The organism is Frankia sp. Hr75.2, from assembly GCF_949319125.1.
Lineage (GTDB): Bacteria > Actinomycetota > Actinomycetes > Frankiales > Frankiaceae > Parafrankia > Parafrankia soli.
This window is the reverse complement of sequence record NZ_CASGGV010000294.1, coordinates 1-57,671: the sequence shown is the minus strand read 5'-3', so window position 1 is coordinate 57,671 and position 57,671 is coordinate 1. Positions and strand designations below refer to the sequence as shown.

The 57,671-nt window shown below is 72.5% G+C and carries 45 protein-coding genes and 1 tRNA gene (1 of these 46 running past the window's edge); 27 read left to right on the top strand and 19 right to left on the bottom strand.

Annotated features, from left to right (window positions below):
• From proS to AC559T_RS22580, 3 genes are all read right to left on the bottom strand, one after another.
• On the bottom strand, positions 1-1,337 hold the 5' portion of the coding sequence (gene proS, locus AC559T_RS22590) for a proline--tRNA ligase (protein WP_112109259.1). The gene continues 70 nt to the left of window position 1, outside the view; the window shows 1,337 of its 1,407 coding nt (coding positions 1-1,337); its start codon is at positions 1,335-1,337; the stop codon falls past the left edge of the window.
• 366 nt (positions 1,338-1,703) lie between these two features.
• Positions 1,704-1,982 carry a hypothetical protein gene (locus tag AC559T_RS22585; RefSeq protein WP_071065785.1) on the bottom strand — a complete coding sequence of 93 codons (279 nt, stop codon included), beginning with the start codon at positions 1,980-1,982 and terminating at the stop codon, positions 1,704-1,706.
• A 692-nt stretch (positions 1,983-2,674) separates the two neighbouring features.
• Complete coding sequence (locus AC559T_RS22580; protein ID WP_498870021.1) at positions 2,675-3,172, bottom strand: TIGR00725 family protein; 498 nt, start codon at positions 3,170-3,172, stop codon at positions 2,675-2,677.
• 267 nt (positions 3,173-3,439) lie between these two features.
• Here AC559T_RS22580 and pstS point away from each other — a divergent pair, with 267 nt between their 5' ends.
• The 5 genes from pstS (at position 3,440) to AC559T_RS22555 (ending at position 8,850) form a co-directional block, all read left to right on the top strand.
• Complete coding sequence (gene pstS, locus AC559T_RS22575) at positions 3,440-4,546, top strand: phosphate ABC transporter substrate-binding protein PstS (protein WP_498870020.1); 1,107 nt, start codon at positions 3,440-3,442, stop codon at positions 4,544-4,546.
• Positions 4,547-4,713: 167 nt separating this feature from the next.
• Complete coding sequence (gene pstC / locus AC559T_RS22570; protein WP_498870019.1) at positions 4,714-5,865, top strand: phosphate ABC transporter permease subunit PstC; 1,152 nt, start codon at positions 4,714-4,716, stop codon at positions 5,863-5,865.
• The gene (pstA, locus tag AC559T_RS22565; RefSeq protein WP_112108601.1) at positions 5,862-6,929 is read left to right on the top strand and encodes a phosphate ABC transporter permease PstA; all 1,068 of its coding nucleotides are present in this window, start codon (positions 5,862-5,864) and stop codon (positions 6,927-6,929) included. The genes pstC and pstA overlap by 4 nt, the downstream gene beginning before the upstream one ends.
• Before the next feature lie 104 nt (positions 6,930-7,033).
• Positions 7,034-7,810 (top strand): phosphate ABC transporter ATP-binding protein PstB, encoded by a 777-nt coding sequence (gene pstB / locus AC559T_RS22560; protein WP_131626491.1) that lies wholly within the window; start codon positions 7,034-7,036, stop codon positions 7,808-7,810.
• A gap of 11 nt (positions 7,811-7,821) precedes the next feature.
• Positions 7,822-8,850: a winged helix-turn-helix domain-containing protein gene (locus AC559T_RS22555; RefSeq protein ID WP_498870018.1), complete on the top strand. Its 1,029-nt coding sequence runs from the start codon at positions 7,822-7,824 to the stop codon at positions 8,848-8,850.
• A 106-nt stretch (positions 8,851-8,956) separates the two neighbouring features.
• Here AC559T_RS22555 and AC559T_RS22550 read toward each other — a convergent pair whose 3' ends face one another.
• From AC559T_RS22550 to AC559T_RS22535, 4 genes are all read right to left on the bottom strand, one after another.
• Positions 8,957-9,832 (bottom strand): HhH-GPD family protein, encoded by an 876-nt coding sequence (locus AC559T_RS22550; RefSeq protein WP_498870017.1) that lies wholly within the window; start codon positions 9,830-9,832, stop codon positions 8,957-8,959.
• Positions 9,833-9,928: 96 nt separating this feature from the next.
• On the bottom strand, positions 9,929-11,008 hold the full coding sequence (disA, locus tag AC559T_RS22545; protein ID WP_498870016.1) for a DNA integrity scanning diadenylate cyclase DisA: 1,080 nt from the start codon (positions 11,006-11,008) through the stop codon (positions 9,929-9,931).
• A gap of 146 nt (positions 11,009-11,154) precedes the next feature.
• Positions 11,155-12,627 carry a DNA repair protein RadA gene (radA, locus tag AC559T_RS22540; protein WP_200835460.1) on the bottom strand — a complete coding sequence of 491 codons (1,473 nt, stop codon included), beginning with the start codon at positions 12,625-12,627 and terminating at the stop codon, positions 11,155-11,157.
• Between the two features lie 351 nt (positions 12,628-12,978).
• The gene (locus AC559T_RS22535; protein WP_498870015.1) at positions 12,979-13,767 is read right to left on the bottom strand and encodes a copper chaperone PCu(A)C domain-containing protein; all 789 of its coding nucleotides are present in this window, start codon (positions 13,765-13,767) and stop codon (positions 12,979-12,981) included.
• A 1,107-nt stretch (positions 13,768-14,874) separates the two neighbouring features.
• Here AC559T_RS22535 and AC559T_RS22530 point away from each other — a divergent pair.
• From AC559T_RS22530 to AC559T_RS22510, 5 genes are all read left to right on the top strand, one after another.
• Positions 14,875-15,357, top strand: a complete 483-nt coding sequence (locus tag AC559T_RS22530) for a CarD family transcriptional regulator (protein ID WP_006545253.1) — start codon at positions 14,875-14,877, stop codon at positions 15,355-15,357.
• Positions 15,358-15,561: 204 nt separating this feature from the next.
• On the top strand, positions 15,562-16,251 hold the full coding sequence (gene ispD / locus AC559T_RS22525) for a 2-C-methyl-D-erythritol 4-phosphate cytidylyltransferase (RefSeq protein ID WP_112108112.1): 690 nt from the start codon (positions 15,562-15,564) through the stop codon (positions 16,249-16,251).
• Entirely contained in the window at positions 16,248-16,730 is a 483-nt protein-coding gene (gene ispF, locus AC559T_RS22520; protein ID WP_498870014.1) for a 2-C-methyl-D-erythritol 2,4-cyclodiphosphate synthase, read from the top strand. Before ispD ends, ispF begins: the two co-directional genes overlap by 4 nt.
• Before the next feature lie 221 nt (positions 16,731-16,951).
• The gene (locus AC559T_RS22515; RefSeq protein WP_012157807.1) at positions 16,952-17,344 is read left to right on the top strand and encodes a PPOX class F420-dependent oxidoreductase; all 393 of its coding nucleotides are present in this window, start codon (positions 16,952-16,954) and stop codon (positions 17,342-17,344) included.
• 69 nt (positions 17,345-17,413) lie between these two features.
• Positions 17,414-18,970 carry a cysteine--tRNA ligase gene (locus AC559T_RS22510; RefSeq protein ID WP_498870013.1) on the top strand — a complete coding sequence of 519 codons (1,557 nt, stop codon included), beginning with the start codon at positions 17,414-17,416 and terminating at the stop codon, positions 18,968-18,970.
• A gap of 229 nt (positions 18,971-19,199) precedes the next feature.
• On the opposite strand, the gene AC559T_RS22505 is transcribed toward AC559T_RS22510, so the two are convergent.
• The 5 genes from AC559T_RS22505 to AC559T_RS22485 all read right to left on the bottom strand — a co-directional run bounded on the left by AC559T_RS22505 (position 19,200) and on the right by AC559T_RS22485 (position 26,847).
• On the bottom strand, positions 19,200-20,843 hold the full coding sequence (locus tag AC559T_RS22505; RefSeq protein ID WP_498870012.1) for a double zinc ribbon and FHA domain-containing protein: 1,644 nt from the start codon (positions 20,841-20,843) through the stop codon (positions 19,200-19,202).
• Between the two features lie 4 nt (positions 20,844-20,847).
• Positions 20,848-22,134, bottom strand: coding sequence for a vWA domain-containing protein (locus AC559T_RS22500; protein ID WP_071065799.1), 1,287 nt, complete (start codon positions 22,132-22,134; stop codon positions 20,848-20,850).
• 106 nt (positions 22,135-22,240) lie between these two features.
• Positions 22,241-23,776 carry a PP2C family protein-serine/threonine phosphatase gene (locus AC559T_RS22495; protein ID WP_071065800.1) on the bottom strand — a complete coding sequence of 512 codons (1,536 nt, stop codon included), beginning with the start codon at positions 23,774-23,776 and terminating at the stop codon, positions 22,241-22,243.
• 123 nt (positions 23,777-23,899) lie between these two features.
• A complete protein-coding gene (locus tag AC559T_RS22490) occupies positions 23,900-25,198 on the bottom strand; it encodes a protein kinase domain-containing protein (protein WP_498870011.1) in 1,299 nt (432 codons plus the stop codon).
• Positions 25,195-26,847, bottom strand: coding sequence for a hypothetical protein (locus AC559T_RS22485; protein ID WP_498870010.1), 1,653 nt, complete (start codon positions 26,845-26,847; stop codon positions 25,195-25,197). The genes AC559T_RS22490 and AC559T_RS22485 overlap by 4 nt, the downstream gene beginning before the upstream one ends.
• Before the next feature lie 491 nt (positions 26,848-27,338).
• On the opposite strand from AC559T_RS22485, the gene rlmB reads away from it, so the two are divergent.
• From rlmB to AC559T_RS22465, 4 genes are all read left to right on the top strand, one after another.
• Positions 27,339-28,499, top strand: coding sequence for a 23S rRNA (guanosine(2251)-2'-O)-methyltransferase RlmB (rlmB, locus tag AC559T_RS22480; protein ID WP_498870009.1), 1,161 nt, complete (start codon positions 27,339-27,341; stop codon positions 28,497-28,499).
• Between the two features lie 96 nt (positions 28,500-28,595).
• Entirely contained in the window at positions 28,596-29,642 is a 1,047-nt protein-coding gene (locus tag AC559T_RS22475) for a CE1 family esterase (RefSeq protein ID WP_368955321.1), read from the top strand.
• Positions 29,643-29,862: 220 nt separating this feature from the next.
• Entirely contained in the window at positions 29,863-31,008 is a 1,146-nt protein-coding gene (locus tag AC559T_RS22470; protein WP_498870008.1) for a serine/threonine protein kinase, read from the top strand.
• Between the two features lie 7 nt (positions 31,009-31,015).
• Positions 31,016-31,924 carry a hypothetical protein gene (locus tag AC559T_RS22465; RefSeq protein WP_498870007.1) on the top strand — a complete coding sequence of 303 codons (909 nt, stop codon included), beginning with the start codon at positions 31,016-31,018 and terminating at the stop codon, positions 31,922-31,924.
• A 91-nt stretch (positions 31,925-32,015) separates the two neighbouring features.
• Here the strand turns inward: AC559T_RS22465 and AC559T_RS22460 are convergent, their stop codons facing one another.
• Entirely contained in the window at positions 32,016-35,831 is a 3,816-nt protein-coding gene (locus tag AC559T_RS22460) for an ABC transporter ATP-binding protein (RefSeq protein ID WP_498870006.1), read from the bottom strand.
• A gap of 118 nt (positions 35,832-35,949) precedes the next feature.
• Between AC559T_RS22460 and AC559T_RS22455 the strand changes: the two genes are divergently transcribed.
• On the top strand, positions 35,950-37,404 hold the full coding sequence (locus AC559T_RS22455; protein WP_498870005.1) for a sensor domain-containing phosphodiesterase: 1,455 nt from the start codon (positions 35,950-35,952) through the stop codon (positions 37,402-37,404).
• Positions 37,405-37,545: 141 nt separating this feature from the next.
• The gene (locus AC559T_RS22450) at positions 37,546-38,190 is read left to right on the top strand and encodes an RlpA-like double-psi beta-barrel domain-containing protein (protein ID WP_235014477.1); all 645 of its coding nucleotides are present in this window, start codon (positions 37,546-37,548) and stop codon (positions 38,188-38,190) included.
• Positions 38,191-38,330: 140 nt separating this feature from the next.
• Here AC559T_RS22450 and AC559T_RS22445 read toward each other — a convergent pair whose 3' ends face one another.
• From AC559T_RS22445 to AC559T_RS22425, 5 genes are all read right to left on the bottom strand, one after another.
• Positions 38,331-40,202: a DUF2334 domain-containing protein gene (locus AC559T_RS22445; RefSeq protein WP_498870004.1), complete on the bottom strand. Its 1,872-nt coding sequence runs from the start codon at positions 40,200-40,202 to the stop codon at positions 38,331-38,333.
• Positions 40,199-41,461 (bottom strand): non-hydrolyzing UDP-N-acetylglucosamine 2-epimerase, encoded by a 1,263-nt coding sequence (gene wecB / locus AC559T_RS22440; protein WP_498870003.1) that lies wholly within the window; start codon positions 41,459-41,461, stop codon positions 40,199-40,201. The genes AC559T_RS22445 and wecB overlap by 4 nt, the downstream gene beginning before the upstream one ends.
• Positions 41,462-41,582: 121 nt before the next feature.
• Positions 41,583-42,410, bottom strand: coding sequence for a 3-keto-alpha-glucoside-1,2-lyase-like domain-containing protein (locus AC559T_RS22435; protein WP_498870002.1), 828 nt, complete (start codon positions 42,408-42,410; stop codon positions 41,583-41,585).
• A complete protein-coding gene (locus AC559T_RS22430) occupies positions 42,407-43,729 on the bottom strand; it encodes a glycosyltransferase family 2 protein (protein WP_498870001.1) in 1,323 nt (440 codons plus the stop codon). Before AC559T_RS22430 ends, AC559T_RS22435 begins: the two co-directional genes overlap by 4 nt.
• On the bottom strand, positions 43,726-44,004 hold the full coding sequence (locus AC559T_RS22425) for a hypothetical protein (protein ID WP_071065807.1): 279 nt from the start codon (positions 44,002-44,004) through the stop codon (positions 43,726-43,728). The genes AC559T_RS22430 and AC559T_RS22425 overlap by 4 nt, the downstream gene beginning before the upstream one ends.
• A 1,193-nt stretch (positions 44,005-45,197) precedes the next feature.
• On the opposite strand from AC559T_RS22425, the gene AC559T_RS22420 reads away from it, so the two are divergent.
• The 10 genes from AC559T_RS22420 to AC559T_RS22375 all read left to right on the top strand — a co-directional run bounded on the left by AC559T_RS22420 (position 45,198) and on the right by AC559T_RS22375 (position 55,925).
• Positions 45,198-46,463 carry a sensor histidine kinase gene (locus tag AC559T_RS22420; protein ID WP_112108099.1) on the top strand — a complete coding sequence of 422 codons (1,266 nt, stop codon included), beginning with the start codon at positions 45,198-45,200 and terminating at the stop codon, positions 46,461-46,463.
• Positions 46,464-47,076: 613 nt separating this feature from the next.
• Complete coding sequence (locus tag AC559T_RS22415; RefSeq protein WP_498870000.1) at positions 47,077-48,507, top strand: LuxR family transcriptional regulator; 1,431 nt, start codon at positions 47,077-47,079, stop codon at positions 48,505-48,507.
• Positions 48,508-48,744: 237 nt separating this feature from the next.
• Positions 48,745-51,870, top strand: a complete 3,126-nt coding sequence (locus AC559T_RS22410) for a sensor histidine kinase (RefSeq protein WP_498869999.1) — start codon at positions 48,745-48,747, stop codon at positions 51,868-51,870.
• Between the two features lie 3 nt (positions 51,871-51,873).
• Positions 51,874-52,284, top strand: coding sequence for a roadblock/LC7 domain-containing protein (locus AC559T_RS22405; protein WP_071065810.1), 411 nt, complete (start codon positions 51,874-51,876; stop codon positions 52,282-52,284).
• Between the two features lie 34 nt (positions 52,285-52,318).
• Positions 52,319-52,711 carry a DUF742 domain-containing protein gene (locus tag AC559T_RS22400; protein WP_012157833.1) on the top strand — a complete coding sequence of 131 codons (393 nt, stop codon included), beginning with the start codon at positions 52,319-52,321 and terminating at the stop codon, positions 52,709-52,711.
• Complete coding sequence (locus tag AC559T_RS22395; protein WP_012157834.1) at positions 52,692-53,285, top strand: GTP-binding protein; 594 nt, start codon at positions 52,692-52,694, stop codon at positions 53,283-53,285. The genes AC559T_RS22400 and AC559T_RS22395 overlap by 20 nt, the downstream gene beginning before the upstream one ends.
• Before the next feature lie 59 nt (positions 53,286-53,344).
• Positions 53,345-53,716, top strand: coding sequence for a hypothetical protein (locus tag AC559T_RS22390; protein ID WP_049795875.1), 372 nt, complete (start codon positions 53,345-53,347; stop codon positions 53,714-53,716).
• The gene (locus tag AC559T_RS22385; protein WP_498869998.1) at positions 53,713-54,354 is read left to right on the top strand and encodes a DUF8175 domain-containg protein; all 642 of its coding nucleotides are present in this window, start codon (positions 53,713-53,715) and stop codon (positions 54,352-54,354) included. The genes AC559T_RS22390 and AC559T_RS22385 overlap by 4 nt, the downstream gene beginning before the upstream one ends.
• 222 nt (positions 54,355-54,576) lie before the next feature.
• Positions 54,577-55,050 (top strand): hypothetical protein, encoded by a 474-nt coding sequence (locus AC559T_RS22380; RefSeq protein ID WP_498869997.1) that lies wholly within the window; start codon positions 54,577-54,579, stop codon positions 55,048-55,050.
• Positions 55,051-55,499: 449 nt separating this feature from the next.
• A complete protein-coding gene (locus AC559T_RS22375) occupies positions 55,500-55,925 on the top strand; it encodes a DUF3307 domain-containing protein (RefSeq protein ID WP_112108861.1) in 426 nt (141 codons plus the stop codon).
• A gap of 133 nt (positions 55,926-56,058) precedes the next feature.
• Here AC559T_RS22375 and AC559T_RS22370 read toward each other — a convergent pair whose 3' ends face one another.
• Positions 56,059-57,126: an adenylate/guanylate cyclase domain-containing protein gene (locus AC559T_RS22370; RefSeq protein ID WP_498869996.1), complete on the bottom strand. Its 1,068-nt coding sequence runs from the start codon at positions 57,124-57,126 to the stop codon at positions 56,059-56,061.
• 323 nt (positions 57,127-57,449) lie between these two features.
• On the opposite strand from AC559T_RS22370, the gene AC559T_RS22365 reads away from it, so the two are divergent.
• Positions 57,450-57,525, top strand: a tRNA-Thr gene (locus tag AC559T_RS22365).
• Positions 57,526-57,671 lie beyond the last annotated feature (146 nt).

The window sequence follows — 57,671 nt, the reverse complement described above, 5'->3', positions numbered from 1 at the left end:
GGCGTCTGCAGGCAGCGGACGGTCAGCGAGTCCTCGGCGAGCCGTGCCTCGCCGTCCTCACCCACCAGGTGCCAGGGCAGCCGGGCGAAGCCCGTCGCGGCGGCCTCGACCGCCTCGGCCAGCGAGGTGACGTCCGAGGTGCGTTCGTCGCGCAGCGCCAGGGCCTGCGCGTACAGGCTCGCCTGCACCTCGTCGAGCAGGACGGGGACGCGGCCGGCGGCCTCACCGAGCGGCACCGGGAACTTCTCGGCGGTGTCCCGGCGGGCCAGCGTGACGTTGCCGGCGGCCAGGTCGCGCGGCCCGACCTCGACCCGGACGGGGATGCCCTTGAGCTCGGCGTCGGTGACCCGGCGGCCGAACGACAGACCGGGGCGGGCGTCCAGCCTGGCCCGGACGCCGAGTGCGGTGAGCGCGTCGGTGATCTCGCGGGCCTTCGTGACCACGGCGTCGTCGTCGCGGACCGGGAGCACCACTACCTGGGTGGGCGCGAGCGCGGGCGGCACCCGCAGGCCGTTGTCGTCACCGTGAGCCATGATCAGGCCACCGATCATGCGGGTGGAGCTGCCCCAGGAGGTCGTCCACGCCAGGTGGCGGCCGCCGTCCGGCCCGAGGAAGTCGATGTCGAAGGCGCGGGCGAAGTTCTGGCCGAGCTCGTGGCTCGTCGCCATCTGCAGCGCCTTGCCGTCACCCATCATGCCTTCGCAGGTCATCGTGTTGATCGCGCCGGCGAAGCGCTCCTTGCGGGTCTTCGCCCCGACAAACACCGGCAGCGCGAGCACCGAGGTCATGAACTCCCGGTACACCTCGAGCGCGATCCGGCGGGCATAGGCCGCGGCGTCCGCGGCGTCCGCATGGGCGGTGTGCCCCTCCTGCCACAGGAACTCGCTGGTGCGCAGGAACAGCCGCGGGCGCAGCTCCCAGCGGACGACGTTCGCCCACTGGTTCAGCAGCAGCGGCAGATCCCGGTAGCTCTGCGTCCACTTGGCCATGTACTCGCCGATCACCGTCTCGCTGGTGGGACGGACGACGACCGGTTCGGCCAGCTCCTTGCCGCCACCGTGGGTGACGACGGCGAGCTCGGGGCTGAACCCCTCGACGTGCTCGGCCTCCCTGCGCAGGTAGCTCTCCGGGATGAACAACGGGAAGTAGGCGTTCACCGCGCCCGCGGCCTTGATCCGGGTGTCGACGTCGGCCTGCATCCGTTCCCACAGCGCGTAGCCGTAGGGCCGGATGACCATCGTGCCGCGCACGGGCCCGTTGTCGGCGAGCTCGGCCTTGTCGAGCACGTCCTGGTACCAACGCGGGAAGTCGGTGGAGCGGGGGGTGAGAACAGCCACGTCGTCCACGATATTGGTTCGGTACGACGGGCCGGCGGACACGGCCCGCCCAGGCGACCGCCACGGGCCCCGCGGACGCGTACGGGGCCCGGTTCCGGCCCCGGCTCCGAGACGGCCCGCCCCCCGAGACGGGCCGCACCGGACCCGGCCCGCCCGGCCCCGGTGTGCGCGGCCGGGGCCGGGCGGGCGGGTGGGTCACCAGCGCGTCACCGGCCGATGGGAAGGGGGCACCCACCGCTCGCGGAATGCGGCGGGCCCCGGCCGGGACAGCGTGCCGGCGACACCTCTGCCGCGCTGTCCGCTGCCGCGCCGTCCGCTGGTGAGCCGTCCGTCCGCGGCCGGCCGGCGGACGGCTCGGCGGACGGCTCAGTGGTGCGCGACGGCGTCCTCGGGATCCGGGCGTGGGACCTCGCGGAAGATGAGGGAGAGGTCCACGTCACCGTGGTGGCTGACGAGGGCGGCGGCGGGCGGGACCAGGATCATGGCGCTGGTCAGGTCGGCCGCCGTCGCGCCGGGGGCGAGGACCAGCTCGTGCTCCACCAGTAACCCGTTCCGGACCGTGACGACTTCCGCCAGCGACGGCGGTGGACCTCCGGATACGGGTCTGGGTTCCGGCATGAGTTCACCGGTGTCGACGGTGTTCATCGTGCATGCTGCCTTCCTGTTGCTGGCGGTCCACCGACTTCGGTGTCGCGGGCGGGATCGGAGACAGGTGTGTTCAGCGCGCGTTGGTCCCGCCGGCGGGACCTGGTCCCGGCTGTGGGGCTGACCGGTGGAGCTGGGGGTTCCGTCGGACAGCCGGTGCCGGCCGGGCCTGTTCGGCGGGCGGAGCGCGGTCGGCGGCACCCGGTGCTTGCGGTGACCGGCGACCGAACTCGACATGAACGATCGGCGACGCGATGGCGACGGCTGGCAGCGCCGTCGCCGAGCTCGCGGGAGTTCCGGGTGGTTCCCTGGCGAGTCCGGGTGAGACCGGAGGGGCGTCGTCGTCGCCGTGACGTGCGTTCGGGTCGAGCCTGAACCACCTCCTGACTCTGCGGTTATGAGGCAATGCTGTCAGCTACCGCTTGTTTGCTTTATAGCAAACGGCCGGCTGGCCGGGAAGGCAAGGGACGATCTCCGGTCAGAGTTGGACGTCTGGTGACGCGGGACGAAAGTCCGGTTCGTATGCGTAATCAGAAGTCCGAAATGGCGCGTTCGCAGTGTCTTGTAAGCGGTGTGCGCGACCTTGTGTCTGGGGGTGGTCTCGTCGGCGGGCCGCCACGGGGACCCACGCCGGCCTGCCGACGAGACGTCACGCGAGAGACCACGCGACCCGCGGCGCGCGATAGGCCCGCTCAGGGCGCGGCGGCTTCGAGAACAGCCTGGACCCGCGCGAGCGCGTCCGTTACGCCGGTGGCCACCTGGACCGACGTCGGTTGATCGCAGTGCCTCGGGTCGCCCGCCGGCGGCGTCGGCGCCCAGCTTCGCAGGCTCACGACGGGGACGCCCGTCCGCAACGCCAGGGCGACCTCGGACAGCGTGCCCCAGCCGTGTCCGACGGCCACCACCGCGGCGGCGGAACGGACCACGAGCGCGTTCCGTGCCTCCCCGAGACCGGTGGGAACGACGACGTCGATCCACGGGTTGGCCGTGGCCGGATCGTTGCCTGGAAGCAGGCCCAGGGTCCGCCCGCCGGCTGCCCGGGCGCCGCGCGAGGCCGCGGCCATCACGCCGCCGAGGCCGCCGGTCACGACGGTCAGCCCCAGCCTCGCCAGGCCCGCGCCCAGGCGCTCGGCGTCGGTTTCCTGCTCCGGTGTCGCCTCGCCCGGACCGATGACGGCAACCTGTCGCATGCGCTCACGACTCCGTTCCACCGCCGGTCATGGTGCCTCTGTGTGTAGCGTGCAACTACTGAAGGTAGCTAAATGGGTCGTGTGTGGGTTGTCGACTCGTGTCGAAACCCATGGCCGGGATGTGTTCCTGTTTGAGTGCGGTTCATGTCCGTCGATGTTCACCCTTCGTTCACTCGGCATCGCTTCGATTCTCGCCGGCACCCCGATCCGGGGGGCGGGACCAGATCCGCGCCGCGAGGCGCGAACCAGATGGACGAAGGATTGCTAGTGAACCTAGGCAAGCGTCAGATCGTCGCGGGCCTCGCCGCCGCGGCGCTGCTCTCTCTGGCCGCGTGTGGCTCGGACGACAACACCGACACCGCGGACGGGACCGCGCCCACGGCCTCCGCCGGCGCGATCGACTGCGCCAAGGGGTCGATCACCGGGTCGGGGTCCTCCGCGCAGAAGAACGCGATGGACGAGTGGGTCTCGGCCTACCAGGACGCCTGTGACGGCGCCACCATCAACTACCAGAGCACCGGCTCGTCGACTGGACGCCAGCAGTTCATCGACAAGCAGATCACCTTCGCGGGTTCCGACTCCGCGCTGAAGGACGACCAGAAGACCGCGGCGGACGCCCGCTGCACCGGCGGTGCGGCCGTCGACATCCCGATGGTCGTCGGGCCCATCGCGCTCATCTACAACCTCGACGGCGTCGACACGCTGAACCTCAGCGCGTCGAACATCGCGAAGATCTTCTCTGGTGCGATCACCAAGTGGAACGACCCGGCGATCGTCGCCGACAACGACGGCGCGAGCCTGCCGGACGCTCCGATCCAGTCGGTCCACCGCTCGGACGGCTCGGGCACGACGGACAACTTCACCAAGTTCCTCAAGGGCGCCGCGGCGTCCGACTGGACCTTCGAGGGCGGCTCCGACTGGACCGCGCCGGGTGGCCAGGGCGCCAAGGGCAGTGACGGTGTGACCTCGACCGTCAAGTCCACCCCGAACGCGATCGGCTACGTCGAGCTCTCCTACGCGGAGAACGCCAGCCTGTCGACCGCGCTGATCGGCAACGCCGCTGACGAGTTCGTCGAGGTGAGCACCGACGCCGCCTCGATCGGCATCAGCTCCGCCAAGGTCGCCGAGGGTGACGACCTCAAGCTCACCTTCGACTACACCACGGCGACCAAGGGTGCCTACCCGATCTACCTGGCCACCTACGAGATCGCCTGCACCGCTGGCACTCCCGCCGACCAGGCTCCGCTCCTCAAGAGCTTCCTGACCTACATCGCGTCCGCGGACGGCCAGGCCGCGATCACGGAGCTCGGCTACGCCCCGCTGCCGGACGAGATCGCCACGAAGGTCCGCGCCGTCATCGCCAAGATCGCCTGACGGATAGAGCTGGCTGACGGGCTGACCAGCATGTCCTTCCGCGGCCGGGGCACCGTCGCCCCGGCCGCGGAACCTGGTTTTCCGGGCGGTCGCCCCGGCTGCCGGTCGATCCGACCGGCAGCCGGGCCGGCCGCCCCCTGAGGGAGGAAGAGTCGAGGTAGGTACGGATGACGACTGAGCCGGGTAGCCCGGCCGACGCCGGGTCTCGGGGGACCGGTTCACCGACCACCCCGGAGGCGGCCACCACACCAGCGGCGGAGGCCGCGCCGACGAGCACCACGTCGACGGACATCACAGCGGCGGGCGCGACGCCGCCGGGCACAACGCCGCCGGGCACAACGCCGCCGGAACTCGTGCCACCGGACATCACACCGCCGGCGGACGCCAAGCCGAAGGTCGGCCTGGCCGACGTCGTGTTCAAGAACCTGACCAGGACGGCGGGCGTCAGCCTGCTCGTGCTCATCGCGCTGATCGCGATCTTCCTGGTGCTGCGGGCCACCGACGCCCTGAGCGCGAACACCGGGAACTTCCTCACCACGGAGGAATGGCGGGCCAACGCCGACCCGCCCGTCTTCGGTGTCGCCGCCCTCCTGTTCGGAACTCTGGTCTCCGCCGTGGGGGCGCTGGTCATCGCGGTTCCGGTCGCGGTCGGCATCGCGCTTTTCATCACGATTTACGCGCCTCGCCGGCTGGCCTCCGGGCTCGGTTTCATCGTCGACCTGCTCGCGGCCGTGCCGAGCGTCATCTACGGTCTCTGGGGCCTGATCGTCCTCGCTCCGCACTTCAACGGGACGCAGTCCTGGCTGGCCGACTACTTCGGCTGGATCCCGCTTTTCAACATCGATGACAGCACGGTCGGACGTTCGATGTTCCTGGCCAGCGTGGTGCTGGCAATCATGATTCTCCCGATCGTGGCGGCGATATCCCGGGAGGTCTTCTCCCAGGTGCCCATCACTCATCGTGAGGCTGCTCTCGCGCTCGGCGCCACCCGCTGGGAGATGATCCGGACGGCGGTCATTCCCTACGGCAAGCCGGGTGTGATCAGCGCTTCCATGCTGGGTCTCGGCCGGGCGATGGGCGAGACGATCGCGGTCGCCCTCGTCCTGCCGGCCTCCTTCAACATCTCCTGGAACATCCTCACTCCCGCCGGAAACACGATCGCCGCGAACGTGGCGAACGGCTTCGGTGAGGCAAACGACATCGGAAAGGGCGCTCTCATCGCGTCCGGTCTCGTTCTCTTCGTCGTCACGATGGTGGTCAACATGATTGCTCGAGCCGTCATCGCGCGGCGTGCCGAGTTCTCGGGACGCGCGGCATGAGCACCGCGACGACGACGGCGCCGACGGCTCCGGTCGGTGACGGTTCGCTGAACCTGCGCGGGCAGACGCTCGGTCGGCCGGTACTTGGTGCCATCGCTGCGGGAGCGGTCGTGCTGACCCTCCTGCTCTACCTGGTGACCTCCATCCACAGCCGGATCCAGTTCGTCCTCATCGCGCTGATCCTGTTCGGCATCGGGCAGACGATCGCGTCGGTCATGGTGGAGGGGTCACGGCGGGCGCGGGACCGGCTCGTCACCTCGGCCGTGTTCGGCTCGTTCCTCCTCGCGCTCATCCCGCTGCTGGCGATCATCATCAGTGTCGTGACGCGGGGCGCGGAGCGGCTGGACGGGAACTTCCTCACGCATTCGATGCGCAGCATCAATGCCCGGGAGGCCGGCGGCGGCGTCTACCACGCGATCATCGGGACCCTCGAGCAGGTCGGGCTGGCGAGCGTCATGGCGGTGCCGTTCGGGCTGCTGGTCGCCATCTACCTGGTCGAGTACGGAACCGGCCGGATCAGCCGCGTGATCAGCTTCTTCGTGGACGTCCTGACCGGCCTCCCGTCGATCATCGCCGGTCTGTTCGTGCTGGGCTTCTGGATTCTCGCGCTGGGGCAGAGCTTCTCCGGTTTCGCCGGTGCCCTCGCCCTGACGATCCTCATGATTCCGGTGGTCGTGCGCTCCGCCGAGGAGATGCTGAAACTCGTTCCCGACGAGCTGCGCGAGGCGAGCTATGCGCTCGGTGTCGCCCGGTGGCGGACGATTCTGAAGGTGGTGCTCCCGACCGCGCTGCCGGGAATCGTCACCGGCGTCATGCTGGCCGTCGCCCGGGTCGCCGGCGAGACGGCGCCGCTGCTGCTGACCGTCTTCGGCGCGAACTCGATCAACTTCAACCCGTTCTCCGGTGAACAGTCGGCCCTTCCGCTGTACATCTACTCACAGGCCGGACAGCCGCAGCAGGTCGCGATCGACAGAGCCTGGGCCGCGGCGCTCACGTTGATTATCATCATCATGCTGCTCAATCTGCTCGCTCGGCTCGTGGCGCGCCGGGCGACGATCAAGTAGCCCGTGGTGGCCGTCGTCGTCCGCCCAGGACGCCAGTCGGCAGTCCGGGTACTGCCTTCTTCCACGAACCGACCGACCGCACAAACACCTGAGTCGAGGTAGCAATGGCCACCCGTATCGACATCTCCGGGCTGACCGCCTACTACGGGAAGTTCAAGGCCGTAGCCGACGTGAACCTGACGATCGAGCCCAAGACCGTGACGGCCTTCATCGGCCCGTCCGGCTGCGGGAAGTCGACCGTCCTGCGGACGCTCAACCGGATGCACGAGGTCCTCCCCGGAGCCAGGGTCGAGGGCAGGGTCCTGCTCGACGGGGAGGACCTGTACGGCCCCGGGGTCGACCCGGTGAACGTCCGCCGCAACGTCGGCATGGTCTTCCAGCGGCCCAACCCGTTCCCCACGATGTCGATCTACGAGAACGTCATCGCCGGGCTGAAGCTGAACGGCATCCGCAAGAAGGCACTGCTCGACGAGCGGGTCGAGGAGTCGCTGCGCGGCGCCAACCTGTGGGACGAGGTCAAGGACCGGCTCAACCGGCCCGGCGCCGGGCTGTCCGGAGGCCAGCAGCAGCGACTGTGCATCGCCCGCGCGATCGCCGTCGAGCCGCAGGTGCTGCTCATGGACGAGCCGTGCTCCGCGCTCGACCCGATCTCCACCCTCGCGATCGAGGACCTGATCCAGAAGCTCCGGTCCAGCTACACGATCGTCATCGTCACGCACAACATGCAGCAGGCGTCCCGCGTGAGCGAGACGACGGCCTTCTTCTCCCTGGAGAAGACCGGCGACCCGGGACGGCTGGTGGAATGCGACCGCACCTCGCAGATCTTCAGCAACCCGAAGGAGAAGCGCACCGAGGACTACGTCTCCGGGCGGTTCGGCTGAGATCTCCCGACGTGTGGCCGACGGCCAGCGGCGGGGGCGACGGTGCGGTCGCCTCCGCCGCGCCAGATCACGGGCAGCCCTCGCCCTCGCTGCTCATCGCCGACGACGAGGCGAACGACGAACTGCTACCGGCATTGCGCGGCCGGGGCGTGGAGGTCAGCGTCGTCACCGACGGCGCCCAGGCCCTCGTCGAGATCGGTCGGCTCGACCCGTCGGCCGTGCTGATCAGCGCACGGCTGCCGGTGGTGGACGGCGTCACCGTGATCCGCACGGTCCGCTCGGTGGCGGGCCGGGACACCACGCCCATCCTGTTCGCGGTCGGCCCCGGTGACCGGGAACAGGCCGCGGCGGCGCTCGAGGCCGGGGCGAGCGCCTGCGTGGGCAAGCCGTACCGCCTGCACGAGGTGCTGGCGATGGTCGGTGCCGTCGGCGGCCTGGCGGCCGTCACGGCCGACCTGGACGGCTCGGGCGGTCTGAGCGGTTCAGGCACCCGGATGACGCCGGCCGCGGGCCGCGCCGGCTCGTCCGGAGGCCCGGAGGGCGCCGGCGGCTTCGGCGGGCTCCTCACCGCCGGCGGCACGGGCCGGCCAGGGTTGGCCGGCGTGTTGGCGGTCCCCGCGGCATCGAGCGTGCTGCGCTCCGGGCCGGTCGTTCTCGACGTCGACGCGCACGAGGTCACCGTGGACGGCCGCGCCGTCCACATGCCGCCACGGGAGTTCCGGCTGCTGCACCTGCTGCTCGGGCACGCCGGGCGGGTCGTCACCAGGGAGACCCTGCTCACCGAGGTCTGGGGCTCGGCCGACACCGACCCGAACACGCTGGCGGTGCACGTGCGCCGCCTGCGCCGCCGCCTCGGGGACTCCATCTCCGGCGCGGCCGACGGCGCCGCCGCGCAGCGACACGACTCCGCCGACGCTCCCGGCGTGTCGTCGCGCCCGGTTGTGACTTCCCGTGGCCTCATCGACGTTCATCCGCCGCTCATCGAGAGCATCCGCGGGATCGGATATCGCTTTCGGGCTCCCGCTCCGCGCCCGACCTGATTTCGGGGCGGACCATTTCACGGCACTTCCGTGCCGCCGAAGTGCCGTGAAATGGTCCGCGGAATGCGAAAGAGGGCTGCGGCGTCCGGGCGGGAGGCCCGGGGCGTCAGTGTGGAAGGGCGTAGACGCCCGGCGCCGTCCGGCTGACCAGGCCGTCCGTGAGGAGCCCGGCGAGCGCCCGGTCGCGCTGGACGGGCTCGTCCCACACCGCGTCGAGGTCGGCCTGCTCGACCGGCCCGGTCGCCTCCCGGAGCACGGCCAGCAGACGGCCGCGCACCTGGCGGTCGGTCCCGGCGTAGCCCTGCGGGCGCCGGGCCGGGCCCTCGAAGGGCGGGCTGCCGGCCGTCAGCCACGCGCACCCGTCCCGGACGGGGCACGCGGCGCAGCGGGGCGCCCGGGCCACGCAGACCAGCGCGCCCAGCTCCATGAACGCCGCGCTCGCCCGCGCCGCGGTCTCCGGGTCCGCCGGCAGCAGGTCGGCGACCAGCGCGAGGTCGCGCCGGGAGACCGACGTCGGTCCCTCGGCGACCCCCTCGACAGCCCGGGCGACCAGGCGGCGGACGTTCACGTCGATCACGGCGTGGCGCTGCCGGAAGGCGAACGCCGCCACGGCCCTGGCCGTGTAGCTCCCGACACCGGGCAGTGCCAGCAGGTCGTCAAGCTCGTCCGGGACGGTGCCGCCGTGCCGTTCCAGCATCGCGGTGGCGGCCTGGTGCAGTCGCAGAGCCCGGCGGGGGTAGCCGAGGCGCCCCCACGCCCGCACGGCCTCACCGGAGGGCTCCGCGGCGAGGTCGGCCGGTGTCGGCCAGCGGCTGAGCCACTCCGCCCAGACCGGCAGGACCCGGTTGACCGGCGTCTGCTGCAACATGATCTCGCTGACGAGGACGCCCCACGGCGTCGTCTCGGGCCGCCGCCAGGGCAGGTCGCGGGCACAGACCGCGAACCACTCCAGCACCTCGTCAGCCATTCGCACGGATGTCATCGCGGGAATCGTCTCAAGCCCCGGCACACCGCCCACCGCCGGCCCTCAGCCCGCCCGCGGCCGCCTCCCGCCACCGCACCGCCTACCGCGGCGCTCTCAGACGTAGCGTTCGAGGATGCTCGACTCCGCGAGCCGGGAGAGCCCCTCACGGACCGCGCGGGCGCGGGTCTCACCGACGCCGTCAACCGCCTGGAGGTCGTCGACCCCGGCGGCGAGCAGCTTCTGCAGGGTGCTGAAGTGGTCGACGAGGCGGTCCACCACCATCCGCGGCAGGCGCGGGACCTTGGCCAGCATCCGGTAGCCGCGCGGGCTGATCTGGCGGTCGAGGATGTCCGCCCCGCCGGAGAAGCCGATCACCCGGGCGATGACGGTCAGGTCGAGCAGGTCCGTCGGTGACATCGCGGACAGCTCGGCGAGCACCTGGGCGGCGTTGCCCGCCCGCGAGCCGACCGGCAGGTAGTCGCGCACGGTGAGCTCGCGCTCGGTCTCGACGCCGGCCATCAGCTCCTCGGGCTGCAGCGACAGCAGCCGGCCGTCCGTCCCGAGCTCGACGACGTAGCTCTCGATCTCGTCGGCGATCCGCCGGACCATCTCCAGCCGCTGGCTCACCGAGATCGCGTCACGGACGGTGACCAGATCCTCGATCTCCAGCGCCGAGAGGGTGCCGGCGACCTCGTCGAGGCGCAGCTTGTAGCGTTCGAGCGTGGCCAGCGCCTGGTTGGCGCGGGAGAGGATGGCCGCGGCGCCGTCGAGCACGTACCGCCGCCCCGCCACGTACAGAGCGATGATGTGCATCGACTGGCTGACCGAGATCACGGGGAAGCCGGTCTGCTTCGCGACCCGCTCCGCGGTGCGGTGCCGGGTGCCGGACTCCTCGGTCGGGACCGTCGGATCCGGGACGAGGTGCACGGCGGACCGCACGATCCGCGCGAGGTCGGAGGAGAGCACGATCGCGCCGTCCATCTTCGCCAGCTCGCGCAGGCGGGTGGCCGAGAACTCCACGTCGAGCTCGAATCCGCCGGTGCACAGGCCCTCGACGACCTTGTCGTGGCCGAGCACTATGAGCGCTCCGGTGTGCCCACGCAGGATGCGCTCGAGACCGTCACGGAACGGGGTACCGGGCGCGACCGCGGCGAGTGTCGCCCGGAAGATGTCATCCCCGGGTGGTCCTGCCATCAGGCTCCCTCGTTGTTCTTCGACGTCCTGTGCGTCGAACGCCCCCACCGTGTCGTGCCCGTCGCCGTAATGGTATCGGTAAGTCGCATGCGGATCAGTGTGGGCTCACAGCGGCCTCACCATATCCGGCAATCACCAAAGCAGGTTCATTCGTCGTACATGTGCGCAATGGCCGCGATAAGGTCCGGTACTTCCTGGACGGTCAACCCTTCCGGCGCCTCTCCGGACCCGGTCGGCACGAGCGCCCGGCGGAAGCCCAATCGGGCCGCCGCGGCGAGCCGCGTACGCACCGCGCCCACCGAACGCACCTCGCCCGCCAGGCCCACCTCGCCGATCGCCACCAGATCACCGGGCAGCGGCCGGTCGCGGGCGGCGCTCACCGTGGCCAGCGCCACCGCCAGATCCGCCGCCGGCTCGGCGAGCCGAACCCCGCCGACCGTCGCCGTGTAGACGTCCGCGCGGCCGAACCGGACCCGCGCCCGCCGCTCGACGACGGCGAGGATCATCGCCACCCGGGCGGCGTCCAGCCCCGACACCGCGCGGCGCGGCACCTGCGCCGACGCCTCCGCCACCAGTGCCTGCACCTCGGCGACCAGCGGACGCCGGCCCTCCACCGTCACCGTGACGCAGGTGCCGGGTACGGCCGCCGGCCCGGCGCCGCCGGACCGCGACAGGAACAGCCCGCTGGGATCGGCGACCTCGCGGATGCCCGAGTCGTGCATCTCGAAGCAGCCCACCTCGTCCGCCGGGCCGTAGCGGTTCTTGCCGGCCCGGAGGAGACGCAGCGTCGAGTGCCGTTCGCCCTCGAAGTGCACGACGACGTCCACCAGGTGCTCGAGCAGCCGCGGCCCGGCCACGGCGCCCTCCTTCGTCACGTGGCCGACCAGCACGGTCGCCAGGCCCAGCGCCTTGGCGGTGCGGATCAGGGCGCCGGTCACCTCGCGCACCTGCGTCACCCCGCCGGCCGACCCGTCGAAGCCGGAGGAGGAGATGGTCTGCACCGAATCGACGACCAGCAGGGCCGGCTGGACCTGCTCGACATGGGTGAGCACTGCGCCAAGATCGGTCTCGGCCGCCAGCCAGAGATCGGGATGCAGCGCGCCCGTCCGCCCGGCGCGCAGGCGGACCTGGGCGGCGGACTCCTCCCCGGTGATGATGAGCGAGCGCGACCCGGTGGCCGCGCTGCGGGCGGCGACCTCCAACAGCAGGGTCGACTTGCCCACACCCGGCTCCCCGGCGAGCAGGATCACCGCCCCGGGGACGATCCCGCCGCCGAGCACGCGATCAAGCTCACCGATGCCGGTGGGCCGCGAGCGGGCGGTCGTCACGTCGACCGCCGTGACCGGGGTGGCCGGCGCCGTCACCGGGGCCGCGGCCCCGATGCGACCGGTGCCACCCAGCCCACCCGAGAACCCGCCGGCCCGGCGGGGGGCGGGTGCCTGCGCCTCGAGGGTGCCCCAGGCCTGGCAACGTGGGCACCGGCCGGCCCACCGAACGGCCTCGGCCTCGCAGGCCGAGCACCGGAAACCACCCGCGGGGTTGCGGGAACCCGCGCCCGCCCGCGAGGAGGCACGCCCTGCGCCCGCACCGGACCGCGCCGCGGGACCTGTAGACGACATGGCGGCCACCGTAGCCGGTAGGTCCGACAATCAGGGCGAGCTCCCACCTCCAGCAGGGCGGGCTCCCACCTCCGGGCACTACTGAGGAGCCCCTCAGGGCACCGGCGAGGAGCTGCTCGGCACCAGAGCGCGGGCCTGATCCCCGAAGCCGGGCCCAGCGGCTGAACCGCGGCCTGGCGGCCGAAACGGGACCTGCTCACAGAAGTGTGGCGGGTCAGTAAGTCCATGGACTTACTGACCCGCCACACTTCGTGCAGATCAAGGGAAGACGGCGGGCGGACGGTCGTCGGGGCCCGGCAGCCTGCCTGGCCCCGACCCGGCGACCTGCCCCGGCCGCCGGCCGCGGGTGGGTCAGGCCGTCGGGTCGGTGGGGGCGCCAGCGGGGGCGGGGCTCTCCGCGGGGGCGCCGGGCTCGGTCGTCGTGCCGCCGACCGCCGGTGCGCCGCTTTCGGCTGGCGCGCCGCTGGACGGCGTGGCGGTGCCGGACGGGGACGCCGAGGTCTCCGCGGGCGCCGTCGGGGCCACCGGGCCACCGGAGGCCCCGGGGGCCGGGGCCTCGACCGGCACGTCGAGGGTGACGCTGCCCGCCTTCGCGAATGTGAAGGTGACGGGCACCTCGTCGCCGATGGCCAGCGTCTCGTTCAGGCCGGTCAGCGTGGGCGCCGAGCCGTTCGCGATGTAGATGTTGCCCGCACCGGGACGGATGATCGAGGGCTTGGGCGCCGTGCCACTACTGGCGGCGGGGGAGGAAATCCCGATCAGGCTGTCCTCCTCCGCTCCACCGTTGAACACGGCGGAGATGACCTGCGCCGACCCGCCCTCGTTCGCCGGGCCCGCGACGTAGACATTTCGCAGGGTGACCGACCCAACGGCTCCGCTCACCGAGTTGGTCGTGGTGCGGGCGGAGTTGGTGAGGGCGTCGGTGCCGGACGCGCATCCGCTCAGCGCGGCCGCGGCGACGGCGGCCGCGGCGACGGATGTCGCCAGGGCGGCCCGCGCGCGGACCCGGCCGCGGCGGGCGGTTCTCGGGCCGCCGCCGACTTCCGGGGCGTGGCCCGGACCACCGGTTTCGGCGGCTTCGACGTGCGGCGTCCCATGGATGGTGGACGTCGCGGAACGAGCACCCAGACGGCGGCTCACGGCTCGGTGGCTCCTCCTGCGCAGGGACCGGCGCGCCTGGCGCGTCGGTGCCGATCGGTCGTGACCGGTCAGGTGGCCGTTGCGGGGGCCCGCAGCGGCCGGCGCGCACCGGTGCGGGCCGTCGCGACGTTCCAGTCGGTGGATCGCCGCGTGGCGCACCGGGAGCGCACCCGGTCACCCGCGTCCCAGGTCGGAGCCGCGGGTGCGGGGCTAAGACTAGCCATCCGCGCCCGCTATGTGCGGCCTAGCGTGTTGGGCTCGACATCTCGGACCGATCGGACGGCTGACAGCAGATCCGAACGGCCCATGCGAACCCGCCCGCAGGTCGGACCCGTTCGCCGCGGCGCGGGTGTGGGCGGGAGAGCCGTGGCCTCGGGGGGCGGGTCCAGGCGGGTTCAGCTGTCTGACCAGGTCGGCGGGTGGAGCTGGCGGAAGGGAGCCGGCCTGGGGCGGGTGAGCGACCGCGAGCATGGCGTTTCCCCGTCGTCTCGCGCAACCGGATGTCATCTGCGTGATCGGATGTCCGGAGGATCCGCTTCGTCATGACTCGGGCCAGTTGCGCGCACCGAACAGGGGGGCCTGGAAGGGCCCGGCACCCTCGGGGCGGGCCGACCGGATTCCACAGGTCCGGGGGAGAAAGGCCGCAGGGCCCTGGGAGACAGGGTCTTCGGTCCCCGCGGCGGCCGCCCCGTCTTCGGTCGCACGGCGAGTGCGAGCGGGCGGGCGGACGGGGGCGGGAGGCGGCCCGCCGAGCCGGCGCGACACGCCCGGTGCGGACGGCGGCTCCGGGGGACCTTCGGCGGGTCGATGTGGGGCCAGCGGGGTAGGGACGGTAGTGTCGCGACGCTCTTGATGCCAACAACCGGACAACTTCCGCCGCAACGCCATCTGTTTCGCCAGACCGGACACGTCGCCCGTTGATAGCCCCCGACCTGCGCCGATCCGGTCGGGCTCGGCGCCAGGTCTGTCGCGTGCCGTACCTGCCGGCCTCGGAGGGTGGCCGGAACACGACGGCTGCCCCCTTCCCGTGGCAGGCCAGCAGCGCGCGTCTGACCTGCGGCGATGCGTGCGTGTTACGCTGGTAGAGGCGGAAGGGGCACGTGACACATGGCGTTCCAAGTCGGCGAGACCGTTGTTTACCCGCATCATGGTGCTGCTCTGATTGATGCGATTGAAACGCGCGTCATCAAGGGTGAAGAGAAACTTTATCTCGTGCTGAAGGTCGCCCAGGGCGACCTCACTGTCCGCGTTCCAGCCGACAACGTCGGCATGGTCGGGGTGCGTGACGTCGTCGGTCAGGACGGCCTGGAGCGTGTGTTCGAGGTGCTACGCGCCCCGCACACGGAGGAGCCGACCAACTGGTCCCGGCGGTACAAGGCCAATCTCGAGAAGCTCGCCTCGGGTGACGTGAACAAGGTCGCCGAGGTGGTTCGTGATCTCTGGCGGCGTGATCGTGAACGCGGTCTTTCCGCGGGTGAGAAGCGCATGCTCAGCAAGGCGCGGCAGATTCTCGTCAGCGAGCTCGCGCTCGCCGAGGGAACCAATGAGGACAAGGCTGAAGCCATGCTCGACGAGGTTCTCGCCGGCTGATACCGGCAGGCTCGAACATGCGCGGTCGGCAACACCGGGGCGGCATTGTGCGCGCCGTCCGACGTCAGCGGAAGGCTTGATGTTTCCGACCGAATCGTGGTTGCGGCGGATTTTCATCCCCGTGGGAGTGCCCCCGGAAGGGGGCCTCTCACCCGTCCGGATCTCCCGGGCGGTCAGGCGCGTTCGCCGCGGAGGCCGGAGTTGGTGAGCACCCGGGTCGGGGCCCTCGTCCCGGCGGCGGGCCGAGGCGAGCGTCTCGGCGGTGGCACGCCCAAGGCACTGCGGCCGCTCGGGGGCCGTCCGATGCTTTTGCATGCGGTGGAGACGCTCCTGTCGTCCACGCTCGTCTCTCAGGTCGTCGTAGCGGCACCGCCGACTCTCGTCGAGGTGGTGGGCCAGATCCTGGGCCCACGGGTGCTCGTCGTCCCCGGCGGGGCTGAGCGGGTGGACTCGGTCCGCGCCGCGCTCGAGGCGTTGGACGACGACATCGGCGTGGTCCTCGTGCATGACGCGGCGCGGCCGCTCACGCCCGCCAAGCTGGTGGACGCCGTCGCGACCACGGTGCTCGACGGCCATCCCGCTGTCATCCCCGTGTTGCCCGTGACGGACACCGTCAAGGAGGTGGACGCCGACGGCCGGGTGGTGCGGACCCCACCCCGGGACGTCCTGCGCGCGGTGCAGACCCCACAGGGCTTCCGGCGGGACATCCTGCACACGGCCTACGCGAACCGGGACCTCCCGGTCACCGACGACGCCGGCCTGGTGGAAGCTCTGGGGGTGCCGGTGACGACGATCCCCGGCGCTGAGGAGGCGTTCAAGGTGACCCGACCAGCTGACCTGGTCCTCGCGGAGGCCCTGCTGGCCCAGTTCGCACCCGGCGACGGGCAGCGGTGACCGAACCGTCGCTGCCCCGGGTGGGCACAGGTGTCGACGTCCATCCCTTCGAGCAGGGGCGGGAGTGCTGGGTCGCCTGCCTGCTGTGGCCCGGGGAGACGGGGCTCGCCGGGCATTCCGACGGTGACGTCGCCTCGCACGCCGCGTGCGACGCGCTGCTCACCGCGTCCGGCATCGGCGATCTCGGTGCCGTGTTCGGCACCGGTCGCCCCGAGTGGTCCGGCGCGTCCGGCGCGGCGCTGCTCGGCGAGACCGCGCGCCTGCTCGCCGAGGGCGGCTGGCTGATCGGGAACGTCGCCGTCCAGGTGGTGGGCAACCGCCCGCGGATGGCCGTGCGCCGGGTCGAGGCGCAGGAGGCGATGTCGGCGGCGCTGGGCGCCCCGGTGAACCTCTCGGCGACGACGACGGACGGGCTGGGCCTCACCGGCCGCGGCGAGGGCCTGGCCGCCATCGCGACGGCTCTGGTCACCCGCGTCTGACGTTCCCGGCCCGGCCCCCGGCGCCCGACTACCCCGTGCCCGGCGGGATCCGTCTGACCGGACGCACGTGACAGTGCCTGTGGCTGTCAGTGGCCCGCGGTCGTCCGAAATGGTCGTGGCCAAGTCGTGGCCAAAGGGATATGCCTGACTGGCATCGGCGTAGGTTGGATCCCGGGTGGAGTGAGAGGGTGTGCCCGGTGAGTGACTCCCGGAGGAGTGTGATGGCGGCGCGGCTTCCCGAGTCGGTCAGGGCGCTCGCGGATGCTCCGACATACGTGACGCTGGCGACGATCCGTCCCGACGGCTCGCCTCGCCTGACCGTGCTGTGGATCGCCCGGGACGGCGATGAGCTGCTCCTGTCGACCGTGCGCGGGCGCGCGAAGGAGCGTGACATCGCGCGTGACCAGCGGGTCGGGCTGATGTTCCTCGATCAGCGGGACCCGTACAGCTACGTGGAGGTCCGCGGGCTGGCCACGCTCTCCGAGGAGGGCGGCAAGGAGCTCATCGATCAGCTCGCCACCAAGTACACCGGGTCCCCATACCAGTGGGACGGTCCGGATGAGGTCCGGCTGGTGATCCGGGTGGTCGCGGAGCGCGTTCTCACCACCGGCTGAGCCCGCCGCGACCGACCCGGGGGACCTCCCTTTGGCACCGCCGCCGCGGCGGGGCCGTACCCTTGACAGATGGGTCTTCACCTCTATGACACGCGCACCCGGCGCGTGCGGCCGTTTGTGCCGCAGCGCCCCGGTCATGTGGGCGTGTACGTGTGTGGGCCCACCGTCCAGTCTCCGCCGCATGTGGGCCACATCCGTACCGCCCTCGCGTTCGACCTGCTGCGGCGCTGGCTGACGCAGAGCGGCCTGTCGGTGACGTTCGTCCAGAACGTCACCGACATCGACGACAAGATCATCGTCAACGCCGAGCGGGCGGGGACGAGCGTGTGGGAGCTCGCCACCCGGCAGACCCGGGCGTTCGAGGATGCCTACCGGGCCGTCGGGATCCTGCCCCCGACGATCTCCCCACGAGCCACCGGGCACATCCCCGAGATGCTCGAGATGATCGCCGTCCTGGTCGAGCGTGGGTTCGCCTATCCCGGCGCGGGCTCGGTGTGGTTTCGCGTCGGCGCGTTCGCTGATTACGGCGCGCTCTCCCACCAGCGGCCCGCCGCGATGCACCCGTCCCCGGAGTCCGAGCCGGGCAAGGCCGACCCCAGGGACTTCGCCCTGTGGAAGGCCGTGAAGCCCGGTGAGCCGTCCTGGTCCTCTCCCTGGGGCCCCGGCCGGCCGGGCTGGCACCTCGAGTGCTCCGCGATGGCGGGCAAGTACCTCGGCGATCTGTTCGACATCCACGGCGGCGGGCTCGACCTGGTGTTCCCGCATCACGAGAACGAGCGGGCGCAGTCCGTGTGTGCGGCGGAGCTCGCGGTCGCGGAAGCCGCGACCGCGAGCGCGGCGTCCCGAGGTGCCGTTTCCGGCGGCGCCGTGCCGGCTGGCGCCCGCGCGGCGGGTGCGGGCGTGGCTGGTAGGGGTGCCGGCGTGGCGGGCGAGATGGCGCGCTACTGGATGCACGTGGGCCTGCTCACCACCGGCGGCACCAAGATGTCGAAGTCGCTGGGGAACTCGTTCTTCGTGACCGACGCGCTGGCCGCGGTACGCCCCCAGGTGCTGCGCTACCACCTGCTCTCCGCGCACTACCGCTCCTCGCTGGAGTACAGCGAGCAGACCCTGGACGAGTCCGCGGCGGCGCACGACCGGATCGAGACGTTCGTCCGCAACGCCCTGGACATCCTGGGCGGGCCGGCGGAGGCCGCGGCGCTTGCCGCCGAGGCCGATCGCGTGGCGGGCACCGAGGCTGCGGACGCGGACGGGGCCTGGGCCGAGTTCGCCGCGGCGCTGGACGACGACCTCGGTGTCGGCCGCGCGCTGGCCGCCCTGTTCGGCGTGGTCGGCCGGGGCAACCAGGTGCTGTCGAAGACCCACAGCCGCGAGCTGGCCGGCTGGGTGGACGTCGCCCGCCGGATGCTGACCGTCCTCGGGCTCGACCCGGTCGAGCAGTGGCCGACGGCGGGCGCCGAGCTGCGCCCCGCGCTCGACGGCGTCATGGACGTCCTGCTGGACCTGCGCTCGGCGGCCAGGGCCCGGCGGGACTACAGCGAGGCCGACTCCATCCGCTCCCGGCTCGCGGCGGCCGGTGTGGTCATCGAGGACACGCCCGAAGGGCAGCGCTGGCACCTCACGTAGGCAACGGGCCGCCGGCCCGCCTGGGGCGAGATCCGGGCCGGCCGGCCATCCGCGTGGCCCGTCGTCGAGGCGAGTCGCCTGAGCCAGTCCATGTGCTGCTGGCGCACCACGCTTCAGCGGGGTAGCCCGGCGGAGGCCCCGACGAGGAGCCAGCGAGGGCCCCGCGAGAAGCCGGTGGGGCTGGCGGGGGCGCCCGGTGTCCAAGCCGGGCGGCCCCGCCAGGTGGGGCTTACTGCGCGCGGACGGTGATCCTCGTCCAGGCACCCACGTAGACGCGGTCGCCGTCGCGCAGGGGGATCGGACGGCCGGGCTCGATCGGGTCCGGCTCGTCGTTGAGGCGGGTTCCGTTCGTCGAGCCGGGGTCACGCACGGCGTACGTGCCGTCGGGCATCCGCTCCAGGGTCGCGTGCGCCCGGGAGATGCCCGGGTCCTCCGGTGCTCCCGAGAGGTCGATCTCGGGGTGGATGCCGCGCGACTCGCTGCGCCGGCCGATCAGCATCTGCGACTCGGTCAGGACGAAGACGCGGCGCGGGTAGAACGCGGGGAACGGCACGCGGTGGTCGTCACCGCTGTCGTAGTACTCGCGTTCCGCCTCGATGACGGCCTCCCACGTGCCACCGGGACCGGCATCGTCCCACTCGCGGCCACGGGAGCCGGTTCGCGGGTCGCCGCCCATCCGGGGATCGGCCGCGCGCGGGTCGCCGAGCCGGGGATCGTCGAGCCTCGGGTCGGCGCGGCGCGGGTCGGCCATCCGCGGGTCGGTGGAGTGGCGGGCCTCGGCGCCGCGCCGTGACCCGGTCTGCCGGGAGGTCACGCCCGCGTCGTCGACGGGCACCGCGCCCGCCGGAGCGGGCAGCTGGCCGGTGCTGAAGTCGAGCCCGCAGGTCTCGCAGAACCGCGCGGACGGCTCGTTCAGCGAGCGGCAGTTCGGGCAGGGGGCGGGGGCGTAGCGGTCGCGGGTGCCGGCCGGGGCCGGTACCGGGGTCGCGCCGGCGGCCGACACGCCGAGCGGGTCCGCACCGTAGCCGCCGCCGTTCGGGCCGTAGCCGTCGTCACGGTAGCCGCGCCGGTCGTCGGCCTCGGGCGCCGGCCGGCCCGGCTCGCCGGGGCCGTAGCCGCCCCGCCCGTCGGGCGCGCCGTACCCGCCGCGGTCGTCGCGGGCGCGAGGGTAGCCGGCGGGATCCGGCTCGCCACGCCCGCCGCCGAAGCCGCCGGCACCGCCGCGGTCGTCCCGCCCGTACCCGGGCGGGGTGCGGTCGTCGCGGCCGCCGAAGCCGCCGGCACCGCCGCGGTCGTCGCGCTCACGGCCGTAGGGGTCGAGCCCATCCCGCGGCCGTTCGCCGCGGCCGTCGGGCCGGGCCCGCTCGTCGGGCCGGGCCCGCTCGTCGGGCCGGGCCCGCTCGTCGGGCCGGGCCCGCTCGTCAGGCCGGGCCCGCTCGTCGGCGGGGCGCCCGTACCCGTCGCGGTTGTACGGGTCCGCCGCCGGGTACGACCGTCCGGAGCGCGGCTCCTCGGCGTATCCCTCGCGGCCGTAGCCCCCGTAGGGGTCGCCGCCGCGGCCGGCGCCACGCGGCGGATCCGCCACGCCTGGCGCGTCGGCCGGGGCGCGCCGGATGCCGAGCGGGTCATAGCCTCCCGGTGCTCCGGCGGGGCCCGAAGGCCCCGGGGGCACCGAGGGGTCCCGTTCCGGCGTCCGACGCCCGTACGGGTCCGCCGGACGCCCCGTCGGCGCGCCCGCGCTGTACGCGGCGCCGCGCGCGGCGTCGTCCTGACGGTAGCCGTATCGCTCCTGACCACCCACGATCCGCAGCCCGCACTGATCGCAGTAGTCGGGATCGTGCGACAGGTGCCCCTCCGGGCAGCGTGCGCTCACCTGATCACCTGTTCACCCGGACAGTCCTGGTTGACCTCGAGTCGAGGACCATCTCGTCCATCTTCTCGACGTTTTTCTTCAGACGAACCGTACCCGTTGTGGGATCGTCGATGTGAACCACCTTCTGTAGGAGGCGGTAGGTTGCTTCGTTGCCCGACGCGAGCGCGATCTGTACTCCCCGCCCAAGCCTCAGTGTGGCAGTGACGTCGTCTCCCTGTTGACGGGCCTCCAGCCCGTCCGCCAGGACCCTGGCCAGCTCGGCCTGACCGGTGTAATGCGCAACCTCCGTGTTGACCCGGGTGGCCAGTGCCGTGTCATCCGTCCACAGTGCGCGTACCAGCGCGGATGACGTCGGCTGGTGGTCGACGACGAGGCTTACGCGGGCCGCCAGGACCTCGGTGCCGACCTCGCGGGCCGGTAGGCGGACACACAGGTGGTAATCCCGGGACTCGATCCCCCAGGCCCCGGTCTGGTAGTCCGTGCAGTGGTCGTCGACGGCCCGGCCGGAGCCGGTGAGGTCCCGCAGGTCCGGGGTGACCTCGCGCAGGAAGTCCAGCGAGGCACCGGTGGGCGTCCACAGCCGCAGCGAGACCCGGTCGGTGGCCCGGTCGAGGGCGGTGGCCACGATCCGCTCGAACTCGGCCGCGAGGCCGGCGGGCTCGGGGACGGCGTCCACCGTCCCCAGCAGGCCGGTGGCGATCGCCCGCAGCTCCTCCACCCGCCAGTCGGTGCCCACCCCTCGGCAGTCGCACTGGAACCGGCCCTGGCAGGCGTCGACGGCGCCGAGCAGCTCGGATTCCATCTCGCCGTTCTGCCCGTCGGTGAGCAGCAGCGCGTGGCCGATGGCGTCGGGCCGGGTCGCCAGCAGGTCGTTCGCCAGCCGCAGCCAGCGGCCCATGGCGGTGCCGCCGTGCGGCTCGAGCGCGTCCACCGCGTGGCAGGCCGCCGCCCGCGTCGCCGCGGACGCCGGAACCAGCTCGGGCGAGCGCGGGTACGCCATCGCGGCGGAGCCGGTGCCGCGCACCACCGCGAACCACGCCCCGTCGGGCAGGCTGTCGAGCGCCGCCCGGACGGCGCGGCGGGCCTGGGTGACCTTCGCGGGCGGGTTCGCCATCGAGCCGGAGCAGTCGAGCAGGATGACCATGGCCTGCTCCGGACGCCCGGTCGGCCGGCCCGCGATCGGGGGGGCGGCCGGGGCGCCCGTCGAGGTCACCGTGATCACCGCGTGTACCTGGGTCCCACCGACCGGCAGGAACTCGTTCTGGTACACCTTCGCCGTGAACGCGCTCATCCGCCCGCCGCGGCCCGGGCGCGGCAGCGCCGCCGGGAGCCGGAGCCGGATCTGGAGCGGCCCCGCCCGCGGACACGGCGGGCGGCCTGCGGGCGCGGCGGCATCGTCAGCTCGTCACCCTCGCCGCGACCACGGTGATGTTGTCGTGCCCGCCCTGGTCGATGGCGAAGTCGATGAGGTGGCGGGAGACGTCCAGCGCGGACGCGCTCGGCTCGAGCTGGTTCACCAGCGCGGCGAGGACGTCCGGGCGCGAGGAGTAGTTCCACAGGCCGTCACTGCAGACGAGGACGGTGGCCGGGGTCTCGATCGGGAAGGCGGCGGTGTGCGGGGTGACGTCCTCGGCGTCGCCGCCGAGCCAGCGCGTCAGTGTGTGCGCGCGCCGGTGGGTCTCCGCCTCCGACGCCGGGATGAGCCCGGCCCGGGCCGCCTCGGCCGCCCAGGTGTCGTCCGCGGTGAGCCGCTCGCACCAGCGCGGGCCGAGCAGGTAGACGCGGCTGTCGCCGACCCAGCCGACGGTCACCATGCCGGGGCCGTCCACCGACGGCGGCGTGATGATCGCCGCCGCGAAGGTGCAGGACGGCGCCATCCGGCCCTCCGCCGCGCTGAGCTGGGCGATCGTGGCCTGGGCGGCCTCCACGGCCCGCTGCAGGGCGATGTCGGCCTCGTCCGGGCCGAAACCACCGGAGATCCGCCGCGGAGCGGTGCGCGGCTCGTCGTACTCGGAGTACTCCTCCAGAACGTCGAGGACGTCGTTCGCCCGGCTCGCCGGCCGCTCGTCGTACGGGACGGCCTCGCCGGGCCCGTGGGCGCGTACCGCGTCGGCGAGGATGGCCGTCGCGGTCGCCGCGGCGGCGGCGGACGCCTCCCCGGAGCCCGGGGTCGTCGAGACCCCGTCGCAGACCACTGCGATCAGCGTGCCGTGGACGATCGCCACGCCCATCGAGTCCTCGTTGGTGGTGTGCCGCACGCCGCGGTCACACACGCCGGCGAGCGGGCCGAGGTCGATCTCGCGGTGGTCCTCGTCGCCGCCGGCCACCGGGACGCCGGTCAGGGCGAAACCGCAGGCCTCGCAGTACCGGGCGTCCTGGTAGTTGGGCGCCGCGCACACCGGGCAGCGCATCACCTCGTCGTGCGCGTCGTCGTCCGCCTCGCCCGGGGCGGCGCGCTGGCCCAGGAGCATCGTGGCCGGATCGGTGTCCTCCGCGTATCCGTCCTCGTTGAATCCGCTGCCCGAATAGGTGCCGTCCGGGTACGTCTCACCCTGGTAGCCGGGTTCGGAGTACGCGGATTCGGGGTACTCGTGGTGATAGTCGCCGTCCCGGTAGCCACCCGTGCCCGCCGGGTAGCCGGCGCCGGGATAGGCGCCGTCCGGATAGGCGTTCTCCGCATAGCCGTTGTCGGCGTAGCCGTTCTCCGGGTAGGCGGACCCGGAGAACTGGTCCGGCGTGTAGCTCTCGGTAGGCTGATCATCGGCTCGGAAGTCCTCCGCCCGGTAGCTCTCGGTCGGAAGATCGTCACCTGGGTATCCGCCGGGGTGGGTGGAGCTCTCGGCGTAGCCGGCATTCGGGTGCGGCGAGTCCGGGCGTTCGGGGGGATAGCCGTGCCCGGGGTAGCCCTGCCCGTGCCGGGGGTTGAGGTCCACAGTCAGGCCACCGGCCGCTGGACCGGCCCGCCGGGGACAGCGAGTCTGGGCGGTGTGCGCGGAGCCATGTGGTGAGTGCCTCCTGCCCGTCCTGTGGGGACCGGATATATCACGTCGACCTGCTCAAATCCAAGTACGCCGAAATGAATAGTGGCATGATCCGCCAGATGCGTCGACGCCCGTGATCTCGGTGCCCCCTTCGGTGCCAGCGCTCGCCCGTGCTCCTGGGATCGGCCGGAGCTCTGTCTCCAGTACGCCCTCGCCACGGGCGCTCTCCGTAACCTCTGCCACCTCTCCCACCTTTTCCCTAGTGGGCGCTCTGTTTCTCGCCTCCGCGGCGGCTTCCACGGCCGGCGCGGCGGCGCCGTCCACCGCGATTCCGGCGAGCTCGCGGGCCATGTCGGCGGCTCTGGCGAACCGGTCCGCCGGATCGGCGGCGGTGGCACGAAGGAGGAACCGGCGCAGCGGTTCGTGCCGAGCCAGCACCTGGTCGACCTCCTGGGCGGGAAGGGTGTATCGGTAGGTTGACGCTCTGTTCGGGAAGTCGAGTACCGCGGTTGCCAACAGCCTGCCGAGAGCGTAGAGGTCGGAACCCACCGACGGGGGGCTCACCGTCAGCTCGGGGGCGTCGAAACCGGCCGTCACATGGAAGGTGCCGCCGCGCCGCCCGGGTTCACGGATCGCCTGAAGATCGATAAGCGTCACCCGGTCGCCGCCCCACACCACGTTTCCCGGTGCCAGGTCGCAGAAGACGTACCCGCGGTCGTGGACGTACTCCAGCGCGGACAGCAGCCGACGCACCCCGGCGACCGCCTCCGGAACGGGTAGCGGCGCCGGCGCCCCGCCGCGCGCCGCCCGCCGGGACCGGAGCAGATCCGCCAGGGACGGGCCGCTCACCAGCTCCATCACCGCGTAGACGACGCCGTCGTGGCGGACCTCGCCCAGCGTCTCGACGATCGCCGGATGTCGCAGCGGCGGGTCGGGCGGCAGCCGGCGGCCCGGGCGCAGGCCCAGCCGCGCGGGCGGGCGCATCCCACCGCGGCGCACGCTCTTGAGCACCACCAGCCGCCCCGGGACGCCACCGCCGGAGCCTGGGCCACCTGGGCCTGTCGGGTCGCCCGTGCCGGTGGTCTCGGCGGCGCCCGCCACGCCGCGCAGGTCGACCGCTGAGAAGACCCAACCGGCGGGCCCGGGGCCGCCTTCGGCCAGGCACTCGACGATCTCGTAGCCGCCGGCGACGTCCCCGGCGCGCAGCGGGGGCGCGAAGGAGTAGGGGGTCCGGCAGCGCGGGCAGAAGCCGCGGTCCCGGGCGGGCAGCCCGAGCCGCCCGCAGCCGATCGGCCCGGCGCAGACGGGGCAGCGTGCGGCCGGCTCACGCGGTGTGCCCCGGTCGCGCCCGCGAACCGAATGCCCGCGGGTCACGTCACCGCCTCGGGACGGGTGGAGCTCCCGATCCCGGCCGGCTTCCCGCCCCCGGCGCTCCCCGCGGGCCGCCTGGCCCGGGTGCGCCGTGCCGGCCACGTGGGCTGGGTGGGATGCCTGGGCCGTGCGGAGGGCGCGGACTGAACGGGGGACGGGGACTGACCAGGAGGCGTGGGCTGGGCGAGGCGCGCAAGCTCAGCGGGAGGCGCGGGCGGAGCGGAGGGCGTGGCCTGGATGGGCCGCGTGGTCGAGGCGGCCGGTGCCGGTCGCGGGTGCGGAGTGGTCTGCGGGGGCGGGATCGGGTGGGTGCGCGTACCGGATCGGTCCCGCTGCGCGGGTCGCCGCGGCGGTGCCGGTCGCGCGGGCGAGCCGTCCCGGGCGGCGAGGGCGGCGCCGAAGTCGTTGACGAGGCCGGCGGCGCGCTCGACATCGGTCGGCGCCGAGTACAGCTCGCGGCGGGCGGCGCGGGCGAGCGGGAGCAGTCTCGGATCCGCGGTGAGGCCCAGCCGGGCCGCCTTGGCCTCCCAGGCGCCGAGCAGGCCGCGCAGCTCCTCCCGCCGGCGCAGCGCGGCGCCGTTCGCGCCGGCGATCCGCTGGGCTGCGAGGTGGGTCGCCTCGGCCACCTCCAGCCAGCGGGCCAGCCCCCGGCTCGACTCCTTCCAACGGCCCGCGGCCGCCTGCGCGCGCAGCCGGATGAGCCAGGGCGCCAGGCCATGCTGTTGGTCGTCCCGCCAGTTGTCCGCCAGGCGGTACAGCGGCCCCAGCCCGCGGATGCGGCCGGTAGCGAGCCCGACGTCGCGGCGGGCGGTGTCGTCCAGTCGGGTGATCTCGGCGAGCAGCGCGCCCGCCGCGGCCAGGTCGGCGTCGAGACTGTCATGGCGTCGGGCGAGATCACCAGTCGAGCGCGTGGCCGCGGCGACCGCGGCCTCGGTACGGGCGCGCAGCCCCGGAGGGACCCCCAGGGGATCGGAGCGCGCCGCGGCGGAGAGCTCCGCCAGCAGTCGCCGGGCCGCGACCAGCCCGGCGTCACCGGGCGCGAGACCGAGCCGGGCCGCGAGCACGCTCGTCTCGGCGACGGCCCGGCTGCCGGCGGCGATCTCGGCCAGCAGCGCGTTGCGCACGCCGAGGATCAGCCGCATCCGCCCCCGCACCGCGGCGACGGCCGCGTCCACCCGGCGTGCCAGCTCGGCCGGGTGCACCTGCCCGGAACGCACCTGTTCCGGACGCACCCGCTCCGGGCCGATCTCCGCGATCGGGCGGATCTGTGCCACCCGGCGGATCTGTGCCACCGGGCCGATCTCCGGCGCCGGAAGGATCTTCGTCTGCGGGAGGATGTCCGGCACCGAGGGGCCGTACAGCAGCGCGGTGAGCTCCGTCAGGGTCCTCGCGTCCACCCGGGAGCGCCGGCCGCGCAGGCTCCGCGCGGCTTCGGTGACGTCGCGCAGGGCCGCGTAGGCCCGCCAGACGTCCGCCAGGACGGCGATCACGGCGAGTGCCTCGGCCCGGGTGACGCCACTCAGCGGCGCCGGGTCGAGCAGCGCACGTTCGGGGCTGTTCTCCAGGTCGAGTAGGACGCCCGCCTGGGCCGCGACGGTCTCCTCGAGCGCCCGCAGGGCGGCGTCGAGATCGTCTGTGCCGGGAGAGGGCACCGGCTCACCGCCCGCGACCGGGCCGGGAGACGCTGTTCATCCGCCCGCTGTACATGCGCCTCCTGTCCATACGCGCGGCCACCTCCACCGGGCGGTGTGGCCCGCCCGACGGCACCGCCGGAGCGGCCGGCCCCGAATGTGGACGGGGCCCCGCGGCCGGGGGACGTCCCTGCTACCGAGGATAGGTAGCCTGCAGCCGGCTCGCGGACCGTCTCGCTGAACTGGTGCGGTCTGTGGTCGTCGCTGTGGCCCGTTCGGTCGCCTGCTCCGTGGCCGGACTTCTCGTCTGCTCGTCGGCCGGTGCCCTGCCGTCTTCGTCTGCCGTCTTCGCCTGGCGGCGGCGCCCGCCGTGTGATGTGCCCATTACGGATACCGTTGATGGACGACCGGCGTCGCGGCGTGGCCGCCGACGGCCAGCTGACCCGGTCGGACGATCGTGGGCTCGCCGGGCGGGTTCACGACCCGACGGGCTAGTGACGAGGTGGACTGTTATGGCCGGTGGCCAGGGTCGAGGCGGCCGAGGAATCGCCCGCGGCGGTCAGGGAGGCCGGGCCGCGAAGGCTGGCTCCCACCGCAAGGGCGCGGCGGTCGGCAGCGGCGGCCAGCGCCGCAAGGCGCTGCAGGGCAAGGGCGCGACGCCGCCGGCCGAGATGCGTCCAGGCCATCCGGCGCAGCGGCGCGCGGCCGTGAGCGCCGCCGGCACGCGGGCGGCCGCGAAGCGCCCGGGCGGCCAGGCGGCCGACGAGCGCGACCGCCCCCGGGCCGAGCGGGGCACCGGCGGATCGGCCGGCGCCGCCGGTGCCGGGCGCTCAGGTGGTCACAGCGGTCACGGCGGTAACGGGGCGCATGGCGGTCACGGCGGGGTGGGGGCGCCCGGGGCGTACGGCTCGCGGCGGGTCGAGACCGACGAGCTCGTGGTCGGGCGCAACGCGGTCGTCGAGGCCCTGCGGGCCGGCGTGCCCGCCACCACCCTGTACATCGCCGGCGGCCTGGACTTCGACGAGCGGATCGCCGACGCCCGGCGCCTCGCCGGCCGGGCCGGGCTGGCCGTGGTCGACATCGGCCGGTTCGAGCTCGACCGCCTGTGCGGCACCGCGCCCCACCAGGGCCTCGCGCTGTCCGTCCCGCCGTTCGAGTACGCCCACCCCGACGACGTGCTCGCCGCCGCGCGGGCCGCGGCGCCCGGGCTGGTCGTCGCCCTCGACGGGGTCACCGATCCGCGTAACCTCGGCGCGGTCGTCCGCTCGGCGGCGGCGTTCGGCGCGAGCGGCGTCGTCGTGCCGGAGCGGCGCGCCGCCGGGGTGACGGCCGCCGCGTGGAAGACGTCCGCGGGTGCCGCCGCGCGGCTGCCGGTCGCGCGCGCGGTGAACCTCACCCGAACCCTGCGCTCGTTCGCCGAGTCGGGCCTGTTCGTCGTGGGCCTCGCGGCGGACGGCGAGGTCTCCCTGGACGAGCTGCAGGTGGCCACCGACCCGCTGGTGCTGGTGATCGGCTCGGAGGGCAAGGGCCTGTCCCGGCTTGTCGGCGAGTGCTGCGACCTGCGGGTGCGCATCCCGATGGCGGGCCAGGTCGAGTCCCTGAACGCCGGGGTCGCGGCCGGCATCGCCCTCTCCGAGATCGCCCGCCGCCGCCGGGTGGCCGCCGCCGTCTGACCCGCGGATTCACACCTCCCTCAGATCTCGGCCGGCTACCGTCCGCCCAGTCGGCGGCCGGCGGCCGTGCCGGCCGGTTGGGGTCCGGGAGGTGACATGCGCGTCAGATCGTTCGCGGTTGTCGGGTTCGGCCTCGTTGCCGTGCTGCTGGCCGGCGGCTGCCAGCGCGGCGGGCCGGTGATCCCGGGCAGCCCGGCGGCCCCGTCGGCAGCGGGGGCCGCGGCGGCCGGCACCGTCGTGCGCTCCCTGACCGTGGACGGGCGTGAGCGCTCCTACCGTGCGCACGTCCCGGCGGCGGGGGGCGTCGACCTGCCGGTGATGATCGTCCTGCACGGGGGCGGAGGCAACGGGGAGCTCACCGAGCGGCAGACCGGGTTCAGCGAGCTCGCCGACGAGGCCGGCTTCCTCGCCGTCTACCCCGACGGAACGGCCCGCGCGGGTGGTCGCCTGCTCACCTGGAACGCCGGCAACTGCTGTGGATTCGCCCGTGACAACGACATCGACGACGTGGCCTTCATCGGCGCGCTGCTCGACGACCTCGCCGAGCGGTATCCCGTCGACCTGGATCGGGTCGGTGTCACCGGGCTCTCCAACGGAGCCATGATGAGCTACCGGATCGGCTGCGAGCTCTCGGCGCGGGTCGCGATCATCGCCCCGGTGGCCGGGGCCATGAACGTGGACGGCTGCCAGCCCACGCGGCCCGTGGCTGTACTGGCCATCCACGGCACCGCCGATGACAACGTCCCCTACGCGGGCGGGCGGTCCACGGGGCGCGGGGTCGGCACCGAGAACGACCGGGTGGACCAGTCCGTCGCCTACGCCATCCAGTTCTGGGCCGAGCACAACGCGTGCGGAGCAACGCCCGAGGCCGAGGGGGTCGACGGGCCCGGCGGCCCCGTCCCGGGCGGAACCGTCGGGCCCGGAGGGCCCTGGGTGCCGGAGCCGTCGGCCGTCCCGGACGGCACCGTGATCCGCACGACCTACTCAGGATGCGCCCGGGGCGCCGACGTCGTCCTCTACAGCGTCGGCGGGGGCGGGCACGCCTGGCCGGGTGGAACGAAGATCCGCCCACGCGCCGACGACGCTCCGGACGCCCCCGACGCGACCCGGGTCATCTGGGAGTTCCTCGCCTCCCACAGCTAGCGCCGCATCAGGGTGGGTCCACCAGGTGTGGCCGTTCGCCGGCACCCTCGAGATCCGCTTCGTCATGTCTCGATGGGAATGTCTGCCGCGGTGGCAGGGGAAGCGGGGAGTGGCAAGGCAGGCTGGTGGGAGAGCAGCGCAGATCGCTACACTTTCGTGGTGCCGGTGCCACGCCGGGTCGGCGGCATAGATGAGCTGGCCGTTTGGGGGCGGGAAGCCGATGACCGCGACCCCGGAACTGGAACTGCTGCCGTCTGATCCCACGAGGATCGGGCCGTATTTGCTTCTCGGCAGGCTCGGTGAGGGCGGGTCCTCCGTCGTCTTTCTTGGACAGCGGCCGGACGGTCAGCGAGCCGCGGTGAAGGTCCTCAAGAATGATTCGGACGACCCGGTGATGCTCCGGTCGAACTTCGAGAGCGAGCTCGTGATCGCGCGCCGCGTCCCGACGACCTGTACAGCGGTGGTACTGGACGCGGAGCTGGGCCCGGGCCGGTGGTGGATCGCCTACGAGTACATCCCGGGTCGCACTCTGCGTGAGCTGGTGGCCGAATCCGGGGCGCTCCCGACGGCGGACGTCGCACAGGTCGCGACTGTTTTGGCCATGGCGCTCGAATCGGTCCATGCAGCCGGCTTCGCTCACCTCGACGTCACGCCCTCGAACATCATAATGTCGAGAGTCGGTCCGAAGCTCGTCGACTTCGGGACGGCCCAGATCATTCCCCCGGCGGGAATCATTGAGGGATTTCGTTCGGGAACCCGGGGATTCATGGCTCCCGAGCGTGCGGCGTCGGGAACGGTTTCAAAGGCGGTCGATGTCTTCGGCTGGGGAGCGGTTGTCGTCTTCGCGGCGACGGGCGACTACACATTCGAGGACCCGGCACCGGAGAATACGCCGGCCAGTCTCCCGGACGACCTCAGGGTCCTGGTCGGCCGGACGCTGGCGGCCGAGCCCGCTCGCCGCCCTGACATTTCCACCGTACTTGCCCTGTTGCTGGAGCATGTACATCACCATGTGGAACCGGCTCCCCCCACGTCGGGCCTCAGGGTTTCCCCGACCTCCGGCATCGTCCCGGAACTGGGCGATTCATGGACGAGTGATCTATCCGGGCGCAGAATCCCTTCGCCTTCGGAGTGGTCCGTCCCGGTTCAAGGCGCTCCCGCGGGCGAGTGGACCGGAACCCAGGTCCCGGGTCCGGTGTTCACCGCGCCGGCAGTGGACGGACGTCTGGTCGGCGACCCGCTGGCCGAGGCGGTGTCGACGGCCCTGACCTGCGCGGTCTGCGGTGTGGTCAACCATGTCACCATCTTCGTCGAGACGATCACCTACTGCGTCTCCGGTCATGTTCTTGCGGTGAGCTGGGACTAGGACGGCAATGACTTCGTTATTCGACCAGATCGCGACCCTGCTGGACCCGCGGTTCGTCCGCAGCGCTCTCCTGCAGGTGCTCGTTTTCCTTGCGGCCAACGGGTTCCTCGTCATCTCCGCGATCGGCTGGACGGACACCGCGACCTGGTGGTACGCCCGTTCCGGTACGGAGAAGACCGCGCTCGTCACCGTCACCGTCGCCGCGTTGGTCACCGGGGCGATGGCTCTGGCCGGCCAGATACACGGCCTGCTGCGGATGTACCAGGGTTACGCCCTGCGTGGGCCGTTGCGTGTAATCGGGGAGCGCCAACGGACCCGTCACCTCCGGATATTCGACAGGCTGCTCGCAGGATCGCCGCTTCGGTACTCGCGTTACCCGCCCCTGGCCCAGTGGGTAATGCCGTCCGCTCTCGGTAACATGATGCGAAGCTCGGAGACCCACGCCTTCCAGCGATACCGCATTGATTCGGCGGTCGTCTGGCCACGCCTGTACGCGGTGCTGCCGCCTGACTTCAGGACCGAGCTGGCCGTGTCCAAGACACGCGTCGACGGCGCGGTCGCGTCGCTGACCCTCGCGTTGCTCTTCACGGTCAGCGGCACGGCCGTCGCGGCGCTGACCCTGCCGTGGCACGCGCCGCTGCTCTGCCTGGCGCTCGGGTCCGCCGTGAGCTGGGCCGCGCATCGGGGCCTGCTCAGAAGCGCGGCGCCGTACGCCGAGCTCGTGAGATCGGCGTTCGACCTGCACCGCGGTCTTGTGATCGACGCGGTCGGCTGGACCAGAGCGACGTCATTCGGCGCGGAACGCCGCCAGTGGGCGCAGATCTGCCGGCTGTGGTACCAGGGCATCCCTGACGGTCCAGAAGGCGCGCGGGCGCTCGGTTACCCGTCGGCTCCCCCTGAGTCGACGCGGGTCTAGCACATCGGGGAGGGTCCTGGCTCTTCTCCTCGGAAGGGTGGTGGCGGCAGGGCGGCGCGGTGCTCACAGTCCCGGGACGGGGCCCGGCCTCCTACGAGACGTCCAGGCGGTGCTCGTGCGCGTAGGCCGCCCACAGGCGGGCGTAGTGGCCGCCGGCCGCCATCAGCGCGCCGTGCGTGCCGTCCTCGACGAGACGGCCGCCGTCCAGCACCAGCACGCGGTCGGCGCGCGCGGCGGTGGTCAGCCGGTGCGCGACCACCACCGTGGTGCGCGAGCGCCCGACCTCGGCCGCGGCGCGGGCGACCGCGGCCTCGGAGGCGAGGTCGAGGGCCGCTGTGGCCTCGTCGAGCAGGAGAATGTCCGGCCCGACGAGGTGGGCGCGGGCGAGGGCGAGGAGCTGGCGCTGGCCGGCGGAGAGGTTGCGGCCCTGGTCGCGCACCCGGTAGCCGTAGCCGCCGGGCAGCCCGGCGATCATCTCCTCGGCCCCCGCGGTGCGCGCGGCCGCTCTGACCTGCTCGTCCGGTGCGTCGGGACGTCCATAGGCGATCGCGTCGCGGACCGTGCCCGCGAACAGGTGGGCCTCCTGGGGCACCGGGCCCAGCCGCCGCCGGTAGTCGGCCAACGCGTACCCGCGGACGTCGACGCCGTCGACGCGCAGCGTGCCCTCGGTGAGGTCGTAGTAGCGAGCTATGATCTTGGTGAGGGTCGACTTGCCCGAGCCCGTCCGGCCCACCAGCGCCACCGTCTGGCCGGCGGGGATGGTGACGTTCACCTCCCGCAGCGCGGCCGTGGCGGAGCCCGGGTAGGTGAAGCCGGCGCCGGTGAGGCTGATCTCGCCGCGCAGCCGCTCGACCGGCCGCGCGTGCGGGGTGTCCGCCGGCACGGGTTGGACGGCCATCAGCTCCCGGGCGTGCCCCAGCGCCACCATGACCGCCTGGTACTCGTCGAACACCTCGGCGAGATCCTGGATCGGCGCGAAGAACAGCTCGATGTAGAGCAGGTAGGCGGCGAGCGCGCCGATGGTCAGCGTCCCGGCGTGTACCCGCCCGGAGCCGACGAGCAGCACCGCCACGCTCGCCGCCGTCGACAGCAACTGGATGTAGGGGAAGTAGTAGGCGAGGTACCGGACGGCGCGTAACCGCTGGTCGCGGTAGGTGGCGCTGCGGTCGCGGTAACGGTCGAGGGTGTCGGGCTCGCGGCGGAACGCCTGGACGACCCGTATCGCGGTGACGTTCTCCTGTAGCTCGGCGGTGAGCTCGGCCAGGCTCTCGCGGGCGTCGGCGTGCGCCCGCGCGGCCCGTCCGCGGAAGAACACCGTGCCGATGACGAGTGGCGGGACCAGCGCGAACACGGCCAGTGCGAGGCCGGGGTCGATGACGACCAGGGCGATCGCGATGCCCAGCGCCGTCAGAACGGAGACGGCGGATGACGCGGCGTCGCTCCGCATGAAGTCGGCGATCTGGTCGACGTCCGAGGTGAGGCGGGTCATCACCCGTCCACTGGCCTCGCGTTCGTAGAAGTCGAGGCCGAGGCGTTGCAGGTGCGCGAACAGCTTCACCCGCAGCAGGTAGCCGACCCGTGCGCCGAGACGGCCGACCACCCGGATCTGGGCGGTGTGCGCGCTCCACAAGACGGCGATGACGGCGACGCCGACCCCGGCGGTGCCGAGTACCACCGGCAGCGAGCGGGCCGTCACGCCCTCGTCGATGCCGTGCCGGATCAGGATGGGCAGCGCCAGCGTGGTGAGGCTGTCGATGACGAGCAGCAGCCAGGCGATGGTGAGCGAGGCCCACAGCAGCCGGCCGATGGCGGCGAGCCCGAAGCGGGGGTCGCGGGCGCGGACGACCTCCTGGTCCAGGTCCGGGGTGTCCAGGGCGGGCGGCAGCGCCAGCACCCGGCGCCGCAGCGCCGCCGGCAGTCCTTCCAGTTCGGGAACGGCGGCGGCCTGGATGTCCGGCACCGGGGTCTCGGTGGGTGTGGTCGCTTCCGTGGGCTCGCGGGGCCGCGGGGCCGCGAAGTCACCCGGATCGCCCTGGTCGGCCGGATCGTCCTGGTCGGCCGGGTCGTCCGGGGTGATCAGGTCGCGGTAGGCGGCGCAGCGCGCGATCAGCTCGTCGTGGGTGCCGATGTCGAGGATCCGGCCCTGCTCGACGACCCCGATCCGGTCGGCCAGGCGCAGCGTCGCCCGGCGGTGGGCGATCAGCAGTGTCGTCCGGGTCGAGGTGACCGTCCGCAGCTCCCGGTGGATCTCCGCCTCGACCTCCGCGTCGATCGCGGACGTCGCGTCGTCCAGCACGAGGACGGGAGTGTCGGCGACGATCGCCCGGGCGATCGCGACGCGCTGGCGCTGGCCCCCGGAGAGCGTCAGGCCGCGTTCGCCGACCCTGGTCCGGTAGCCCTCGGGCAGGTCGGTGGCGAACTCGTCGACCCGCGACGCGCGCGCCGCCGCGAGCACCGTCGCGGTCGGGGCGTCCCGGCACCCGTAGGCGATGTTCTCCCACAGGCTGGTCGAGAACAGCAGGCCGTCGTCGCCGACGACGCCGATCAGCCCGCGCAGGCTCGTCAGCGTCAGATCGCGCACGTCGTGCCCGTACACCCGCACGACGCCCGCGGACGGGTCGTAGAAGCGGCTGAGCAGCGCCGCGACGGTGGACTTGCCGGAGCCGGAGCGGCCGACGAGCGCGACCGTCTCGCCGGGCGCCACCGCCAGCCGGAAGCCGTCCAGGACCGGCCGGCCGTCCTGGTAACCGAACGAGACGTCGTCGAACTCGACGGCCGCGGCACCCGGCACCGGCCGGGCCTGGGCAGGCCGCACCTTCGCCGGCCCGTCCGCGGGGTCTTCGGCGACGTCGCTGTTCTCGGCGACGTCGAGGTCGGCCGCGTCCGGGCGCTGGACGACGGTGGGGCCGGTGTCGATGACCTCGAAGATCCGCTCGGCGCTGGCCCGCGCCTGCTGGGCCAGGGTCACCAGCGCGACCAGGTTGCGGATCGGCTGGTTGATCCTGGTCAGGTAGGTGGCGAACGCGATGAAGGTGCCGAGCGAGAGCTGGCCGTGCACGGCGAGCGCGCCGCCGAAGGCGAGCATCGCGATCTGCCCCAGCGACGGCACGGCCCGGATCGACGGCGCGAAGCGGCTGTCGATGCGCACCACGCGCAGCTGGTGGGCGAACAGCCTGGCGGCCACCGCCTCCAGCCGGTTCAGCTCGCGTTCCTCCTGCCCGAAGCCCTTGACGACCCGCACGCCGAACACCGTCGCCGCCACCACCCCGGCGACCGCCGCCTCCTGCTGCTGCGCGTACCAGGAGGCGGGGAACAGCGTCACGCGACTGGTCAGGGAGAGCGCGCCGAGCACCGGCAGGGTCACCAGCGCGACGGCGGTGAGCCGCGGGGAGAGGACCACCATCGCCCCGAGCGAGACGGCCAGCGCCACAAGGCCGCCGAGTGCCGTGGGGGTACGGGTGAGCAGGTTCTGGACCCGGGTCAGATCCGAGGTGTTGCGGCCGATCACCTGGCCGATCTCCAGGGAGTCCTGGCCGGCGCCGTCCAGGCGGGTGAGCGAGGTGAACATCGCTGTCCGCAGGTCGTGCGTGACCTCCTGCGTCATGCGGGCTCCGCAGCGCCGGCGCACCATGAGGAGGAGGTAGGCGGCGATCCCGGCCAGCAGCATCAGCCCGGCCCAGGGCAGCATCGGCCGGGACCGCGCGATGATCACATCATCGATGATCACTCTGGGTAGCAGCGGGGTGAGCGCGTTGATGGTCATCCCGGTCACCGCACAGACCCAGGTGGTGATCAGCGCCGCGCGGTGCCGCCAGCACTGACGCGTCAGCCGGCGGAGCCAGCCGGCCTTCCCGCCCGCGACCGCGCCGCGGGACACCGTGCTGCGGGACATCGGGTCGCGGGACACCGGGCCGTGGGAAACGGTACGGGGTGACGGAAGTCCGGCGATGGCGCGAAAGCCTACCGCCGCGGGCGTCCACACGGGCCGGGCTGGACGCCTGGGACACACCCGTGGAGGTGGACTGGTGAGTGTTTTCGCTAGCAGGGCTGGGTCGCAGGACCCACCTGCCGGCCGTGACGGCCGTGACGGCCGGCGTGGCCGGGACCGTCGCGTCGGCGGGCGGGTGCGCGAGCGCACCGACGAGGTGGCCCGGGTGTTGGACCTGGCCCGCCGCCACCTCGGGACGGACGTCGCCTGGCTGTCGCGGTTCACCGGGGACGAACAGGTCATCGACCTGATCTCCGGGGAGGGTGAGCTGGTCGAGCGCCTGGTCGGCAGGCATGTCGAGCAGGAGGCGACCTACTGTGCCCGGGTGCTGGACGGGCGGCTGCCCGCCGTCATTCCCGACGCCCGGGCGGATCAGCGCACCGCCGCCCTGGCCGTCACCCGCGAGCTGGGCATCGGCTCGTACGTGGGCGCGCCTGTGTACCTCGACAGCGGCGAGTTCTACGGCATGCTGTGCGCGCTGAGCACCGAGCCGGACCCGGGCCTGGGTGACCGCGAGGCCCGCTTCCTGGGCCTGCTCGCCGACGTCGTGGCGGACGCGGTGTCCGCCCTGCACCGCGGCGGGGCGGACGACGACCACATCCGGAGCGTGATCGCGCGGGTCATCGCCCGCGGCGGGCCGGTGATGGTCTTCCAGCCGGTGTTCGACCTGCCGACGCACGGCCTCGTGGGCGCCGAGGCGCTGGCCCGCTTCCCCACCTTCCCCGCGCCGCCGGGGGAGCCGGCCGGGGACCTCGGTGAGGAGACCGGTGACCAGGCTGGCGGGGCGGCCGGTGAGGAGGCCGACGACCGCAGCGCCGCCGGCCCGTACTTCGGTGATCTTCCGCCGGACCGCTGGTTCGCGCACGCCGCGTCGGTCGGGATGGGAATCGATCTGGAGCTGGCGGCGATCCGGGCCGCGGTCGCGGAGCTGCCCAGGTTCCCGCGCGGGCTGTCGCTCGCGGTGAACGCGTCCCCGGCGACCATCGCGTCCGGCCGCCTCGGGGAGCTGCTAGCGGTCACGGCGGCCGACCAGCTGATCGTCGAGATCACCGAACGGGACGGCATCCACGACCTGCCCGGCACGCTCGCCCGCCTCTACGAGCTGCGGGACATGGGGGTGCGGATCGCGGTGGACAACGTCGGCGTCGCCTACGCGAGCCTGCGCCGGCTGGTGCAGATCCTGCCGGACGTCGTGAAGATGAACCGCTGGCTGACGACGGACGTCGGTGCCGACGCGGCGCGGCGCGCGCTCGTCGAGGCGCTCGTGCACTTCTCCCGGCAGATCGGGGCGTGTCTCGTGGCGGAGGGCATCCAGAGGGCGGACGAGCTGCGCGTGCTGACCGCCGCCGGTGTGGACCAGGGGCAGGGCGAGTTCCTGGGCCCGCCGGGGCCGTTGCCGCTGCCCGCGCACGGCCGGTGCGTCCCGGTACGTCCCGGCGAGTCACGGGCCGCTGGTGTCCGCGTGCGCGTCCTGAATCCGGCCCCGGCGTAAATACAGTGTGGTCTTCCGCGGTGGCCCGGAGCTTTTTTCGATAGAGATCGTTGCCCGCCGTTGGGGAAACCGGGACAGTGTCGTGTCGTGGGCATCGTGAACAAGGTCCGGTGGCTGAATCGGCGTGCGGCGGTTTCCGCCATGTCCGGAATCGCCGGAACCCTGCTGATCGGAATGGGCGCCTGTGCGCCGTCGGCGGGTGGCCAGCCCCCGAGCGGGCCCGAAGGCGACTGGGAGATCACCGTCTACTACACGGCCGTGGAGCGTTTCCATGACGGCCCACCTCTGACGGTGCGGGGCTGCCCCCAGCTTGACTGCGTCTTTGGTAACGATTTCCTCGGGACGTTCCCGGCCGGATTCGTCCAGGTGGTGCGCGAGGAGGGAACGGGGCGGATCACCAGCGGCCCGCGGCGGGGCTCGGCGCTGAACTGGTCGTACGATTCCGGCTTCTGGATCGACGATGTCCCGGTCGACACCGCCGGGCGGGCGCTGGTCCCGTTCCGCAGCGCCGCGGCCGACTCCTCCACCCTGCCGGCCGGCACGACCTTCGTGGTCGAGGACTGCGGGCACGAGGAGGACGGCTCCGAGATCGACCCGAACGCCTGCGCGGCGCTGCGGCGCGGGACGTGGGAGGTCCGGGACGAGTTCACGCCGGGGCTTGGCGGGCAGCGCCACCTCGATCTCTACATCGGCGAGGAGGACGTCGCCGGATTCACCGACCGCAGCCCGCTTTACCTGACCGGCCTCGGCGCACGCGTCGCCATCACCGGCCGGGCCTCGCGGTAGCACTCCGGGAGAACCGTGCGAACGAAATCCACGGGAACAGGCGCACCACGGGGCGAAAACGCGGGTCCGGGGAAAGCCGGAAACAGATCCGTGAAAGCGACGGGCGTGGGAGCCCAGGTGGACTCCCACGCCCGTCAGATCTACCCGCCCGCGACGACGGAGCCGGCCGCGACGAAGGTGTATCCGAGGGCGCGCACGCCCTCCACGGTCTGGCGCAGGTAGTCAACGCCCAGATACGGGTGGTAGAACATGCTGGCGAAACCGTCCCGGACGACCAGATTGCGCCGGGCCGCGTCGATCAGCTCCGCAGGCAGCCGCGCCGGGTGGTTGTTGAACGGCTCGGGCTCGATGTTCCCGATGTTCTCCGGAATGACGAAGGACCCGTGGACGTCCGTCACCGGGTACGGGAAGAACTGGCCGCCGTACTTCGTGTGGTCCACCGCGCCGCCGGCGAGCTGGTTGCGGAAGTAGAGCCCGCGGTCGTAGCGGCGCGGGAACTTCGCCCGGGCCGCGGCGTAGTCGGGGGCGGACGCGGCGTAGTGCGGGAACTCGAAGGTCGTCGGCACCGGCAGCCCGGCGGCGGTGAACGCGGCGGCCGAGCCGTTCATCCGGTCGGTCGCCCACGTCTGGCTGTCGCCGGGCACGGGTCCGTCGTAGACCACGTAGTCCTGGGCGTCGACATGCGCCCGGAAGAACTCGAAGTCGTCCGCGCTCGCGCCCGAGTACGGGTTGGCGACGTTCGAGAACTGGTGTGTCCAGCCGTGCATGATCAGTGTGCCGCCGCGCTGGGTCATGTACTTCAGCGCGCTGACCACCGCCGGTCTGGACGCGAGGGTGTAGTCCTGCGGTACGCCGTTGTTGTACGTGCCGTTCGCGTCCACATACCGCGGGTAGACGGCGACCGAGAACGTTACCTGCGCGGAGGACAGGTAGTCGGCGATCGCGTGCAGCTCCGCGGGGTCGGCGTCCGGCCCGACGTCTTCGACGCGGACGAGCCCGCGGTGCCGGGCGGCGGTCTGCGGCGCGAGGACGTCGAAGAGCATGTCGGCCACCGCGAGGTAGCGGTCGGTCATGTCGGCGTAGGCGAACGGGATCTCGCCGATGTAGGTCAGGTTCCCGGACCGCAGCGCCCAGGGGAAGCGGGTGCCGTCACCGCGCACCGCCTCGGCGAGCACCGTGGCCCTGGTGGTGTCCACGGAGGCGTAGTTCATGATCCCGGCGGCGTTCGCCGCGTACCGGGTCAGGTCGGTCCCTTTGTAGCTGACGGTCCCGATCGCCGACGTGTCGAAGCCGGACCAGTTCCACCCGTACGTCGTCGGGAAGGTCGGCGCCTGCGACGTGAGCTGCCAGATGTTGTTGTACATCCACACCACGGGCCGGCTGCCCGCCAGCACGTCGGTGAGGAAGGCCGTCGGGACCTGCTCGTCGTAGGTCGACCCGACGTACACCACCGCGGCGTACGCGGACATCTGGCCCGCGGTGTACGAGCTGACCGGACGGGCCTGCCAGGTGCCGAACCGGGAGGCCAGGTTGGCCGCCTGCATGGCGTACTGCTCGCCCAGCCACCCCCACGCGCCGGTGGTGTCGTACAGGATCAGGGTGCCCGTCCCGGTCGCCTGGCCGGACGGCGCCGGCGCGGCCCCGGGCCCGGTGGCGCCGTCCGGTGACGCGGGCGGGCGCTGGTTCGTGCCCGGGACGGGCCGCGCGGCCCGCCGCGGCGGCGGGGTGCGCGGCGGCGCCGGTGGAGCCGGCGGTGAGGCGAAGCGCCCCTCGGCGGGCAGCACCTGCGGGGTGGCCGCGCGGGCGTGCCGCGGCGGGTGTCTGGGCGCGTCCGGTGCCGCGGCCACGGGTGCCGCGGCACCGGCACCGGCGCCGGCACCGAGCACGACCGCGAGCAGCCCGGCGGTCGTCGCCGCGCGGCCACCGCGTCTGATGCCCCGGCGGACACCCCGGCCGGTGCCGTCGGGACGGCTCGTGTGCCGGCGCGGGAGCCACCTGAGCGGCGGGGTCATGTTCCGGACTCCTCTCGTCGGCCGGCGGCGGAGCCGGTCAGCTCCTGCCCCGGGGCGGCCGGCTGGACGGGAATGGTGATCGTGCGCGGGCGCGGGACGAAGGAGTCCGGGGCGGGCCCGTCGCTGAAGCGGTGCGCGATCGCGGCGACGGTGCGGCGCGCCGCCTGCCCGTCGCCGTAGGGGTTGATCGCCTCCGCCATCGCCGCGTAGGCGACGGGATCGTCGAGGAGCCGGTCGACGGCCGCGACGATCCGGTTCGACTCGGTGCCGACCAGGCAGGCGGTGCCGGCCTGCACCCCCTCGGGCCGCTCGGTGTTGTCCCGCAGCACCAGGACCGGCTTGCCCAGGCTGGGCGCCTCCTCCTGGATACCGCCGCTGTCCGTCAGGACGACCGTCGCAGCCTTCATCAGGTGCGCGAAGGCGGCGTAGTCGACGGGATCGGCGACGAGGATGTTGGGGAACCCCTCCACCGGCGGCAGGACCGTCTCCCGCACCACCGGGTTGCGGTGCACGGGCAGCACGATCAGCAGCTCGGGCCGCTGCTCGGCCAGCCGGGCGAGCGCCGCGCCGATCCGCGCGAGCGGCTCCCCCCACGACTCGCGCCGGTGCGCGGTGACGAGCAGCACCTGCCGCCGGCCGTCGCCCGAGCGCTGGCGGACCTCGGCGAGCAGCCGGTCCGGCGGGGGCGGTGCCGCCGTGACGTGCAGCAGCGCGTCGATGACGGTGTTGCCGGTGACCAGCACGGACTCCGGCCGGATGCCCTCCGCCAGCAGGTTCGCCCGGGCCGACGGCGTGGGCGTCAGGTGCAGGTCGGCGAGCTGCGAGGTGAGCCGGCGGTTGATCTCCTCCGGGAACGGCGAGGCCGGGTCCTCGGTGCGCAGCCCGGCTTCCATGTGGACGACGGGCAGGCCCTGGTAGAACGCGGCGAGGGCACCGGTGAACGCCGTCGTCGTGTCGCCCTGGACGACCACGACGTCCGGGCGCACCTCGGCCATCACCGACTCCAGGCCGCCGAGCGAGCGGGTGGTCACCCCGGCCAGCGACTGCCGGTCCCGGAGGATCCCGAGGTCGTAGTCGGGAACTATGCCGAAGAGGTCGTTGACCTGGTCGAGCATGGACCGGTGCTGGCCGGTGACGGCCACGACCGGCCGCAGCGGGCCGGTCCGTCCAAGTTCATGGACCACCGGAGCCATCTTGATCGCCTCGGGTCTGGTGCCGTACACGAGCAGCACCGTGCGACCGTCAGAGCTGTCGGTCATGTCGAATCCTCCCATTCTTGATCGTTTGTGAACGGCTGAACTCCACCGCGCCGAGAGGCGGGTGCTCGGGGGCCGCCGCTCCGAACGGCGGCCGGTCGGCGCCAGCCGGAACGGCGGCCGGTCAGAACGGCGGCTGGTCGGTCGGGCGCAGGTGGCGGGCGCCGGACCCGCGGAACTCCACGACGGAGTCCTCGCAGTACAGGCCGACGGCACCGGAGACGTAGGGGCGCTCGGTGTCCTGCATCCGCACCGTGGGGACGCCGTCCACGGACACCGTCATCGAGTCCCGGTCGTGGATCACCTCCACCGTGTGCCAGCTGCCGAGGCGGGCCCGCGGCGCCGGCCCGCTGGCCAGGAACCGCTGGCCGCCGGGGTAGGCGGGGTCCTGCTTGCTGAGCTCCCAGCCGTTGGGCTTCAGCGCGAAGGCGTAGAAGTGCGCCGGGTCGGTGTAGTTCCAGAGCACCCAGCCGACCTCCCACGGGGCCGGGGTGCCGTGGCGCAGCTGGCGGACGGTGCGCACCTGCGTGGTGAACCGCACGTCGCCGTAGTGCTCCGAGCTGACCACCAGGCCGGCGTGGGTGCGCTCCGGTGCGTCGGCGGTCCGGGGGGCGAGTGTGATCACCAGGCCGCCGGCCTCGAGCTGCCCGGTGGTGCGGCCGTAGCCGTCGAAGACCGCCAGCCACGGGCCGTGCCTGGTCCCGTCCCGCCAGCGGGTCGGCCCGTCCTCGGTGCTGAGCGAGATGACCGCCCACAGCCCGGCGAGGGCGGCCATCCCGCCCGCGCTGACCAGCGCGAGGACGACGAGCCGATACCGGCGGCGGACCCGCCGACGCGGCGGGCGCGGCGAGCCGACGGCGGACCTGGCTGGCGGGCCGGCGCCGGGCCGGCCACGCTCCTGGCCGAGGTGGCGGCTGTGGTGGAGGTCGGTGTGGTCGTGGTTGGCGCTCACCGGTCCGGTCCCTCGGGAGCGGCGGACACCGGCTGGAGGGGCGTGGGTGGCGCGCTCTCCGGGGTTCGGGCGGTCTTGTGCCAGCTCGTCCGGCCGCTGACCACCCGTCCCATCGCCCACCAGCCGGCGACGAACCACACCAGCGCGTACAGCATGTAGAGGTGCGCATAGCCGGCTAGGCGGACCACGCCGAAGCCAACAAGCGGCTCGCGTGACCGGTAGATCAGCGCGCAGACCAGCGCCGGTCCCGCCGCCATCAGGTAGGCGCCGAGGAAGTAGCGCGGGTCCGGCGCCGGCCCGCCGGCGAGCCAGCTCGTCAGCACGCCCACCGTGCTGAGCACGAAGGCGGCCGTCAGCAGTGACGCGAGGAGGATCAGCAGCGGGCTGGAGAGGTGAAACAGCATGTCGGGCAGCGCCCGGGCCCGCGCCTGCCGCAGCACGCGGGGCATCAGCGCCCACGACTGCAGGTGGCCCTGGAACCAGCGCGACCGCTGCCGCAGCAGCCGTCCCAGCCGGACGACCCCCTGCTGGTGGACGTCCGCCTGCGGGCAGAACTGGTTGCGCCAGCCCGTCAGCAGCAGCCGGACACCGAGATCGAGATCCTCGGTCAGGCTGTGCGACCACGGGTCGCCGCCGAGGGACCGCAGCGCCGAGAGCCGGACGAACTGGCCGTTGCCACCGAGGCCGACATTGTCCAGTTGGCCGCGTCCGCGCTGGAAGACATCGGTGTAGATCACGAACTCCATGTCCTGGAGCCGGGCGAGCAGGCTGGTGTGCCGGTTGTTGATGCGCACGCCCGTCTGCACGCCGGCGGTGCGGGGATCGGCGAAGTAGGGGGCGACCGCCTCCACCGAGTGCGGGTCGAGACGGCCGTCCGCGTCGACCACGGCGATGATCACGTCGTCGGGGGCGCGGGCGGCGATCTCCGGGCGGGTCGCCAGATGGGCCACGGCGGCGTTCAGCGCGGCACCCTTGCCCCGTCGGGCGTCCGGTGGCTCGCGGCGCAGCAGCCACACCCGGTCGTCGGCCACCCCGCGGACGATCAGCGAGGTCCGGTCGTCCGAGCCGTCGTCGACGACGAGGGCCCGGCGGTTCGTGGCGGGGGAGAGCAGGAGCCGGCGCAGGCTCGCCTCGATGACCGCCTCCTCGTTGAGGCAGGGCATCACGAAGACGAAGAAGAGGCCGTCGGGGGGCGTGCCCGTCCGGGGCCGGTGGACACGGGAGAGCACCAGCATCGCGAACAGGTAGACCATCCCGAAGGTGATCATGGTTGCGGCGAGCAGGCGCGCGTCGCGGCCGTCGGTGTCGAGCAGGTTCACGTCGCCGCTCCGGGACCAGGCCGGGACGCGCCGCGCCGGGCCCGCAGCGCCAGTGCCAGCAGGACCCCGAGCAGGCCGACCGTCATGTACAGCACGAAGGCGAGGCCCACGAGGTTGGTCAGCAGATCCGAGAGCAGATCGAGCAGCACGGTCGCGTGGTCCGGGGAGGCGTCGCGGGCGACCGGGGCCGCGCCGCCCGCCCCGCCGGGAGCCTGGTGGGCGGGCGGGAGCCCTGCGCGGGTGAGCGCCGCGCCGGACGTCAGGGGGACGTGCATGGTTCCTCCGTGCGAGATGGGGTCCGTGCGGCGGCGGGACGGCCGTCGCCGCACGGGAGGTGGCGGCCGGTCGACGACCGGCGGCCGGTTCTCCTGCGCCCTGTCCGGACGCCAGCCGTCTCGGCGCGATCACGCCCGGGACCAGGCCCGGGGGCGGGCCGAGCCCAGGCACGTCGAACTCGGGACGCGCCGAACCCAGGTGTTCCTTGACCCGGGATGTGCCCAGCTCAGGGCGCGACGGGCATGACGAGCACCGGGCATGACGAGCACCGGGCGTGACCAGCCCCGCCACCGCGCTCCAGCGGGAGATCGCTGTGGCGCGCTGGTCGGTGGGTCAGCCCGGAGCCCGGGTCAGCCGATCGCTCCGGCCCGGATGAGACCATTGGACGGATCCAGCCGGGGCATCACGACCCGGCCAGCCAGCCGGCCGCCCAGGTGCCAGCCACCCTCACGGGTCGTTGGACGGTGTATTCGGCCGGCGCCGCAAGAAATGTCGACGGAACTATTCCGGTGCGGTGTCCAACTGATTCCCCGGAACGGATTGGAGGAATCAGGTTCGCGCGGTTTAGCGCTGGCCGGAGGAAACTATCGACGGGTCGGCCGGCGGTCGTTTCGAAAGTGGACAACGCCCGGTACGGCGACTCAGGATGTGCCGGCGTGGCAGTGGTTCACTGTGGCCCGGCAGCGCGCTCGGCGCCGGGCCAGGGGACACCCCGCAAGCTGTCTGAGCAGCTCGGATGTATGCCCGATGTGGGCCGTGGGCGGGGCCGGAGCGATACCGTCACGACACATCGCCGCCCGTGGGTTTCTGCTGATCCAAATCATTTCCCCCCATGGAGCCATGCCTCCCGGAACCGCCAGGTCGCCGAGACGCGACGGCTGCGATCTCGCTGAATCCTCAGTGGACCAGGGCGGGAGGGCGCCCCGTTACTTTCCTGTTCGGCGCTTATTCTTACACGCCGTGCGACTGTGGTGGCAGGGGGTTGAGGAATTTTCTTGCGCCGGCCCTCGCGTCACACGATGTGGTCTCGTTCGGTGCTGCCGTAAAGCGGATAGAAACCCTCGCTATTGTTTGTCCTGTTGAACGAGTACGGTGTCCTTGTGCGTCGTCCAGGCTGTGTCGTCCAGACGGAGTGGCGCGAGAGTTGAGCCTGCCCCGTGCAGCCGCCGCACACCCGGGAGGAGCCCCAGCAGTGGCCGGCCCCGTCGACGCGACCCCGGACCAACGGACCGAGCAGCCCGTGGCCCCGCCGGCCGGGAAAGAGCCCGTTCCCGATCAGCCCGTTCCCGATCAGCCCGGCGCCGGGGTGGACGCCAGGCCCGAGCAGGTCTTCGCCCTCGACAACCGGACCTGGCGGCGGGTCCTCTTCCTGTTGCTGAACCTGCCGACGGGCCTCGTCGGGTTCGTCTTCGTGGTCGTCTGGTTCTCGGTCGGCGTGGGGATGGCGGTCACGGTCGTCGGCCTGCCGCTGCTGACCATCGGCCTGGTGGTGACCCGGGCGCTCGGCACCGTCGAACGGGCCCGGGCCCGGGCCATCCTCGGCCTGCACATTCCGACGGCGTCGCGGCCGCGGTCGGCGTCCACGGGTGCCTTCGGCCGACTGTGGGCCGCGGTGGCGGACCCGGTCGGCTGGCGGCACGCCCTGTACTTCGTGATCCGGCTTCCATGGGTGATCGTCACCTTCACCGTGACGCTGGTGCTGCTGCTCGTCGGCTGGCCGGTGCTGCCGGTTGTGGCCCGGGCACTGGCAGCCGTCGACCGGGCGATGATCTCGGCGCTGCTCTCGCCGTCCGACCGGATGGAGCGGCGGATCAGGGAGCTGGAGGCCGACCGCGGCGTCGTCGTCGACACGGCCGCGGCCGACCTGCGGCGCATCGAGCGGGATCTGCATGACGGCGCGCAGGCGCGGCTGGTCGCGCTCGCGATGGGGCTGGGCCTGGCGCGGGAGAAGCTCGCCGACGACCCGGACACCGCGGCGAAGATGGTCGAGGAGGCGCACGGCGAGGTCAAGCTGGCGCTGCGGGAGCTGCGCGACCTGGCCCGCGGCATCCATCCCGCGATCCTCACCGACCGGGGCCTGCCGGGCGCGATCCCGTCGCTGGGGATGCGCTGCACGGTTCCCGTCCGGGTGACGGTCGAGCTGGACGAGCGGCCGGCGCCGGCGATCGAGGGCATCGTCTACTTCACCGCCGCCGAGCTGCTCACCAACATCAGCAAGCACAGCCAGGCGTCGGACGCGCTGGTCGACCTGCGCCGGGTCGGTGACAACCTGCTGCTGCGGATAACCGACGACGGCCGCGGGGGCGCGAGCCTCGGCCGGGGCAGCGGCCTGGCGGGCCTCACCGAGCGGCTGGACGCCATCGACGGCACGTTGATCGTGGACAGCCCACCCGGCGGGCCGACCTACGTCATCGCGAAGGTGCCGTGGCGGGACAGGGAACAGACACAGTCGGACTGATCATTCCGGCGACAGTCATCATCGACGTCATCTTCAAATCAGCCTCCGGCGTCCCCGGGCGGACGCGTGGAATGGGCGTCTGCCAGCCCGCGCCGTCGATTCCCGGCCGATCGCGGGCCGTCCGGCCGGTAACGGGCGGGTAACGGTTTTGTGCGTGGACGGGGGCCGGAGCGGGTCGCCTGGCGGCGGCCCTCAGCGGTGCGCCCCGGGCCTGTGGCGTGGGACGGGCCGGGTCCAGGCGCCGACGACGGCCGCTCTCGGCCCGGAGCTCAGGTGGGCTTCTGTTGGTGTGTATAGGTTTAATTATCGCTATGTTACGGATGGGGTCAGGCTCATCGTCCGTGCGCACCATGCAGGAACATGACAGGTCAAACAATCGATCATCTTTGTGTATCTGTTGTTGTGTCGCGGTCGATCCTGCCGCAATTCGCGCAAAGCCGTTGAAGAGTCACCCAAAGTGGTATAGCTTGCCGTAACCAGATGTAATCGGCGCGTCAGCGCGGTTCTCGGTCTGCCCCGCACCGCGATTTCCCGTGAATCCAGCGAAGTGTTTCCGGGACGTATCTGGAATGTTCGTCGCTCGTGGCTGGCGGCTGCGCGGGGAGGGGTGGGCGTGCGTCTGTCCGAACTCGGATTCGAGGGTCTGGACGAATTCTCCGACGAGGTGTGGCGGACGGTGGCCCGCCACCCCTACTGCGGGGTTGACCTGCTCGCGGAGTGGCTGCGCCGCCCCGAGCCCATTGTCCAGGCCGAGATGGACCGGCTGGTGGAGGCGGGTCTCGTCCGCCGGGTCGGCCACCAGTGGGAGCCGCAGGACCCGGTGCGCGTCCTGCAGGCACGCCACGCCATGCGCGAGGCGGCGCTGGTCGCCGAGCGGGCGCGGATGGCCGACGAACGGGCGCAGCTCTACCGGTCGGGCCTGTTCGGCGACTACGTCGCCGGCCGCCGCCGGGCGGGGACCAACGCGGGCGTGCAGCTTCTCGCCCGCGACGAGATCTTCCCCCGGATGGCGGAGCTGACCCGCAGATCGACCCAGTCCGTCCGGTTCCTGCTGACCGGGCCGCCGCCGCCCGGCCTCGGTGGGGACGTCCCCGACCTGCTGGTACCGGCCGCCAGCCGGGGCGTGCGAGTCGTCAGCGTGTGGACGGCGGGCGCGGTCGCGGCGGCGCGCCGGCGGCACCAGGGGCGGCGGCTGCCGCCGATCGGGCAGATCCACGTGCTGCCGGCACTGCCGATGCGGGCGATCGTCTGGGACGGCTCCGCCGCGCTCGTGCCGGTGCGTGACGACGACCTCGACGACGGCGCGTTCGCGGTCGTCGCCCCGACTCTGGTCCGGGCGATCGCGGACATGGTGACCCGCACCCAGTACGCGGCGGCGCGGCGCGGGTCGGGTGAGGTCGAGCTCGACGAGCCCGCGACGGTGCGCCGCCAGCGCGCCCTGCTCCAGCTGCTCGACAGCGGGCTCGACGACAGCCGTGCGGCCCGGGAGCTCGGTGTCTCCGACCGGACGGTGAAACGGGACGTGGCGGAGATGTGCCAACGCTTCGGCGTGCTGACCCGGTTCCAACTCGGTGCCGCCGCCGCGCGCGCCGGATACCTGCCCCGGGGCGCCGGCGCCGGCCGCTGGGACGGCGGACCGGACGGCGGCCTCGACGGCGGCCTCGACGCTGCGCTCGACGGCGGCCTCGACGGCGCCCTCGGCGGGGTTCTCGGTGGTGTCCGCGGCGGGGCGCTCGCGGCCGGCCGGGGCGGCCGCGCGGCTGCCCTGCCAGCGGTTCCCGCTCCGGCGTCGCCCGAGTCGGACCCCGCCGCGGCGACCGCGTCCGCGTCCGCATCGGCGGCGTCGGCGCCCGCGCAGGCGGCCGGATCCTCCTCGTCGGTGCCCGCGGCCGCCTCCTCGGGGCCGGGCGCGGCCCGTCCGGTGGCACGACTTGGCCAGACGGGTGCCGCCGGTGCCCGTCGAGGCGACCGCGCGGGCGACCGGACGGGCGATCGGGCGTCCGGCGGGCGCGGTAATGGCATGAACAGGACACGACGTCCCTAAAGCGTCACATGATTACTCTTCCGGTAGAGCACCTCTCACGGTTAGCGTCCTGATTGCCGACGGGATCGGAACAGCTGCTCAGCGTCGTTCTCGGTGGCTGTTGGCGCCGGGGCGAGGTCGCCACGCCACCCAGTGCGTCCGCAGCCGGGTGCGGTTACTCCCCTCCTGCCGCCCCCCGGTCCCGTCGGCCGACTGGATGTCTCGAGGACCCCCGCGTCCCCGACGAGAGGTGGCGGAGTGCGGAACTGGCCCATCCGGTACAAGATCACTCTGGTCCTGCTCCTGCCACTGCTGGCCCTGGTCGGCTTCGGTAGCTGGGTCGTGACCGGCCAGCTCGCGGCCCAGCGCGCGAGCGACCAGACCAGGACCGCCGCCCGGTTCCTCATCCACGTCAACGATCTTGTCTACGCCCTGCAGGCCGAGCGGTACGCCGTCTCCAGCCTGGTCGGCTCCGGCTACCGGGAACGGGAGTTCGCCGCCCGCTCGACGAGCGCGCGCAGCCCGGTCGACGAGGCCCTCGCGACCGTCACCGAGACGGCCGACGAACTGCCGGCGGGCCCGCGCAACCAGGTCCGGGACGCGGTCGGCGCCGCGCGGAACCAGATGGCCGGGCTCGCCACGGTGCGAGCCGGCGTCGACGCGCAGACCCTCCAGCCCGGCCCGGGAACCGTCACCTTCAACCAGATGATCTCCTCCTGGCTGGACGTCGGCGCCGCCATGGTCGGCATCGGCAGCGAGGACACCGAGGTCGTGCGCGGGGCCACCGCACTGTCCGCGGTCTCCCGGGCCAGCGAGGCGATCAGCCAGCAGTACGGGTACGTCTCGGCGGCGGCCGTGCTCGGCGGCGCAGTGCCCGACAGCGCCACCCGGGTCCAGTCGGCGATCGGCGCCGAGGCGGCGTGGATGACCCAGTTCCGGTCGTCCGCCACCCCCGAGCAGCTCGCCCTGTACGACTCCGTCGTCGGCCCGACGCTGAACACCGTCACCGACCTGCGTGACCGGGTGCTGCGCGGCGAGCGGATCGACTTCACCGCGTGGGCGACGGCGAGCGGCGCGAAGAGCGAGCAGCTCCGCAAGGTGCAGCGGCAGGTCGTCGACGACCTGGAGCACCGCAGCGCCTCGCTCGCCGACGCCGCGCTGCGCAGCGCCCTGCTCTCCGGTCTGCTCGCCGCCGGCGTGGTCGCCCTGTCGATCGCGGTGTCCGTCGGCGTCGCGACCAGGCTGGTCGGCGCGCTGCGCGCGCTGCGGTCCGGCGCGCTCGAGGTGGCCCAGCGGCGGCTGCCCGCGGTCACCTCGAAGCTGAGGCAGGGACATCCCATCGACCCGGCCGCCGAGCCGCCGGCCTTCGCCACCGCGGCCGGCGACGAGATCGGCGACGTCGCCCGTGCCTTCAACGTGACCTACTCGTCCGCGGTGTCGGCGGCCTACGAGGTGGCGGAGAGCCGCAGTGTCGGCGCCATCCTGCAGACGCTCGCCCGACGCACCCAGGGGTTGATCCAGCGCCAGCTCCGGCTGATCGACGAGCTCGAGCGCGACCAGCAGGACGGCGAGATCCTCACCCGCCTGTTCGGCGTCGACCACCAGGCCACCCGCATGCGGCGGCTGGCGGAGAGCCTGATCGTCCTCGCCGGCGGCCAGCCGGGACGCACCTTCCGCGGGCCGGTGCGCCTGGTCCAGGTGCTGCGCGCGGCGGCCAGCGAGGTCGAGGACTACACCCGGGTACACGTGCACCTGCCGACGTCGGACGTCGAGATCGTCGGCTCGGCCGTCGGCGACCTGACCCACATGCTCGCCGAGCTCATCGAGAACGCCACCGCCTTCTCCCCACCCGACACCCCGGTGACCGTGCAGGCCAGCCGCGTCGGCCAGGGCTGGACGGTGGAGATCGAGGACCGCGGCGTCGGCCTCGACCCGGCCTCCTACGCCTCGACCAACCACCGGATGGCCAACCCGCCGCCGTTCGAGGCCTCGACGCAGGGCAGCCAGATCGGCCTGTTCGTCGTCGCCCGGCTGGCCGCCCGGCACAGGATCGCCGTGCGGTTCAAGCCCAGCGTGTACGGGGGCGTCCACGTCGTCACGATCATCCCGGCCGGGCTCATCCACACCGAGATCCCGCATCAGGCCGCATCGCTGCCGGCCGCCGGGTCGAACGGCGGCCGGCAGCCGGCGGCGCTCGCGGCGGGCGGCTCGGCGGGCGGCTCCGTGTACGGCGGAGGTGCCGGCGGCGGCAGCGGAACTGGTCCCGGCGCGCCGGGCGATCGCGGTGGACGTCGGGCCGGGCCCACCCCCACCGAGGAGCTCGCGCTGGCCGGAGCGGTCGCGGCGGTTCCGCACCGGGCGTCCGCCCGCCTGCGGCCCGAGGCCGCCGACGACGTCCGCCCCGGTGGCGGCGACGCCCGTCCCGGAGAGGTTCGTCCTGGCGAGGCTCGTTCCGGTGGTAGCGACGACAGGTTCGGTGGCCAGCACGGCGACCCCCGCGGCGCCGGCTATGGGGAGGACCCTCGCGCGGCAGGCTATGGGGAGGACCCGCGTGCGGTGGGTTACGGGGAGGACCCTCGCCCGGCGGGCTATGGGGAGGACCCGCGCGCGGCCGCCTACGGCAGTGACCCCCGTGACCCCCGTGACCCCCGTGACCCGCACGATGGCCGCGACGGTGGCTACGGTGCCGAGGCGCGCCAGGCCGGCTACGGCGGTGACGCCCGCGACAATGGCTACCGCGGCGACCCCGGCGGCAGCGGTTATCAGGACGATCCCCGCACCGGAGGTCCCGGCAGCGACACCGGCGCCGGCCGGTACGGCGACGATCCCCGGGCCACCGGTTACGGGCCGGACTCCCGCGCCGGCCGGTACGGCGACGCCCGCGCGGCCGGCGGCCACGGCGGCGACCTGGCCGACCGGCAGCTCGAGGACCCACGCGGCCTGCGCCTCGACAGGGGCTTCGATGGCGGCCTCGACGACGGGCTCGACGGTGGTCTCGGACGTGGTTTCGTCGACGGTGGTCTCGACGCCGCGCCGCGCCGCCGGCCCGAGGGACGTCCCGGCGGGATGGCCGCACACAGCGCCGCGGACCTGGCGGACGGCGGACTGTTCGACCCGCTGTTCGGCCCGCTGCGCGGCCACGACGGCGCCGAGGCGCTGGCCGGCCCGCCCGGCCCCGGCGGACACCCGCGGCTCGAGGACCTGCCGCGCCGGCAGCGCGGCGCGCACCTCGCCAAGAGCCTGCGCGACGACCCCGCCGGCGAGCGGCTGCCGCAGAAGGCCGCCAGCGCGCCCGACCCCGAAGCCGCCCGCGCGCTCGCCCAGCGTTTCACCACCGCTTTCGACCGCGGCATGCGCGACGCCGACGACCTCGACGGGAGATGAGCCATGCCCCGACAGCCTGACCTGTCCTTTCTGCTCGACCGACTTCGCGAGACGGTCCCCGACATCCTCTGCGCGGTCGTCCTGTCCTCCGACGGCCTGCTGCTGGCCACCTCCACCGGCATCGACCGGGCCGCGGCCGACCAGCTCGCGGCGGTCGCCTCCGGATTCGACGCGCTGGCCCGCGGCGCGGCGCGGCAGCACGGCTGGGGCCAGGTCAACAAGACCATGGTCGACATGGAGAACGGCTACCTGTTCATCACCGCCGTGGGCCACAGCGCCTGCCTGGCGGTCTCCAGCAGGGCCGACGCCGACGTCGGCCAGATCGCCTACGAGATGGCCCATCTCGTCAGCCGGGCCGGCAGGTTCCTGACCCCCGAGCTGCGCAACCAGATGCGGGCTGCCCTTCCGTCCTGAACTCGCACCGCGTCACGCAGGGAGGTGGAACAGGGTGGCTGGCGACTGGTCCGGGTCAACAGGACTGGGCGATAGCTGGGATGAGTCCGAGCCGCTGGTCCGTCCCTACGCGGTGACCAGGGGGCGCACCGCGCCCGCCGTCCCGCTGGAGCTCGTCGCGCTGGTCGCGACGACCGATTCGGGAATGGCGGCGATCCGGCGGCGCGGCCGGCTCGCCCCCGAGGAACACGACATCGCGATCCTGTGCATGCGAATCCACTCGATCGCCGAGATCTCCGCCAGGCTCAAGCTGCCACTGATGGTGGTTCGGGTCCTCATCGACGACATGGCGCGCGACGGAATGGTCTCCGTCCACCGCCCCGAAAATCCAGATCGGCCCAGTCCGGAACTCCTACGGAGGGTTCTGCATGGTCTCACCCGTCTCTAAGCGGGCGCCCACCGCGGTCAAGGTTCTCGTCGCCGGTGGGTTCGGAGTAGGAAAAACGACGTTCGTGGGGTCGGTGAGCGAGATCGAGCCGCTCACCACCGAGGCGGCGCTGACCAGCGCCAGCCTCGGCGTCGACGACACCAGCGCCGTGCACGGCAAGACGACCACCACGGTCGCCATGGACTTCGGCCGTCTCACTCTCAGCAACAACATCATCCTTTACCTGTTCGGCACGCCCGGCCAGGACCGCTTCTGGTTCATGTGGGACGAGCTCGTCCGCGGCGCGATCGGCGCGGTCGTTCTCGTCGACACCCGGCGGATGGCAGACTCCTTTCCCGCCATCGACTTCTTCGAGAACCGCCGGGTCCCGTTCCTGGTGGCCGTCAACCGGTTCGACGCGAACACCTACGAGTACCCGCTGCCCATGGTCCGCAACGCGGCGGACCTGGCGCCGCACCGGCCGCTGATGTACTGCGACGCCCGGCGCCCGGACAGCGCGCAGACGACCCTGGTCCATCTTGTGCGCCACGCACTGGAACTGGCTCTCTCCGGCGACCTGCCGGACGAGCCATGACGGGCCCGGCCCGACCAGGAAAGCGGATTGACCAGCCGGGGGGACGCCAGGAGGTGGACATGCCCAGCCATGACCTCGACGCGCCGCGTCCGCGCAAAAGCCGGGTACCCGGCGTCGAAATGGAGATCTATGTCGACTGGGAGCACCCCATCGAGGTGGAGGATCCGCCGAACAGCCAGCGCCCCGCAGTCATGGTGCGGATGCCGGCCTACGTGGCCGGCGGGCTCTCCCACGAACTGCACAGCCTGGAGACGATCCGGGGCGCCGTCGGCGGTGACAGCAGCGAATGGGCGCAGGTCGCCCGGGCCCTGCTCGCCGCGGCCCGGATGGCCGCCGGCTCGGACCGGCATCCCGAGCTCGCCGATCTGCCACCGGCCGACCTGCCACCACCCGCCGGCTGCCGGGAGATCGCGCCTGGGGGAATCGTATGACCCTCCTCCTGCTGACGACCGAGGCCGCGGTCGTCTTCGGGGCGTCCACCTACCTGTTGCTCCGCACCTGGACGAGATATCGGGCCGTCACCATGGCCGACGTCTTCTTCTATGACCACGCGGACGGCGCACGGCTGCCGTGCAGCCGTTCCGCCGGTCCGCGGGTGCTGGGCGAGCACGTCGTCGCGGGATTCGAGCGCTCACCGTTGGGTGCCGTCATCGCCGCGATCAACCTTGCGCACCGGGCGACCTCCACCGTCGGCGCCACGGGCGTTGGGGGCGTTGGCGGTTTTGGGGGTTTTGGTGGTGTTGGGGGCGCGGCCGGCGCGGTCGGCGGAAAGCCCGTCCCGGGGGGTGGGAGCGGGCCGAGTGGTACCTCCTGGTACCAGGTGCAGATCATCGGATGGGAAGTCGAGCGCTATTCGTCCAGGAAAGCGGCGATTCGATACCTTCTCACCCGTTCTGTGGACGGCGGCGACGCGGTCACGACGACGATGCGGGTTGAGGTGAGCTGGGTCGGCGCCGACTGGCGTGTGGTCGATCCGCCCTCGGGGGACTGGACACACGCATTCTGCCTGGGTGACGATGTCTCCGGTTTCAGTTGCTTTCCGTCGGAGTTCCGCTTCCCAGTCCCGTAACCGACGGGTCCTACCAGCCGTGTGGTCGGGGGTTCTTGCCAGCAATGCCGGCACGAACCCCCAACACCACGGCCGGGGGGGTGGTGTCCCGTTTCCTGGTCCCGGATACGCGCACGTGCGCGGCGCCGCCTGAGCGCGCACGCGGAACCGTGTTTCCAGGGCTTCTTCAAGCCGGTCGGCGGTGTTCAGGCACCTTGATGTCCACGGCAAAGGAGAACCTGTATGTTGCGACCTCGCGTCCGTCTCGCCTCCACGCGGGCGGCGCTGTTGCTGGCGGCTCTGGCGGGCATGCTCGCCCTGGCGGTCGGCGTGGCGCCGGTCGCCGGAGCCGCGAGCACGACCTCCCATGGTGGCGGTTACAGCCCGGTGGGCTACTGGACGGGCACGGCCACGACGGCACTCGGCGCCACCGAGTCGGTCCAGATGCTGTTCCTGCCGAAGAGCCGCTTCGCCGTCGCCACGCCGAGCGGGACCTTCTGGGGTTCCTGGCACTCGACCGGATCGAAGACCTTCACCTACTCCTTCGTCCGGACCCTGCCCGGCCCGAACGGAACGGTGGTCGGTTCCATCGACATCCGGCATTCGGCCACCTTCAGCAGCCGGGACGCGTTCAGCTCCACCGGAACGGCGACCGGCTACGACCTGAACGGGAACGTCCTGTTCTCCGGCCCGGTCACCTCCACCGCCACCCGGTGACAACCACGCCCATCACCTGGTAACGATCACACCCGCCGGCCGGTGACCAGTCACACCCGCCGGCCGGTGACCAGTCACACCCGCCGGCTGGTGAGGGCCGCGGCCACGACCCGGTGACGGTCGTGCCCGCCGGCTGGAGGCACTGCCGCTCGATGTGTGGCGGGTGAGTGAGTCCATGGACTCACTCACCCGCCACAGTTTTGTGGTCGGGGTGTTCCCGGGTCATACGGGAGCGGGGCTTTTGCCCTATCCATGGCGGATGTTCCGAAATTTCGAGGACGCGGACCCGGCCCGGTGTCGTTGTCCTCCTGGCCGGGGGTGGGACGTGCGAGCGGCTGGCTGCCCGGGGCGCCAGCCTGGAGCGTCGTAAATCGCCGCTTCCGGCCCGAAGTCCCGATCTTCTGCCGTGGTGTGCCCTACTGTTATTTCGGCGGGAGGGGGCCACGTCGATGACTGATGCCACGGTGTTCTGTGCCGCGTTCATTGCTTTATTTACGGGCCATCACCTAGGTGATCATGTCGCGCAGACGGATCGACAGGCGACCGAGAAGGGCGGGCGCGGATGGCCCGCCGCCCGCGCCATGACCGGTCATCTATTCGCTTACCATCTGTGCGTCGCTGCGGCCCTGGCGAGTCTCCTGATTATCGACGTACCACTGCGTCTTCCGGGTGCGATAGCCGCGCTGGGCTGGTCCATCGTCACGCACGGGTTTATCGACCGTAGGTGGCCGGTACGCTGGCTGCTGCGCCGATCGGGAGCGGCCCGATTCGCCGAGCTGAAAAGCGGCGGCCTCAACGGAATTTACCTGGCCGATCAGTCACTACATATTGGATGTCTGTTCATTGGTGCCCTTCTGGCCGCGGGCCTGAGCTGATCCGTCACGGTACCGGGCCGGAAAATCATGTGTGGCCCTGAATATGTACGCGGTTGGAAACACAGGCCCGGGGCCTCGGTGGATCACCGGACACGGGTCGTCTACCGGGGCCGTCGGAGCCTCGCGGTGGTGGTCACCCGGCGGCGAGCGGCTCGCCGTCTCCGTCCGCGAGGCTGCTTCCGGGATGTATGAGCAGGCGGTAGCCATCCTCGAGGCCGCCCGGGACGGGGGCCAACTCGGGGCCGAAGACACCCCGCTCCGACGTGAGGCCCTGGAAGACCCCGTCCGTGATGATCTTCGTTCCGGGTTCGAGGACCTGCAACGTCCGGCAGGTGCTGCTCACCAGCGGGCCGGCCAGCCCGAAATCGGGGACGAAGAGATCCCCGTGCGCGATGACCGCGCTGAACGTGAACGGAGGCCGGCCGTCGTCACCGGCAATTCTCCGAGCGCGCGCCAGATGGTCGAGCGTGAGGAGGAAACTCACCGCCTCGTCCGCGCTGCCGTGCGTGGACAACACATTGTCACCGGCGACGGACCGGAGTCGGCCCCGGGTCGCGCCCAGCGCTTCGCGGTGAATAGAGACCCAGTCCCGAAGCCGTTCGTTCAACGCGGTCAACGAAACCCGTGCCGCAAGTGCGTTCAAACCGACCAGATCGGTCACCGTGAGGAAGGTGCCGCGCTCGATGCCGCGATAGCGTTCGGTAACAAGGCGGTGGACCTGGACGGGACGCGGTATCCCCCCGAGGACGAGCTCGCTGATCGGCTCGAAGTCGAACTCCGCCGACTTCGCGGCATCGCGGACGGTCGACGTCACGTACACGGCGTTCGTCGGAACGTACTTCTCCATCCGCGCCGGGACGACGACACCCTCGCCGAGCAGGTCATCCTCGAACCTGGTCGTGTCGCAGGTGTGGATAGCGACCCGACAGCCCTCGAGCCACTCGCCGATCGGCAGCCGTGGGCCGGCGATGAACAGATCGGCGATCTGGGCGGCAGCGTGAAGCGCACGGGTGGCCGACCGGAAAGCCGTCATGTAGCCGTCGCCGGTGAACTTGATGATCTCCCCGCCGGTCTCCTCGACAACCCGGCGAATCGGTAGGACAGCCTCGGCCATGAGCTCATCCATGCGCATCTGCGGTACCGACGCGATGGCGCGGGTCGAACCCACGAGATCCACGACCATCACGGTCGTCGTTTCCATTTGCACCGTACGTCCATCCCCCTCCGACCCGCTGGTGCGGCGGGTACGGCGGAATCATAGCGGGGAAGCCACCTCTTACTGTGCTGATTTCCGCCGGGGACCACGAAAGGCTCCAGAATGCCGCCCTGACCTGCGCAACTGGACACGACCACGCTGGAGCCGGACGCAGGGGATGATCGAGAGGCCCGGTCTCCCTGTCAGGGGCGCCGGCGGGGTCGCGTCCAGCAAGATCGTCCACTGTCGGGTGGGCGGCCAACGCTGGAGGGCGCGATGCCTTGCGATCGCCCGAGGCGCGGGAGCCGTCCGGTATCGTGGGATCGCTGGCCGGCGTGGCGCAATTGGTAGCGCACTCGACTTGTAATCGAGCGGCTAGGGGTTCGAGTCCCCTCGCCGGCTCCAGACAGATGGCCCCTGACCTGCGGTTTTGCAAAGTCAGAGATCATCTATTCAAGATCAAAATGGGTTGGTGTGCGCATGGTGTGCGCATTTGGCGTTCGCGTGCTGGGAACGATCTTGGTTTGGGTGTCGTCTTTGTCTGTCTGGGC

Bases quoted from the DNA above. Each gene is read 5' to 3' on its own strand.
- AC559T_RS22585 (WP_071065785.1), bottom strand. From the start codon at position 1,982: ATGAACACCGTCGACACCGGTGAACTCATGCCGGAACCCAGACCCGTA.
- AC559T_RS22580 (WP_498870021.1), bottom strand. From the start codon at position 3,172: ATGCGACAGGTTGCCGTCATCGGTCCGGGCGAGGCGACACCGGAGCAG.
- pstC (WP_498870019.1), top strand. From the start codon at position 4,714: ATGACGACTGAGCCGGGTAGCCCGGCCGACGCCGGGTCTCGGGGGACC.
- pstA (WP_112108601.1), top strand. From the start codon at position 5,862: ATGAGCACCGCGACGACGACGGCGCCGACGGCTCCGGTCGGTGACGGT.
- pstB (WP_131626491.1), top strand. From the start codon at position 7,034: ATGGCCACCCGTATCGACATCTCCGGGCTGACCGCCTACTACGGGAAG.
- AC559T_RS22550 (WP_498870017.1), bottom strand. From the start codon at position 9,832: ATGACATCCGTGCGAATGGCTGACGAGGTGCTGGAGTGGTTCGCGGTC.
- disA (WP_498870016.1), bottom strand. From the start codon at position 11,008: ATGGCAGGACCACCCGGGGATGACATCTTCCGGGCGACACTCGCCGCG.
- radA (WP_200835460.1), bottom strand. From the start codon at position 12,627: ATGTCGTCTACAGGTCCCGCGGCGCGGTCCGGTGCGGGCGCAGGGCGT.
- AC559T_RS22530 (WP_006545253.1), top strand. From the start codon at position 14,875: ATGGCGTTCCAAGTCGGCGAGACCGTTGTTTACCCGCATCATGGTGCT.
- AC559T_RS22515 (WP_012157807.1), top strand. From the start codon at position 16,952: ATGGCGGCGCGGCTTCCCGAGTCGGTCAGGGCGCTCGCGGATGCTCCG.
- AC559T_RS22510 (WP_498870013.1), top strand. From the start codon at position 17,414: ATGGGTCTTCACCTCTATGACACGCGCACCCGGCGCGTGCGGCCGTTT.
- AC559T_RS22500 (WP_071065799.1), bottom strand. From the start codon at position 22,134: ATGAGCGCGTTCACGGCGAAGGTGTACCAGAACGAGTTCCTGCCGGTC.
- rlmB (WP_498870009.1), top strand. From the start codon at position 27,339: ATGGCCGGTGGCCAGGGTCGAGGCGGCCGAGGAATCGCCCGCGGCGGT.
- AC559T_RS22475 (WP_368955321.1), top strand. From the start codon at position 28,596: ATGCGCGTCAGATCGTTCGCGGTTGTCGGGTTCGGCCTCGTTGCCGTG.
- AC559T_RS22470 (WP_498870008.1), top strand. From the start codon at position 29,863: ATGACCGCGACCCCGGAACTGGAACTGCTGCCGTCTGATCCCACGAGG.
- AC559T_RS22465 (WP_498870007.1), top strand. From the start codon at position 31,016: ATGACTTCGTTATTCGACCAGATCGCGACCCTGCTGGACCCGCGGTTC.
- AC559T_RS22450 (WP_235014477.1), top strand. From the start codon at position 37,546: ATGTCCGGAATCGCCGGAACCCTGCTGATCGGAATGGGCGCCTGTGCG.
- AC559T_RS22445 (WP_498870004.1), bottom strand. From the start codon at position 40,202: ATGACCCCGCCGCTCAGGTGGCTCCCGCGCCGGCACACGAGCCGTCCC.
- wecB (WP_498870003.1), bottom strand. From the start codon at position 41,461: ATGACCGACAGCTCTGACGGTCGCACGGTGCTGCTCGTGTACGGCACC.
- AC559T_RS22425 (WP_071065807.1), bottom strand. From the start codon at position 44,004: ATGCACGTCCCCCTGACGTCCGGCGCGGCGCTCACCCGCGCAGGGCTC.
- AC559T_RS22405 (WP_071065810.1), top strand. From the start codon at position 51,874: ATGCCCCGACAGCCTGACCTGTCCTTTCTGCTCGACCGACTTCGCGAG.
- AC559T_RS22395 (WP_012157834.1), top strand. From the start codon at position 52,692: ATGGTCTCACCCGTCTCTAAGCGGGCGCCCACCGCGGTCAAGGTTCTC.
- AC559T_RS22390 (WP_049795875.1), top strand. From the start codon at position 53,345: ATGCCCAGCCATGACCTCGACGCGCCGCGTCCGCGCAAAAGCCGGGTA.
- AC559T_RS22385 (WP_498869998.1), top strand. From the start codon at position 53,713: ATGACCCTCCTCCTGCTGACGACCGAGGCCGCGGTCGTCTTCGGGGCG.
- AC559T_RS22380 (WP_498869997.1), top strand. From the start codon at position 54,577: ATGTTGCGACCTCGCGTCCGTCTCGCCTCCACGCGGGCGGCGCTGTTG.
- AC559T_RS22375 (WP_112108861.1), top strand. From the start codon at position 55,500: ATGACTGATGCCACGGTGTTCTGTGCCGCGTTCATTGCTTTATTTACG.
- AC559T_RS22370 (WP_498869996.1), bottom strand. From the start codon at position 57,126: ATGGAAACGACGACCGTGATGGTCGTGGATCTCGTGGGTTCGACCCGC.